The sequence below is a fragment of the Phycisphaerales bacterium genome, from assembly GCA_040221175.1.
Lineage (GTDB): Bacteria > Planctomycetota > Phycisphaerae > Phycisphaerales > UBA1924 > JAHCJI01.
The window spans coordinates 460,501-505,958 of record JAVJVK010000001.1; the positions used below are offsets into that span (position 1 = coordinate 460,501).

Annotated in this window: 35 protein-coding genes (1 of these 35 running past the window's edge); 25 read left to right on the plus strand and 10 right to left on the minus strand. The window is 65.4% G+C overall.

Features of this window, described 5'->3' with window-relative positions:
* The 18 genes from RIE32_01945 to RIE32_02030 form a co-directional block, all read left to right on the plus strand.
* Nucleotides 1-1,255 carry the 3' portion of an ABC transporter permease subunit gene (locus RIE32_01945; GenBank protein ID MEQ9095005.1) on the plus strand. 335 nt of this gene lie to the left of the window's left edge, so the window shows 1,255 of its 1,590 coding nt (coding positions 336-1,590); its start codon lies off the left edge, out of view; the stop codon is at nt 1,253-1,255.
* Nucleotides 1,256-1,268: 13 nt separating this feature from the next.
* Entirely contained in the window at nt 1,269-2,708 is a 1,440-nt protein-coding gene (locus RIE32_01950) for an ABC transporter permease (GenBank protein MEQ9095006.1), read from the plus strand.
* 232 nt (nt 2,709-2,940) lie between these two features.
* Complete coding sequence (locus tag RIE32_01955) at nt 2,941-5,550, plus strand: hypothetical protein (GenBank protein ID MEQ9095007.1); 2,610 nt, start codon at nt 2,941-2,943, stop codon at nt 5,548-5,550.
* A gap of 98 nt (nt 5,551-5,648) precedes the next feature.
* Nucleotides 5,649-7,457: an SLC13 family permease gene (locus RIE32_01960; protein MEQ9095008.1), complete on the plus strand. Its 1,809-nt coding sequence runs from the start codon at nt 5,649-5,651 to the stop codon at nt 7,455-7,457.
* 44 nt (nt 7,458-7,501) lie between these two features.
* On the plus strand, nt 7,502-8,362 hold the full coding sequence (locus RIE32_01965; GenBank protein ID MEQ9095009.1) for a sulfotransferase domain-containing protein: 861 nt from the start codon (nt 7,502-7,504) through the stop codon (nt 8,360-8,362).
* 159 nt (nt 8,363-8,521) lie between these two features.
* On the plus strand, nt 8,522-9,571 hold the full coding sequence (locus RIE32_01970) for an NAD-dependent epimerase/dehydratase family protein (GenBank protein MEQ9095010.1): 1,050 nt from the start codon (nt 8,522-8,524) through the stop codon (nt 9,569-9,571).
* Between the two features lie 62 nt (nt 9,572-9,633).
* On the plus strand, nt 9,634-10,662 hold the full coding sequence (locus RIE32_01975) for a hypothetical protein (protein ID MEQ9095011.1): 1,029 nt from the start codon (nt 9,634-9,636) through the stop codon (nt 10,660-10,662).
* 87 nt (nt 10,663-10,749) lie between these two features.
* Complete coding sequence (locus RIE32_01980) at nt 10,750-11,814, plus strand: hypothetical protein (GenBank protein MEQ9095012.1); 1,065 nt, start codon at nt 10,750-10,752, stop codon at nt 11,812-11,814.
* Between the two features lie 38 nt (nt 11,815-11,852).
* Nucleotides 11,853-12,776 (plus strand): class I SAM-dependent methyltransferase, encoded by a 924-nt coding sequence (locus RIE32_01985; protein ID MEQ9095013.1) that lies wholly within the window; start codon nt 11,853-11,855, stop codon nt 12,774-12,776.
* 17 nt (nt 12,777-12,793) lie between these two features.
* Nucleotides 12,794-14,101: a glycosyltransferase family 4 protein gene (locus RIE32_01990; GenBank protein ID MEQ9095014.1), complete on the plus strand. Its 1,308-nt coding sequence runs from the start codon at nt 12,794-12,796 to the stop codon at nt 14,099-14,101.
* A 127-nt stretch (nt 14,102-14,228) separates the two neighbouring features.
* On the plus strand, nt 14,229-16,181 hold the full coding sequence (locus RIE32_01995; GenBank protein ID MEQ9095015.1) for an HAD-IIIC family phosphatase: 1,953 nt from the start codon (nt 14,229-14,231) through the stop codon (nt 16,179-16,181).
* A gap of 25 nt (nt 16,182-16,206) precedes the next feature.
* Nucleotides 16,207-16,437, plus strand: a complete 231-nt coding sequence (locus RIE32_02000; GenBank protein ID MEQ9095016.1) for an acyl carrier protein — start codon at nt 16,207-16,209, stop codon at nt 16,435-16,437.
* Between the two features lie 92 nt (nt 16,438-16,529).
* Nucleotides 16,530-17,537 (plus strand): hypothetical protein, encoded by a 1,008-nt coding sequence (locus tag RIE32_02005; protein ID MEQ9095017.1) that lies wholly within the window; start codon nt 16,530-16,532, stop codon nt 17,535-17,537.
* 15 nt (nt 17,538-17,552) lie between these two features.
* Nucleotides 17,553-18,485 carry a polysaccharide deacetylase family protein gene (locus tag RIE32_02010; GenBank protein MEQ9095018.1) on the plus strand — a complete coding sequence of 311 codons (933 nt, stop codon included), beginning with the start codon at nt 17,553-17,555 and terminating at the stop codon, nt 18,483-18,485.
* Nucleotides 18,482-19,534: a glycosyltransferase family 2 protein gene (locus RIE32_02015; protein ID MEQ9095019.1), complete on the plus strand. Its 1,053-nt coding sequence runs from the start codon at nt 18,482-18,484 to the stop codon at nt 19,532-19,534. Before RIE32_02010 ends, RIE32_02015 begins: the two co-directional genes overlap by 4 nt.
* On the plus strand, nt 19,531-20,151 hold the full coding sequence (locus tag RIE32_02020) for a hypothetical protein (protein ID MEQ9095020.1): 621 nt from the start codon (nt 19,531-19,533) through the stop codon (nt 20,149-20,151). Before RIE32_02015 ends, RIE32_02020 begins: the two co-directional genes overlap by 4 nt.
* The gene (locus RIE32_02025; GenBank protein MEQ9095021.1) at nt 20,148-21,332 is read left to right on the plus strand and encodes a glycosyltransferase; all 1,185 of its coding nucleotides are present in this window, start codon (nt 20,148-20,150) and stop codon (nt 21,330-21,332) included. Before RIE32_02020 ends, RIE32_02025 begins: the two co-directional genes overlap by 4 nt.
* A complete protein-coding gene (locus RIE32_02030) occupies nt 21,332-22,222 on the plus strand; it encodes a sulfotransferase domain-containing protein (GenBank protein ID MEQ9095022.1) in 891 nt (296 codons plus the stop codon). Before RIE32_02025 ends, RIE32_02030 begins: the two co-directional genes overlap by 1 nt.
* A 6-nt stretch (nt 22,223-22,228) precedes the next feature.
* Here RIE32_02030 and RIE32_02035 read toward each other — a convergent pair whose 3' ends face one another.
* Nucleotides 22,229-23,548, minus strand: coding sequence for a hypothetical protein (locus RIE32_02035; protein MEQ9095023.1), 1,320 nt, complete (start codon nt 23,546-23,548; stop codon nt 22,229-22,231).
* Between the two features lie 340 nt (nt 23,549-23,888).
* On the opposite strand from RIE32_02035, the gene RIE32_02040 reads away from it, so the two are divergent.
* Nucleotides 23,889-25,016, plus strand: a complete 1,128-nt coding sequence (locus tag RIE32_02040) for a hypothetical protein (GenBank protein MEQ9095024.1) — start codon at nt 23,889-23,891, stop codon at nt 25,014-25,016.
* A gap of 352 nt (nt 25,017-25,368) precedes the next feature.
* On the opposite strand, the gene RIE32_02045 is transcribed toward RIE32_02040, so the two are convergent.
* A complete protein-coding gene (locus RIE32_02045) occupies nt 25,369-26,430 on the minus strand; it encodes a hypothetical protein (protein MEQ9095025.1) in 1,062 nt (353 codons plus the stop codon).
* Between the two features lie 141 nt (nt 26,431-26,571).
* Between RIE32_02045 and RIE32_02050 the strand changes: the two genes are divergently transcribed.
* Nucleotides 26,572-27,771, plus strand: coding sequence for an Mrp/NBP35 family ATP-binding protein (locus RIE32_02050; protein ID MEQ9095026.1), 1,200 nt, complete (start codon nt 26,572-26,574; stop codon nt 27,769-27,771).
* Nucleotides 27,772-27,910: 139 nt separating this feature from the next.
* Here the strand turns inward: RIE32_02050 and RIE32_02055 are convergent, their stop codons facing one another.
* From RIE32_02055 to RIE32_02070, 4 genes are all read right to left on the minus strand, one after another.
* A complete protein-coding gene (locus tag RIE32_02055) occupies nt 27,911-28,726 on the minus strand; it encodes a GC-type dockerin domain-anchored protein (GenBank protein MEQ9095027.1) in 816 nt (271 codons plus the stop codon).
* Between the two features lie 287 nt (nt 28,727-29,013).
* Complete coding sequence (locus RIE32_02060; protein MEQ9095028.1) at nt 29,014-29,874, minus strand: GC-type dockerin domain-anchored protein; 861 nt, start codon at nt 29,872-29,874, stop codon at nt 29,014-29,016.
* A gap of 314 nt (nt 29,875-30,188) precedes the next feature.
* On the minus strand, nt 30,189-30,920 hold the full coding sequence (locus RIE32_02065) for a GC-type dockerin domain-anchored protein (protein ID MEQ9095029.1): 732 nt from the start codon (nt 30,918-30,920) through the stop codon (nt 30,189-30,191).
* Between the two features lie 174 nt (nt 30,921-31,094).
* Entirely contained in the window at nt 31,095-32,693 is a 1,599-nt protein-coding gene (locus RIE32_02070) for a hypothetical protein (GenBank protein MEQ9095030.1), read from the minus strand.
* A gap of 248 nt (nt 32,694-32,941) precedes the next feature.
* Here RIE32_02070 and RIE32_02075 point away from each other — a divergent pair, with 248 nt between their 5' ends.
* The 4 genes from RIE32_02075 to RIE32_02090 all read left to right on the plus strand — a co-directional run bounded on the left by RIE32_02075 (nt 32,942) and on the right by RIE32_02090 (nt 37,356).
* On the plus strand, nt 32,942-33,535 hold the full coding sequence (locus RIE32_02075; GenBank protein ID MEQ9095031.1) for an NAD(P)H-dependent oxidoreductase: 594 nt from the start codon (nt 32,942-32,944) through the stop codon (nt 33,533-33,535).
* Nucleotides 33,536-33,723: 188 nt separating this feature from the next.
* Nucleotides 33,724-34,701 (plus strand): GC-type dockerin domain-anchored protein, encoded by a 978-nt coding sequence (locus RIE32_02080; protein ID MEQ9095032.1) that lies wholly within the window; start codon nt 33,724-33,726, stop codon nt 34,699-34,701.
* A 66-nt stretch (nt 34,702-34,767) separates the two neighbouring features.
* Nucleotides 34,768-36,105 (plus strand): MFS transporter, encoded by a 1,338-nt coding sequence (locus RIE32_02085; GenBank protein ID MEQ9095033.1) that lies wholly within the window; start codon nt 34,768-34,770, stop codon nt 36,103-36,105.
* Nucleotides 36,106-36,126: 21 nt separating this feature from the next.
* Nucleotides 36,127-37,356 carry an NAD-dependent epimerase/dehydratase family protein gene (locus RIE32_02090; GenBank protein ID MEQ9095034.1) on the plus strand — a complete coding sequence of 410 codons (1,230 nt, stop codon included), beginning with the start codon at nt 36,127-36,129 and terminating at the stop codon, nt 37,354-37,356.
* Here the strand turns inward: RIE32_02090 and RIE32_02095 are convergent.
* Nucleotides 37,353-38,510, minus strand: a complete 1,158-nt coding sequence (locus RIE32_02095) for a cystathionine gamma-synthase (GenBank protein ID MEQ9095035.1) — start codon at nt 38,508-38,510, stop codon at nt 37,353-37,355. The genes RIE32_02090 and RIE32_02095 overlap by 4 nt on opposite strands.
* Before the next feature lie 205 nt (nt 38,511-38,715).
* On the opposite strand from RIE32_02095, the gene RIE32_02100 reads away from it, so the two are divergent.
* Nucleotides 38,716-40,566, plus strand: coding sequence for a SulP family inorganic anion transporter (locus tag RIE32_02100; protein MEQ9095036.1), 1,851 nt, complete (start codon nt 38,716-38,718; stop codon nt 40,564-40,566).
* Between the two features lie 92 nt (nt 40,567-40,658).
* Here the strand turns inward: RIE32_02100 and RIE32_02105 are convergent, their stop codons facing one another.
* The 3 genes from RIE32_02105 to RIE32_02115 form a co-directional block, all read right to left on the minus strand.
* Nucleotides 40,659-41,366 carry a hypothetical protein gene (locus tag RIE32_02105; protein MEQ9095037.1) on the minus strand — a complete coding sequence of 236 codons (708 nt, stop codon included), beginning with the start codon at nt 41,364-41,366 and terminating at the stop codon, nt 40,659-40,661.
* Between the two features lie 235 nt (nt 41,367-41,601).
* Entirely contained in the window at nt 41,602-44,583 is a 2,982-nt protein-coding gene (gene fxsT, locus RIE32_02110) for an FxSxx-COOH system tetratricopeptide repeat protein (GenBank protein MEQ9095038.1), read from the minus strand.
* Nucleotides 44,584-44,628: 45 nt separating this feature from the next.
* On the minus strand, nt 44,629-45,458 hold an 830-nt coding region (locus tag RIE32_02115; GenBank protein MEQ9095039.1), incomplete at its 5' end, for a tetratricopeptide repeat protein.

The following is a 45,458-nucleotide window of genomic DNA, read 5'->3' on the forward strand; positions in this document are numbered from 1 at the left end:
GATCGAAGACAACGATGGCAACGCGCAGTCGGTCGGAGAGGCGGGCCTGGTCTGGGTGCGCCTCATCGAGGGCGACATCGCGCTGCGCACGGTTTCCATGGATCAGACGCGTCCTCCACGTTCGATCGAGGTTGATGGCACGGGTTGGGCCGATCTGGGAAGCGTGGACTTGTCGTCGGGCGACCCGTTCACGGTGCGCGTGCTCGATGATTCGAGCAAGGGGGTGGTCATCGATGCCATCCGCATCGAGCCCGTTCGCGTCGCCACGGGTGAAGTTCCAGGGCCCATGGTTGCCGACGCGGATCCCGACGCCCCGAACGTCGAGATCGTGGACGATCCCTGGACGGTCGGGGGATGGGCCCGCAGCCTGTGGGACAATCAGTATTTCGCCGCATTAGGCCGCATCGTGACGCTGCGATTCAATCAGAAGAGTTGGTCGGTCGAGAGCCAGAGCGTGGGCGAGATCATCGCCACGTCGATCGTGCCCAGCCTCTCAGTCACCCTGCCGGTGCTCGTGCTGACCACGCTCATATCAACGAGCCTCGGCCTGCTCGCGTCGTTCAATCGTGGTAAGCCGCTCGATCGCGGCGTGATGTTCCTGGCCGTGCTGGGCATGAGCATCAGCTACCTGGTATACGTGATCGTGGGGCAGTACTTCGGCGCCCAGTGGCCTCGCCTGGCGTTCGATCTGGAGATCTTCTCGACTTTCGGGTACGAGCCGGTGCTGCCGATCTGGTCGCAGGTGAAGCAGGGCCTGATCGATAACGGGGTCGAGGATCCGGGCTTCTTCAACATCCTGCTGTCGTGGTTCGGATCGGTGCCCAAGTCGCTGAGCAAGTGGCCCTATTACTGCCTCCTGCCGGTCATCATCGGCGTTATCGTGGCGATGGGCTACGACACGCGGTTCTATCGCGCCGTGATGGTCGAGGAGTGCAACAAGGACTACATCCGCACGGCCCGCGCCAAGGGCGCCAGCAATCGGCGGGTGATGTACCGCCACATGCTGCGAAATGCGCTCATTCCGATCATCACGCGCGTGATGATTTCGTTGCCCTTCATCATCATGGGCTCGCTGCTCGTGGAGATCTACTTCGGCATTCCGGGCATGGGCCAGCAGCTCTTCACGGCGATCACGAACAAGGACTTCCCGGTCGTCGAGGCCATCACGGCCCTGCTGGCGGCGCTGTTCATCATCACCAACATCCTGACCGACGTGCTCTACGCCGTGGTCGATCCGCGGGTGACTCTGAAGTGAGAGGGGCGAGGCGTTGAGCGGATCGTTGCTGGACCGCAAGATCGAAAGCGAACTGGCCGAGGGCAAGGTCGGCTGGTTGAAATCGCTGCGCCGCTCACGGGCGTTCCGGACCTTCGTGCGCGACAAGGCGGCGGTCGTCGCCCTGTGCGTTATCGCCGTCTATATCTCGATCGCCGTGCTGATCGTCGGGTCGCAACTGGCCAACAAGATCTCGGGTGGTCGCCTGTCGGACACGTTTATCGTCAAGGAGCTTTCGCTCGAGCGCTCGACCGAGCGCGTGGGCCCAGACAGCCTGCCGGGCTTCTTCGAGCAGGCTGGCCCGGCCAAGCAGATCGAGCACGCCGACTTCTACATGTCCGACATCGAGCGTGCCCTCAGCCGCCAGGATCCGCAGGTCGCCCTGGATGCGATCTCGTTCGCCGAGCGCGACGTGGCCGAACTTCCGGTGGAGGAACTGCGCGAGTTGATGACGCAGGCGCGCGATCAGCTCGAACTGGTCGACCAGCTCTACCTCGATCTGGAGCTCTTCCGGGAAGATCTCGCGTACGCACGCGACGACCTGGAGTTGGCCGAGACCGAGGAAGAAGCCGAAGAGCTGCGGGCCGAGATCGAGGCGCTTGCCGCGTCGATCCCCGAAGCGAAGATAGAGCTGGACGCGGCCATCGAGCAACTGCAAGCCGACGTACGGGCGCTGCTGCCCGACCCGACGGGGTTTGACGGGATCATGTACGACCTGCGGCTTTCGCTGGGCACCGACACGGCGGGGCGGTCGATCCTCTGGCGAGCGATCTACTCGATTCGCGTGGCAACGCAGGTTGGGCTGGTGTCGGCCATCATCGCCGTCGTGGTGGGGGCCTTCCTGGGCGCGACGGCTGGCTTCTTCGGCGGCTGGGTCGATCACTCGATCGTGTGGCTCTACTCCACGCTTTCCAGCGTGCCCTACATCGTGCTGCTCACCGTTGTGGCGTTCGTGTTCGGCTCGATGGAACTCACCGTGCCGTTCACCGACGGCATCAAGGTGCACCAGACGCTCATCCCGATGTACGTGGCCTTCGGTGTCACGTTCTGGATCGCGCCATGCCGGCAGATCCGCGGCGAGGCGCTGAAGATTCGCTCGCTCGACTACGTCCAGAGTGCCACGGCCCTTGGCGCAGGGCGGTTCTATATCCTGCGCAAGCACATCATTCCCAACGTGCTGTTCCTGGTGTTCATCAACTTCTCGCTGATCTTCATCGGCGCCATCAAGAGCGAGGTCATCCTCAGCTTCCTGGGCATCGGCGTGCAGGGCCAGCCGAGTTGGGGCGTGATGATCAGCGAGTCTCGCAGCGAGGTGCTGAACCAGTTCTTCTGGCAGATCGGCACCGCCACAGCGTTCATGTTCGGGCTGGTGCTGGCGTTCAACGTCTTCAGCGATGCGCTGCAAGACGCGTTCGACCCCAAGCACGCCCGCTAGGTCCGCAAGTACCAAATAAAAACCACACGCTCTCGCCTTCCCGCAGGAGCGTGTGATTGCATCTGCGCAGAAAAAAACACGACGTCCGACAGCAACCGGGCGCCGTGTTTAGGAGGAGAGAGACAAGACAAGACAAATATGCGCCGGTTTTTCTGGCACGCCAGCCATTCTTGAAAGAAAATGTTCAGAGGGTTGGATCCTGGCGATCCTGCGAGCGAGAGGGGCGAGCGAGATGCTGATCGGGCGTCGTATTTCCGTCATGGCGGGCTTTGTGCTCGCATTTTGTCTGGCATGGCCGCTCTCGGCGGGCGTGCGGGTGACTTCGCCCGATGCGCGACTGATCATCGCCTCTGAGACGCTGCCCGGCACGATCGACACCGGCCAGTGGTCGCTCATGGTGTGGGTCTTTGCCCAGGAAGCCACGACCGAGCCCAACTCGATCCTCACCGTCGGCGGCCATCTGGCGGTGGTTGCCGCCCCCGATGGGATCGAGGTCACCGCTCAGCACGATGCATACCAGGCCTCGCTTCGGCTCGACACGCCCTTGGAGCCTGGCCGCTGGCACCTGCTCGCGGTGTCAGTCGATTATCGGGCCAGACTCGCGGCCGCATGGCTGGCCACCGATCAGGGAGACGTGAGCGAGTCCGAGATCGGATCGGCTTCCGATCGCCTTCGCCGAGCGACCGATGCCCGGCAATTTGCCCGTGATCGCCAGCAGGTTGGACGGCCGCAGGTCGGGCCGCGATCGGCGGTTCGGTCCCTGGGTCTTGGTCAGGCATCGCTCGACGCGCCCGACCCGATGCTCGTGCCTGACGGCTCGGGCCTGCAGCTGGGCGCCTCGCCGCTGGGGCTTCCTTCGGCAATGCTGGTGTTCGATGCATTGGCGATCCGCAACCACCCGCTGAATGACACCGACGTTCGACGGGTCTGGCTCAGCCGCGATTACTACGCGCCGCACGGCCTGGACACGCGCGACGACGGGGGGCGGATGGACGGGTGGCGTGGTTGCGAGTTCCTTGCGTTCCACGCCGTCGGCCCCGGACCCATTGGTCCGGGCCTGCCAGATGACAAGGCCTCGTACGTAGGCGGGCCGGTCAGGCCGACCAATGTCATACTCCTCACGCAACCCAGAGAGCGCATCGAGCCGCTGAGTTACGCATTCATGACGGTCGTGCCCGTGCCATACGCGGCGGGCCTTGTTCATTCCAGCCGGCTCGAACCTGACCTGGACGGATTCTTCGAGATCGAGCGTCCGCCCTTCGATGCGCCGACGGAAGCCATCGGTCCGCTCGGCGAAAAGGGCCGCATGCTGGCCACCGAGCCCACCGGCCTCCTGCGCGTGCTCGTCAGTGCAAATAGCCGGGGCGTTCGCGGTACGCTGGGGCCGCAGCCCTGGCCCGAGGGCTTTGCGCATGGGTTCGTGCAAGCCCTCTTACCGCGCATGGCGGGGGTGCTGATGCGGCCAGCGACTGTGATCGACGTTCGCGGTGGCTGGTTTGGCCTGGATACGTCACAATCCACGCCTGACGTGACGCTCGTCCGCCCGCTGCACGCGCGCACCGACGCCTGGGCAGACTGGACACGCTTTGGCAGCGGGACCCTGCCCGCCGTCAGCCGAGGACCGGGGCCGGCAATGAGCATCTCGCCCGGCGGGGTGTATCGGCTCAGGTGCGGACCGGTGGACGGCAGCCTGCTCCGGGCCGATGAGCCGCTGGTGGTACGTTCGACGCTACTTGCCTTCCCGGGCTCAAGCACGCTGCTGTGGACGCCCGAGCGTGGCTTCATGCAACACGGCGAGGGCCTGCCGACCGGTGGGCAGGCTGAGGTTCCGCTCGATACCACGCGCGTTGCGCTCACGTTTACTGACGACGATCGGTTCATCGGCGAAACCCTGCTCGTGCTCGGCAGGGTGGTCGACGTACGTCCGGGCGACGCGGTGGTCGTGATCGCCGGCCCGGCTCGCGGGTCGGTTTCCGTCGTGACTGCAGCCGAAGTCGCCAACGGCGTGACATCCGTGACGTTGTCTCACCCGTTTGGTCATCGACCCGAGGCGGGGGCCGAACTTCGGATTGGTCCGTGGCGCTTCGTTTCCGTGGAGCATCGATTCGAGCCGGTGCCCGCCGGCGACGATCGCAACTGGCGCGGTCAGGTGCTTCGTGCGGCGGACGACGATCTGCTGGGCCTGATGCACTATGCCACCAGCGCATGGCGACCGGACGTGGATGGGTACCTCTTCGGGTCGGCCGGCCAGAGCGGCCAGGGCTACACGCCGCAACTGGAGAGCGCTTTTCCGGGTTCGCTCGCTGCGTGGGCCGTTGAATCTCAGGTGGACGTGTGGATCCAGGGCCTGGCCCAGCAAAGCTCTCAACCCAGCGTCATGCGCGAGTACCTTGATCGATTGCGCGTGGGCCTGGGCGAAGATGCCGAGATCATCTGGGCCAGCGATGGGGTGCATGCGCATACGACCCATCATGCGTGGCATCGCTATCTCGAAGAAAACGCCGCCGATGCGGGCGTCGCGGCGATCTTCGCCGTGGGCCATCCCAGGGTGGGCTCGTACTTCGCCCAGGCCGCCAGCGGCATGCGGACAGACGATGCACACTTCTCGAGCTTCGGAAGCCGGGTCATCGCCGAAGCCTGGCTCGACCAGTTGCGGGACCTGACCGGGGGCCCTTGCGAGCGGGCCGATCACAACCGCGACGGCGTGGTCGACGTGTTCGATCTTCTGGCGTTCCAGTCGGACTGGCAGGACCGCAATCCCAGGGCCGACCTCGACGGCGACGGCGAGTTCTTGATCTTCGACTTCCTCCTGCTTCTGACCGCTATCGACCAATGTCGGTGAACCCACGCCATCCTGCCGCCATATATCCTCTCCGCCGCCGATAGCCGATGTAGCCCTTGGCGATCGGTTCTTGCACGGTTCGAGGGGAGCAGGCGTTCATGGGTATCGAAGCCGTCATCGTGCTGGGCATCGTGGCGGCGGTGCTGCTGGCCCTGATGTTCACCCGGATCGCGGCCGACGCGATCATGGTGTCCGCATTGACGGCCCTCCTGGTGGTGCCCGTACCGACCGATACGGGCATAAAGCTGGGCGTGTTGGATCCCGGTCAGGCCATCGGTGGATTCGCGAGCACGGGCCTGGCGACGGTGGCGGTGCTCTTCGTCGTCGTGACGGGCCTGAGAGAAACCGGCGGCATCGACTGGATCTCGGCCCGCGTTTTGGGTCGGCCGCAGTCCATGCGGACGGGCATGGTGCGCATGACGCTTCCGGTTGCGGGCATGAGCGCCTTCCTGAATAACACGCCAGTGGTCGCCCTGATGATCCCGGCTGTCTCCGACTGGTGCAAGCGCACGGGGTTGTCGCCGTCCAAGTTCATGCTGCCGCTGAGCTATGCGGCCATCCTCGGCGGCACGTGCTCGCTCATCGGCACCAGCACGAACCTGGTCGTGGCGGGGATGGTCATCGATCAAGTTGATCCGGACCAGCTTGATCCCATCGGCATGTTCGACATCACCTGGGTAGGCCTGCCATGCGTGGTGGTTGGCCTTGCCTTCCTCCTGCTCCTGGGGCCCAGATTGCTGCCGAATCGCGGCTCGCCGGCCAGCGTCATGGCCGATCCCAGGGAGTACACGCTCGAGATGATCGTGCCAGAAGGCAGCACGCTGGCAGGAAAGACCGTGGAGGCCGCGGGCTTGCGGAATCTGCCCGGGTGCTTTCTGGTGGAAGTCGAGCGCGAGGGTGGTGTGATGGCGGCGATGGGGCCCCACACCGTGCTCCGCGCAGGCGATCGCCTCGTGTTTGCGGGCGTCGTCGAAGCGATCAAGGACCTCCAGGCGTTGCGCGGATTGACGCCGGCGACCGACCAGGTGTTCAAGCTCGATTCTCCTCGTTTTCGCAGACGCTTGTTCGAGGCGGTCGTCTCGCGCACGAGTCCCGCGGCTGGGCAGACGATCCGTGCCGGTCGGTTCCGCAATACCTACGACGCGGTGGTCATCGCCGTGGCAAGAGAGGGCGAACGGTTGAAGGGCAAGCTGGGCGACATCGAGCTCAAGCCCGGCGACACGTTGCTGCTCGAAGCAGACCCGGGCTTTGCCGACCGACACCGCAATTCGCGCGACTTCCTGCTTGTCAGCGCGTTGGAAGACTCGGCGCCACGGCGCCACGCCCGCGCGCCGCTGGCGGCCGTGTTCCTTGCGGGAATGGTTGCGCTTGCCGCCCTGGGCGTGCTCGATATGCTCGCCGCCGCCCTGGTGGCCGCCGGGCTGATGGTGGTCACGCGGTGCTGCACCATCACCGAGGCCCGTCGCAGCATCGACTGGTCGGTCCTCATCGTCATCGGCGCGGCCCTGGGGCTCGGTGAGGCGCTGCGCGTATCTGGCGCTGCGGCCGGCATTGCCGACGTCATTCTCGGCACCGTGGGACAACATCCGTGGATGGTGCTGCTTGCGATCTACGTGATCACGAGCCTGGCAACGGAGGTGATCACGAACAACGCGGCGGTCGTACTCGTGTTTCCGATCGCCGTCGATGCCGCGACACGGATGGACGTCAGCCTGATGCCCTTCGTGATCGCCATCATGATCGGTGGCTCGGCCAGCTTCGCGACGCCACTGGGCTACCAGACCAACCTGATGGTCTACGGCCCGGGAGGTTACCGATTTGCTGACTTCCTGCGCGTCGGCATTCCGATGAACGTGATTATCGGGATTACGGCCGTAATTCTCGCGCCACTCGTCTTCCCGTTCTGAGGTGGATCCCGGCTCGTCCGCACGCCGGGCGCTAGGCTCGGCACATGTCCGCGGGAGAGGACTTGCCCGAAGCGATCGGATCGCCGCTTCCGGCCGGTGTGCGGCCCGTGGTGGTCGCATCGCATCGCCGCTCGGGCACGCACTTGATGCTCGACTTCCTCCGCCGGCAATTCGAGGCGTGTTGCCCACCGTTCCGCCTGGGCGTCAACCCGCATCGATACCTGTACTTTGTCATCGATCGCTTCCGACCCGAGCATCGATCGCATGTGGGCGTGCAGGCGTGCCAGCGCATGATGGCCACGGCGCCCATGCCGGCGTTGAAGACCCATAGCACGCCCGATTTTCCGGGCATCATCGCCGAAGCCAGGCCTTTGTGCGAGGCGGCCCTGCGCGAGGGCGTGGTGCTCTACTGCGTCCGCGACGTTCGGGCGGTGCTCGCGAGCCTTCATGCGTTCGAGCGTGTGACGAAGGAAACAGCGGCAAGATCATTATCGGACTACATCAGACAGGATGTTGGCGGGCGGAATCGCGTTCGATACTGGGCCGACCATGTCCAGGCTTGGTCGAACCTGTCGCCCGCGGCTCAGGTCATTCGATACGAGCACATGGTCGGTGATCCGGGGTCCATGCTCGCTCACCTTGCTGCCTGGCTCGGTCAGGAACCACGACGCCGAGAGCCCCTGCTTCCGCCCAAGCTCAAGTATCGCCAACAGTTGTGGCTCGCCCGTCTCACGGGTATCCCAGAGAGCACCAATGTTATGGGACGAAAACTGGGCGTCCGGCCTCACGACTGGCGGACCGCCTACACCGACGCCGACTTAGCCTTCCTGGAAGAGCATGCCGGAGACACCATGCGAACGTTGGGGTACATCTCTGGCGACGATTGGAATGCCAGCCCGGCATGAACACGGCGACCCCGCCGGGCGAACCAGCGATCCGGCGGACGATCGTGCGAAGGTGTGTTCCGGACGACGAGCGCTCTAGCATCCGTCGACCCCGCGAGACGGCCTGAGATCGCGGGTTGTTTTTGTGTCATCGAGGCTCAGGTCCATCGAGGAGCGGACATGCCGGGCGAGTTGGTTGTAGTTGCGGGCGGTGGTGGTTTCATCGGCGGGCACTTGGCTGCGGACCTGCTGCGTCAGGGTTTCCGAGTGCGTTCGGTCGATCGCAAGCCGATGGAAGAGTGGTACCAGGTCCACAACGACGCCGAGAACCTCGTGGCCGACCTCAACGGCATCGATGCCTGCCGACAGGCCTGCCAGGGGGCCGACCAGGTCTACCAACTCGCCGCCGATATGGGTGGCATGGGCTTCATCGAGACCCACAAGGCCGAGTGCATGCTCAGCGTGCTGATCAATACGCACATGCTCATGGCCGCCCGTGACGCGGGGGTCAAGAAGTTCTTCTACAGCTCCTCGGCGTGCGTCTACAACGGCGACAAGCAGACCGACGAGGACGTCGTCGCCCTGAAGGAAGAAGACGCCTACCCCGCCCTGCCCGAAGATGGTTACGGGTGGGAGAAGCTCTTCAGCGAGCGCATGTGCCGACACTTCCGCGAGGACTATGGCATGTACACCCGCGTGGCCCGCTACCACAACGTGTACGGCCCCTTCGGCACCTGGGAGGGCGGCCGCGAGAAGGCGCCCGCCGCCATGTGCCGCAAAGTAATCGAGGCCAAGCTCAGCGGCGATCATTCGATCGAGATCTGGGGCGATGGCAAGCAGACCCGTTCGTTCATGTACATCGACGACTGCGTCAACGGCAGCCAGAAGATCATGAACAGCGACAGCATCGAGCCGCTGAACCTGGGCAGCAACGAGCTGGTGACCATCAACGGCCTGGTCGACATCGTCGAGGACATCGCCGGTATCAAGCTCGACCGCAAGTACAACCTCGACGCGCCTAAGGGCGTGAACGGCCGCAACAGCGACAACACGCTCATCGAGAGCGAGATCGGCTGGTCACCCTCCATCCGCTTGCGCGACGGCATGGAAAAGACGTACAAGTGGATCTACGACGAGCACATGAAGAAGTACAACGGCAAGGTGCCTCAGCGCGAGGCCGCCCCCAAGGGCGCTCACGTGGGCAAGGCCAAGGCGGGCGCTGCCGGTTGAGAGCGGCAAGGTACGAGGGAGAGATTGACGTGAGTACGCGAACACTATCTATTCTCGCGGCGATGGCGATCGCCACGATCGGCGCGCCGCTGGTCATTGCGCAGGGTGAGGCCGAGCCAGCGATCGCGACGCCGGCACAAGACCTGCATCCTGCCGCGATGAAGATCGCCGAACAAGTGGTCAAGGCGCTCGGTGGCCGCGACCGCGTCGCCGCAATCAAAACGCTCCGGGTCGTGACGCACGATGCCGAGCACGCCAGCCTGAAGTACGAGCATCACTGGTCCCGCAACGGCGGCTGGGCGCTGAAGGTACTCCAGGAGGAGTATCCTCCGCAGATCACCGCATCCTCGGGCGACCTTTCGTGGCGGCAGAATGCACTCGACGAGGCGCCATCGCTCATCAGCGGGGAGCAGGTCTCGTCGGCGCGTCGCTCGGTTGACTCCCATGTGAGGCTCGCGACGCTGCCGTCGTACGCCCGCGAACGATTCGCCTCGTTCACGGTGGGCGAGCCGACCGAGTTCAACGGCGCCGGCGTCACGGTCCTGCAATTCGAGGAGAAGGACAGCGATGCGTCCGGCGTGATCTATGTCAACGCCGATTCGATGATGCCCGAGGGTTGGCAGCGGTTCTGGCCCAAGCAGGGCGGCGGCCGGCACACGATGCTGGAAATCTTCCACGAATGGGCGCCGACCGAGGGCGTGCAGTTCTTGCGGAAGTGGACGACCCAGTCGGACATGTTCGGCATGGAATCGCCGGTGACTGTTGTTGAGACGGTCGAAGTTAATACGCTCAAGGCCACCGACTTTGAACCGCCCGCAGAACTCAAGGAGCAGGTCCGGCGTGCCGCAGAAGCGGCCAAGACGGAGGGCGACGAGCCGATCGCGTTGGAGGACTTGGACGATGCTTCACGCGAGCAGGCGAAGGCGATATTGAACGATCTCCGATCGCTCGACGCGGACACCAAGCGAGAGGCCTTGAACGAAGGCCAATCAATGCTTGATCAGGTCGACGATCCTCAGCAGCGCCTCATGGTTCGCTACGTCATTCAAGAATTGAAGGCCATGCTGGAAGCCGAGGATGGCTCTGGCTGAAGACGACCGGATTCGCAGAATTCGGTCGCCCAGCACTCATCGCCGCATACGCGGTGTACCACCAACACGATCCGAAGGGAGAATCCCATGCAACGACTTAATTCGACTTCCCTGGCCCTGTGCCTCCTGCTTGCCGCCGGTGCTCCGACACTGGCCCAGAACAGCGGCAGCATCGGCCAGCAGGCGGCGCCTTCGGCCAAGCAGGACAGCAACCTGCCCAACATTGACAAGGTCTTGAGCAGCGCTGTCGAGTCCATCGGCGGTCGCGAGAAGCTCGAAGAGATCAAGAACCTGCACACCGTGATGACGATGTCGGTGATGGGTTCAACCATTACCACCGAGAACAAGTGGTCGCGTGAGGGCGGCCGATTCAACTCGAGCCAGAGCCCCTTCGGGAACTCGGAGATGGGCACCGACGGCAAGGTCGCCTGGATGAAGATGCCCGGCGATCGATACGTGATCATGGAAGAAGAGCAGGCCAAGCAGTTGGACGGCCAGGCCTCGCTGCACATGAACCTGCTCGATCCCAAGCGGATGCGCGAAGACATGGAAACGCTCGAGGTCGTGGCGCAAGAAGAGTTCAACGGCAACGCCGCGTACAAGGTCCGCTTCGTGCCCAAGGACAACCAGGGCAGCGGCTTCATGTACTTCGATGCCCGCGACGGTCGGCCCCTGGGCATGACCCAGACCGACGAGACGCCCATGGGCAAGCAGACCACCACCATCACCCTGGGCGACTGGAAGACGATCGAGGGCGTCCAGTTCTTCCACAAGATGACCATCGAGTCGCCCAACATGCCCGGCGGCTCGGTCGAGATGAAGGTGACCAAGCTCGAAGTGAATGCTTTGGACGAGTCCACCTTCGAGCTGCCCGAGCAGGTGAAGGAACTGGCCGCGAGTGAGGAGGCCGGCGAGGGCGAGGGCGAGGGCGACCAGGGCTCGGCCAACGCGGGCGATGAGATCAAGCTCGAAGATCTCGCCGAGGCCCACCAGGAGCGGGCCAGGATGATGGTGGAGCAGATGAAGTCGGGCGGCAAGGAGGCCATCGATCGCATGTTGCCTCGCCTCGAGCAGACGCTCGAGAGCATGCCCGAGGGCGATGACAAGCTCACCATGCGCTACGTCATCCAGGAACTCAAGAAGGTAAAGTAACTCGCCGAAGAGAAGCACGTGCTGCGAAGGGAGCGGGCATGATCGGACGCATCAAGGCGGCCTTGCCCGCTTCTCTTGTGAAATTCAATCGCGTGAGTCAGCGATTCGGGGCCACCGTGCTCCCGAACCACTTCTACTCCGAGATTCCCGATTTCAATGAACTCAGGCGGTCGACCGGCTGGCGAGCGCCGATGTCGATGACCGGCATCGATGCGGCATCGCTCGATGATCAGATCGCATCATTGCGTTCGTGGCTGGAGGAAGGGGGGCGCGCGGGCGACGTAGCCGGCGTGCACGGCCGGGCGTGCGACGCAAACGGCGAGGGCGGATTCGGGCCGATGGAGGCCCAGGCGATCTATTCGTTTATCGTCCATCAGAAGCCGGCGAAGATCGCGCAGGTCGGCTGCGGCGTGTCCACCGCCATCATCCTCGAGGCGGCGCGCGATGCCGGCTATGAACCGACGCTCGTGTGCGTCGAGCCCTATCCCACGCCCATGCTTCAGGACTTTGCACGCCAGGGCAGGCTGACCCTCCACAGCGCCAAGGCGCAGGACGTGCCGCGCGACGAACTGGCGTCCATGGCCGATGGCGGCTTCCTGTTCGTCGACTCGTCGCATACTCTGCGGCCGGGCAGCGAGGTCATCGTGCTCATCAGCGAGATCCTGCCGCGGCTGTCCGAAGGAACCTGGGCCCACTTCCACGACATCTACTTCCCCTTCGATTACGGGCCGGCATTGCTCGACGAAGGGATCTTCCAGTTTCGGGAGAACACGCTGCTCTACGCGTACCTCGTCGACAACGCACGCTGGCGGGTGGAAGTCTGCATGTCGATGCTCCATCACCAACGGCAGGACGCGCTGAAGGGCGTGCTGCTCGACTACCGGCCCATGCCCATGAACCAGGGCTTGCGAGCGGGCGAGGGGCACTTCCCTGCTTCGGCGTACATCCGGGCCGCCCGTTGACCGATATACCATCCGCGATGCCTGGGTCTGACGACCAGAACAAGCCGGTGTTATTGGTCCTGAGCCAGGTCTATGTGCCCGATCCGGCCAGCGTGGGCCAACACATGCACGACGCCGCCGCGGAGATGGCGCGACGCGGCTGGCGCGTCATGGTGTATGCCGCCGCCAACGGGTACGAAGACGCGTCGGTTCGCTACGAACGCAGCCAGACGCTCGATGGCGTCGAGATCCGCCGGCTCCCGCTGTCGAGCTTCGGCAAGAAGGCCCTACCGATTCGCGTGCTGGCGGGCGTGCTGTTCCTGATCCAGGCCATCCTGCTCGGGCTGCGGGTGCGCAACGTCCAGGCGGTACTCGTCAGCACCAGCCCACCGTTCACTGGCGCGTTCGGTACGGTGCTGGCACGGCTGAAGCGGGCGGCCCTGGTCTTCTGGGTCATGGACCTCAATCCCGACCAACTCATCCAGACCGGCGCCATCGGGCCTCGCCACCCCGCGGCCGTCGTCTTCGATGCCGGCAATCGATTGACCCTGCGACGCTGCGATGGCGTCGTCGCGCTCGATCGATTCATGGCCGAGCGAGTCAATCGGAAGGTCGACGTGCGTGACCGCATGGCGATCCTGCCGCCGTGGCCGCACGAGGACCACATCGAGCCGGTCGAGCACGAGGACAACGACTTTCGCAAGCAGCACGGCCTCGACGGCAAGTTCGTGGTCATGTACTCTGGCAACCACGGCATGACCACGTCGGTGACCACCGTACTGGATGCGGCGCTGCGATTGCGCGATCGGGAAGACATCGTCTTCATGTTCATCGGCGGCGGCGTGGGCAAGGCCGACGTCCGTCGCGTGATCGAGGAACACCAGCCGGCAAACATCATCGATCTGCCCTACCAGCCCTTCGAGCGGCTGCGATACTCCCTGTCGGCGGCCGATCTCCACGTGGTCACGATGGTCGACGCGGCGGTGGGCTGCATCCATCCCTGCAAGGTCTACGGGGCAATGGCGGTGGGGCGACCCATCCTGTTCGTGGGGCCAAGCCCCAGCCACGTGACCGACCTTCTCGACGGTCAGGGCGTCGGCTGGCGCGTGGCCGACGGCGACGGAGAAGCGTGTGCCCGGCAGATCGAGGCCATTGCCGCCACGCCCCGCCAGGAACTCGCCCAGATGGGCCGCCGGGCCCGTTCGTACATCGACGAGCGCTACACCCAGGCACGGCTCCTGGGGGCATTCTGCGACGAAGTCGAGAAGGCCGTGAGGCGCCGCAAGCCCGACCTTCGGCCTGCAACGCCACCGGCCCAATCGGACCGAGCGCAGGCCGGCGTCTGACCGATCTTGGAACAGGCGGACAACGTAGGGAGGGCCGGATGGACGCCGCTGAGGCGTACGATCGCTTCCTTGCGAGAGCGATTGGCGATCGTTTTTTGTTTGGTATGTGTGGTGCGGGAGTTGAGCGTTGTCTGAGCGAGGAGAGGGTCAGCCCCAGCCCAAGTCACGGGCCGAGGTCGAGCAGGACATCGGTGCAGCTCTCGCGCAGCCCGACGAGGCTTCTCGTGCCACGCGGGCTCGACTGGCGTGCCACGGGCTGATGTCCGTATGGCGGGCTAATCCGGCCGCGGCGCCTTGGGTAGCGGCTCGATTCCAGGAACTCGCCCCGGCGCTCGCGGCGCCCACGTGTGATCTGCTCGTGCTTCGCAGTTGTACATTCGAGCCGGTGACGCCCTTTGCTCGGGCGTGTGCGGCGGAGTTCGGCCTCGTTCTGCGCATTCGCTTCGGGGAATTCAACGCCTGGACGCAGGAGATGCTCTCGCCCGCGTCGGTGGTGTATCGAGATCCGTCGCCCGACGTCGTGCTCGTGGCGGTGCAAACACGCGACGTGTCGCCCGCGCTGTGGTTCGATGCCGCGACGCTTGATGCCGATACCCTGGTTGAAGAAGCGGACCGTGCCGTCGAGAGCTTGCTGGGGCCGCTCCGTACGCTGCGGGAGCGCAGCCGGGCGGCCATCATCATTCATTCGCTCGAGAAACCGCCGCAGGCCTCGATGGGGGTGTTGGAATCAACGACGCCGGGCGGCCAGAGCCAGTCCGCCGCGATCGATCGCATCAATAGCCGCCTTCGCGAGGCCGCCGCCGAGATGTCGGGCGTGTACGTTCTGGACTACGACGGCCTGATCGCGCGTTTCGGTCGAGATCGCTGGTACGACGAAGACAAGTTCTTGACCGTCCGCCTGCCGATGATCGCCGAGGCGCTGCTGCCGCTGGCCCGGGAATGGACGCGGTACCTGATGCCGGTGATGGGCCGACAGGCCAAGTGTCTGGTTCTGGATCTGGACAACACGCTCTGGGGCGGAGTGATCGGCGAAGATGGACTGGAAGGCATCAAGCTGGGCGTGGAGTATCCCGGGGCGCATTATGCTGCCATTCAGCGGGTCTCGCGAGACATGGCACAGCGTGGAATTCTGCTGGCGCTGTGCAGCAAGAACAACCCCGATGACGCCATGGAACCTTTCGAGAAGCACGCGCACATGGTGCTCAAGCCTGATCACTTCGCAGCGGTTCGCGTGAACTGGGTCGACAAGGCCCAGAACCTGCGGGAGATCGCATCGGAGCTGAATATCGGCATCGATTCGCTGGTCTTCCTCGACGACAATCCGATCGAGCGCGAACTGGTGCGAAGCCTCGTTCCCGAGGTCACCGTGCTCGAGCCGGCCAGCGACCGACCCCAAGACCTGCTGACGGCGCTGCGCGCATGTCCGCTCTTCGAGCGACTGGCGCTGAGCGACGATGATCGCAAGCGCGGCCAGATGTACGCCCAGCAGCGACAGCGAACCGAACTCCAGAGCAGCGCGGGTTCCATCGAGGAGTACCTGCGATCACTCGAAATGGAAGCCGATATCGGCTTGCTGGATGCAAACGCCAACGCCGCGGTGATCGAGCGCGTGGCCCAGTTGACGCAGAAGACCAACCAACTGAACATGACGACGCGCCGTTATGCTGTTCAGGACATCCAGGCGATGGCCGGCGACGCGGCGTATCGGGTCTATTGGATCAGCGTGCGTGACCGCTTCGGGGACAATGGCATCGTTGGCGTGATGATCGTGACCGTCGGCGAACGCGCGTGGGAGTTCGACACGTTCCTTATGTCGTGCCGAGTCATCGGCCGGACGGTCGAAACGTCGATGCTCGCGACCGTGGCCGAGCATGCCCGACAGGCCGGTGCGTCGACCTTGCAGGGCTGGTTCCTGCCGACGAGAAAGAACCCGCCCGCCGAGGCAATCTACCGGGATCATGGGTTCGAGGCAGCGCAGCATGACGAGCAGGGCGTACTCTGGACGCTCGACCTCGAGCACGCGTCGATCGAGCATCCCGAGTGGATCACCCGTCGCGTAATGCTGCCAACGCCAGCCTGAAAGTTCGCCAGATCGGAGTTCGTGCATGCCCGAATCAACGCTCGAGACCACTTGTCAGATCATTGGCGACGCGCTGGGCCTACCGCCTGTTCCCGAGGACGCGTCACCCGAGTCGATCGAGGCGTGGGACAGCATCGCGCACCTGAACATCGTGATGGCGCTGGAGGGCGCCTTTGGCGTGACCTTCGACCCCGATGAGATCCCTGAATTGGTCTCGCCCCGAGCCATCGCGACCAGGGTGGAGGCCAAGCGCTGACGAAGACCGCCGCCAGGACGGGCATCCGCCGGGCGACGCCCGACGATCTGGACGGTATCGCCCAGTTGCTGTCGGAGCGCGACGGCCATCAATTGGACGCGTCCCAGGTTGGCTCTGCGCTGGCTGATCTGGACGAGCAACGCATCGCCATGTGGCTCGGCACCGTGGGTGATGTTCCTGCCGCCAGCACCGCAATGTATCTGCGATCGCTGCGGCACCCAGATCAGGATGAGCCGCTGCCCATCGGGTACTGGGCCCACCTCTTTGTCTTACCCGAGCATCGCAAGTTGATGCTCTACCCACAACTCGTGTTCACCATGCGCCGGGCGATGGGCGAACTCGGCATCGAAGCCATCCTGACGGCGATGCGCCGGCCAAACGTGACCGAGGGCCACCTGAAGCTTGGCTTCAAGGTCGTGTGCGCCTGGTCGGTGCTCATCAAGCCCCTCAAGCCATTCGCGTTGCTGGCCAAGCACAAGGGCCTCCCGGCGCTGGCGGCTCTGGCGCCGGTGGGAGATGGGCTCTGGCGCGCCGGACAATCGCTGCGCAGCGGTCGACCCGAGGGCAGCCTGCGGGTGCAGCGCACGCCCGCCAGCAATGTTCGGGACGATCCAAAGCTCCTGGACTCGCTGGCCGAACTCATGCACAGGGGTTCGCAGGACCGGATCGCGACTCGATGGACGTCCGAACTTCTCCGCAGTCGGCTTGGTGGAGGTGTCGACGGCAAGCCCTATTCGGTCGTGCTTGTTCATGATGAAGCCGCACTTGTCGGATTTGCGATCTGTCGACTTGCGGTACGCGGAAACGGCATCCAGACCGGTGTCATTCTCGACATGGTGGCGCACGATGAAGACGAGCGGGTGCTGCGAGCGTTGGCCCAAGCATGCGAGGCTCAGGTCCGTTCAGAGGGGGCTGAGGGCGTGCTGTGGCTCGATGGCGCGGGCGAAGTAACCTCACGCGTGCTGCAGCGCAGAGGCTTCCGCGTGGCCACGAGCGAGACGTACCGGCTCATTGCCTTCACGGGTGAAGAGGCAACGCCGCTGATGACCGAAGACCCCGCGGCCTGGCGGTTCACGTTCCTCGATCATGATGCGTTCTAGTGTCGGAGATCTCAGATGCCCGAGCCAGCCGACATGACGCACGCCCTGTCCTTCGATATCGAGGACTGGTTCCACATCGTGCAGGTCAAGGGGCTCGAGGCCGATCAATGGGACGACCTGACGACGCGTCACTCGTTGGTCGAGTCGAGGACCGAAGAGATCCTGGAAATCTGCGATCGCCATCGCGTCCGAGCCACGTTCTTCGTCTTGGGATGGATTGCCGAGCGATACCCCGCGCTCGTGCAAGGCATCGCCAAGGCCGGGCACGAGATAGCGTCACACGGCCACATGCACGATCGTGTGGGCGAACTCGGCCCGGAGCGATTTGCCGAGGACCTGCGCCGCTCGCTCGATGCGATCAGCAATGCGTCGGGCGCTCGTGTGCGCGGGTATCGCGCACCCTCGTTTTCGATCGTGCCCGGCTGCGAATGGGCCTTCGATGTGCTCGCCGATGCGGGAATCGAGTGGGATTCGAGCCTGTTTCCGGCGCCGCGCGGCCACGGCGGGTATCCATGCCCTCGAGAGCCGCACGTCGTCACCGCTCCCAGCGGCGAGACCATCCGGGAACTGCCGATGTCCGTGTGGTCGCCCTTGGGTTCGAGAACCCGCATGGGTTTCTCTGGCGGCGGCTATCTGAGGCTGCTGCCGTATCGGGCCCTCCGTGCCGCGATCCGCAGCGAGGCCCGGGTCGGCCGGCCCACGGTGGTGTACCTTCATCCGCGCGATCTCGCCCCGGATTGTCCGCGATGGCCGATGCCCCCGCACCGTCGCTTCAAGTGCTACGTGGGATTGGCGTCGACTCGGCCAAAGCTGGAGCGTCTCTTGGCCGATAATGCCTGGGAGCCGTGCGGGGCGGTGCTGGATCGCTTCCTCTCCAGTGCCTCTGTCAATGCGGGCGAAGAGCCCGCGAACCACTCGAACGCGACCGGCCGGAGTGCTGCATCATGACCATCGCCGAAGCACGCACGACCGAACAGGTCCATCCGCATCCTGCCGATGCGCAGCCCATGCCATTGCACGAGGACCTTGAATCGCATCGTGCGGTTCTCGCCGAGCTTCCGGCGGTCGAGGGCTATCCGCCTGATGGCAGCGTGCCCGTCAGCGTGCTGGTGCCCGTCAAGAACGAGCAGGACAACATCGCCGCGTGCGTCCGCCGGCTGGCATGGGCCGAGCAGGTCACGGTGATCGATAGCCAGTCGACCGACGACACCATCGTGCTGTCCCAGGCACTGGGGGCGGAAGTCTACCAGTTCCATTACGACCGCAGTGCCGGCTGGCCAAAGAAGAAGAATTGGGCCCTCGAGCACGTGCCCTGGAGACACGATTGGGTCCTCATCGTCGATGCCGACGAGCACATCACGCCCGAGCTCGCTGCCGAGATTGAGGCAGTCGTTACGGGCAAGTACGAGCCTGATGGCAATGGGTGCGGCGACGGTTATTGGATCAATCGCAAGTTCATGTTCCTTGGTCGCTGGCTCAAGGGCGGCGGCTGGTACCCGAGCTGGAACCTCAGGCTCTTCAAGCATCGCGTCGGGCGGTACGAACGCATCGGCAATCTCGGCGATACCGGCTCGGGTGACAACGAGGTCCACGAGCACCCGGTGCTGTTGACCGGCGAGGCAGGCTACCTGAAGCACGACATGCTTCATTACGCCTATCGCGATCTCACGACGTGGATCGAGAAGCACAATCGCTACACCACATGGGAAGCCCACGCCTGGGGCGCCAAGGACGCAGGCGGCGTCAAGGCCAGGCTCTTCGGCAGCACCATCGAGCGACATCGCTGGCTAAAGAAGCACGCGCGAAACCTGCCGGGCAGGCCCTTCCTCCGTTTCGGCTTTGACTACTTCTTCCGGCGCGGCATCCTGGATGGCTATCCCGGCCTCGTCATGGCGACCAACATGGCCTGGTACGAGTTCATGTCCGTCGCCAAGCGACGCGAGATGGAGATCGCCAGGCGTCTGGGACAGCGTTATAGCGGAGCGCCGCCCGCATGACCGAGCAGCCCTCCCAGCGCATGCGCGCCAGTGATTATGTCGACCAAGGCGCCGACCCCAACGACCGGGGCAAGAGTCCGTACACGCTCAAGGCGAAGATAGCGCGCGTGCTGTGGGGCGTCGTGCAGGCAACGCTGTTTCGTGGGTCGTTCCACAACTGGTATGGGTTGCGACGGGCTTTGCTCTCGCTCTTTGGCGCGCAATTACACCCCACGGTGCGCATTCGCCGAACGGTTCACATCGAGATCCCGTGGAACCTGACCATGGGCGAGGACAGTTCTGTCGGCGATCGCGCCATCCTCTATTGCCTGGGGCCTGTCACGATTGGCAGTCGCGTGGTCATCAGCCAGGGCGCACACCTGTGCGCGGGCTCGCACGACTACACCCTCCGCTCCATGCCATTGCTGCGACCACCCATCGTCATTGAAGACGACGCATGGATCGCCGCCGATGCATTCGTCGGGCCAGCGGTTCGCGTACAGGAGGGCGCCATCCTCGGATCGAGGGCATGCACCATGCGTGATCTCGAGCCTTGGTCAATCTACGTGGGCAATCCCGCCGAGCGCGTCAAGGATCGTCCACCCTATCGCGATCAGCCTGGAAGCGATGCCCCATGAGCCCGCGACGCATCGTCCATGCGATCGGCGACCTCGACCCCGCCGGTGGCGGACCGCCCGTGGTGGCCGCCCGGCTGGCCGCGGCCCAGGCCGCGATGGGATGTGACGTGACCATCTTCTCGTACCGCTCGCAAGAGGGTGGCGCACGAGCCGACGCGCTGATGGCCGAGACACCGCACGGCGAACTGGTGCGACAGAAGTCGATCAGCGATCCCGGCAGGCTCGAGCGTGTGACCGGCCGCGCGGCCGCTCGGGCATTCGAAGCCATGGTTGGTCAGGGCGTCGACGTCCTGCATACGCATGGCATGTGGGAGCCGATGATGCCAGCCATGGCTGCCGTCGCTCGAAGGCGTGGTGTGGCCTACGTCGTGACGCCCCACGGCATGCTCGACCCTTACACGCTCTCGGTGAAGCCAACCAAGAAGCGCATCGCCCTGGCGACCACGCACAAGAAGTTTCTCGAGCGAGCCTCCTTCGTGCACATGCTGAACGCCGACGAGGCAAGCTTGGCCGCGCCGGTGTTGCGAGGTGCTCCCACACGCGTTATTCCCAACGGCATCTTCCTCGAGGAGATCGAGCATCTGCCGCCGGCCGGCGCGTTCCGCAGCCAGCATCCCGAGATCGGCGACCGCCCGTACGTGCTCTTCCTTTCCAGGCTGGCGCACAAGAAGGGGCTCGACTACCTGGCCGATGCGTTCGCGCTGCTCCACGAACGAATGCCCAGCGTCGAACTCGTCGTTGCCGGTCCCGATGACGGCCAGCGTGCGGACTTCGAGGCCCGGATCGCGGCGCATGGGGTGGGAATTCGCGTCCATCTCGTCGGCCCGCAGTACGGAGCCGATAAACTCGCCGTACTGCGGGACGCTGCCGTGTTCTGCCTGCCAAGCCGTCAGGAAGGCTTCTCGATCGCCATCACCGAGGCGCTGGCGATTGGCTTGCCGGTCGTGATCTCACGAGCCTGCCACTTTCCCGAAGTCTCCGAGGTGAACGCCGGCATCGAAACCGATCTGGACCCGCGTGAGGTCGCCGATGCTCTCGAACACGTGCTCTCGGATACCGCCCGTGCCCGCAGCATGGGCCTGGCGGGTGCGACCCTCGTACGTGAGAGATTCACCTGGCCGAAGGTGGCCGCCCTGACGATCGAGTGCTACGAGCAGTTCATTTCCGGAGCGACGGGCTGATGCTTCCGACCTTTCTCATCATCGGCGCACAGAAGAGTGGCACCACCACGCTCTATCGAGACCTCCTGACACAGCCGGGGGTTTATTTTCCGTATGAGAAGGAGCCGACCTCGCTCGCGCACGATGCCGTGCTGACGCCTGCGGGCCTGGCTGAGTACGAATCGATGTTCGACGGCGCGAAGCCAACCGATGCACGGGGCGATGCCTCGACCGGGTACACCAAGATCCCCAGGTTCACCAACGTTCCCGCACGGGCCCGCGAAGTTCTTGGCCCGGACATCCAGTTGATCTACATCCTCCGCGAGCCGATCAGCCGGATCGTCAGCCACCACCATCACACCATCACCAACCAGCCCGGCCCGGCCACGGTCGAAGAGTTCATCGAGGCCGACCATACCGCCATCCCATTCAGCAAGTACGCCTTCCAGGCCCGGGCGTGGCTCGAGCACTACCCACTCGAGCGGCTGCACGTCTTGCTCCTGGATGAATACGTCAAGGATCGTCCAGGACACATCGAGCGGTTGGGCCCAATCCTCGGCTTCACCGCTCGACCGGAGAGGATCGATCCTCAGTCCAAATTCAATACGGCTGAGGATCGATCGTCCGATCGCGGGCTGTTCATGCGGTTGCGGCGTACATGGCCCTACCAGAAGCTTCGGCCGATGTTGCCGGTTGCCACGCGCGATCGGTTGCGACGCATGTTGACCGCCAAGGCTCCGCCGCCACCGCCGCCACCGTCGGAGCAGTGCGTCGAGCGACTACTGCGCGAACTCGAAGGAGATCACCGGGAACTGGCCGAGATCATCGGGCGTCCATATCCAATCTGGGATCCCGACGCCGTCCGCGAACGATTCGCCAGGAAGCGGCAGAACGCTGCGGCGAGTGGTTGAACGCATCTAGGCCAACTGCGCGGGCCGCCGCAGCAACATCGTCGCCGCTGCGGGCTGTTCGCGACGGAAGCGCGCTACCTCGCCCGCCCACGTGAGGAACAGCATCGACAACAGGAGATGCAGGAAACCCCACGTGTTCGTGCCGAGATAAATCATGTGGTTCGCCATTCCCTGCGCATAGATCATCACCATGAACGCAGCCAGCGTGCTGAGAAGCAGGGGGTCGACGTCCAGGAGCATCCGATATCGCCAGACGTACGCCGCAGCTGCGAGGCTGAGCGCCGCGAGCACAACGTATGGAACCGCCAGCACCAGGCCGCCCACGTACGCCTGTTTCAGGTACGCGTTGTGTGCGTGATACCCGAGCGTGTCGTCGGCCTCAGCCCGCAGCCCCCGGGTGCCCAGAAGGCCCGTCAGAGGACGCTGAGCGATCGATTCGCGGATGTACTCGACCGCCTGAGCGCCACGCGCCGTCTCAAGCGTCCTGTAACGAGCGAAGGGGTTGCTGTCGACGCGACCGAGCACGACGGCGATACCGACGAGCATGATTCCGATCATCGGCACCGCCAGCACCGGCTTGCGAAGCATGTAAAACCCTGCCGGTGCGCACACGCCCATCATCGTGATGACCACCGATCGGCTGCCCGAGAGCAGCGCCATGCCCGCCGCCGCGGCAACCGTTCCGACCCACACAATCCGCATGGGGATGATCTTGTCCCGTAGCGCGAAGTACAGCGCCAGGCCCACGGTCATCGTGAACACCATGCCGATCTGGAGCGACGAAGCGCCATACGGTTCGAATCGCGAGTGGCCGCTGTGCGTCCAGTTGCCCGACAGGAGCGCGCTCATCAGGATGGGCGTGTCGATGACGAAGCCGATCGCCAGATACTTCAGCACGCGCAGGAGCGCCGGCGCGTCCACGATCGTCCTGGCAACTTGCATCACCGCCAGGACCATGCAGATCCATTGCACCGAGTGCAAGAGCGGGAACAGGTTGTCCTCAGTCGTGACCAGGAAGATGGGACCGACCAGGGCCAGCGGCACGTAGGCGTAGCAGAGCGGGTTGAGCTTGCGCTTGCCCCCGGGGGCGAGGAAGGCCGCTGCCGCAACGGCCAGCAGCATGGCAAACCCCAGCGCCTTGGCCCCCAACGCCGGAGCCCCGAGCAACGGCAAGCGACCGACGAGCAGGAACGGCGGCAAGATGATCAGGGCCGCGGGAAGCCGCAGCCTGGCCGGACAGAGCAGGAACACCACCCCAAGCAGAATGGGCGCCATGAGCAGCACGGGCAGTGGGACGACATCGGTGTACTGCTCGAAGCTGAACAAATCCCTTGCTCCTGACCGTCCTGCTGGGCTGCGGCGTCCGGCAAGGTCCGTAACGACGAACCGGTGGACAAGGTTCGCCCTCGCCGAATGCACAGCCCCTATGACCAATTCGGCTGTTGAGGCGGCCGACTTGTTCCGCTCTGGGCATACCCCGTCCGAACCGATCTACCGCAGGCGATCATCGTATCGTGCTGGTGCAGCGTCCACGATCCGATCGAGCGCCGTGCGTCTTAGGAGTGAATCTATGGTAGCTATGTGTTCGGGTCAACCGAATCGGCCGTCCAAGCGATGGGGGCGTGGCGTGCTGGCTGCGGTGACCGGCTTGACAGTAGTGGCGGCGATGAGCGCGTCGGGGCCCGTCGTCACCTTTACAGGCAACAAGAACAAGACGCTCGAGGCGGCAGGCGACCGCAACTTCAAGTTCTATCTCGAAGCCTTCTCGGTTGATAGCCTCATCGACGAGTTCGGGGGTGTCGATCCGGTCCATACGACCGATCTGACCGGCACGCCATTCTCCAAGGACGTCATCGATATCGCCGGCTGGCGGCTCGGTCGGTACCGGCGCCAGGGACCGCACCTGATCGCGATGCAGAACCCGAGCCTGGCCACGCACATGGCTGAGCTCGAGGCGCACGTTCCCAAGCTCGTCCCCGTGGACTTCACCGGACCGGTGGTCATCGACTACGAGCCCTGGTGGGCGCTCTGGGCGCGTACGCCCAACTCGCCGTCCAGTGCGCCCGTCGACGCGCTCGATGGCGATTACAAGGACGACTGGCGCGACTACATCCGGGAGAACCGTCCATACCTGCTCAATGGTCTGAGTGCCGACGAGCAGGAACGCGTGTTCCAACGCACCTATGAGGCGTTCGTGCGCACCTTCCTCCTGGCCACCTACTACAAGTGCAAGAGTCTGCGCCCACGGGCGCAGTGGTCTTTTTACAACTACCCGCAGGTGCTGATCAACAGCGATCTCACGCCCCCGGGCGTGAAGGGCTACGGCGACCTCACCCACGAGGCCAGCGAGCTCAATGACACGAACGACTGGTTTTACGAGGCAGTCGACTTCGTGGCGCCGCGCATCTATCCCGCGCTGAAGGTGCCCGAGCAGTGGCCCCCCGCCGAGCGCCAGCCCGGCGAAATCAGTCCCCGCGTTCACGAGGCGTGGCTGAGCTCCATGGTCCGCGAAAGCGTGCGGCTGGCGCGTGGCAAGCCCGTGCTGCCGATCCACTCGGCCATCTACTTCTCCTCGCATCCCTTCGAGCACGAGCCGGTAACGGCCTACCAGCACGAGGAAGTCTTCCGCATCCTGGCCGAGAACGGGGCGGCGGGCATCATCGTCTGGCACGGCGTGAAGGACCGCGAAGAGCTCGACCAGTGGCGGCAGCTCTGGCAGAACGAGCTCAAGCCCGCCGGCATCAACTCCGACCGGCTCATCAATGGCTCGGGGAGCGGCGGCTCGGGGTCCTGAGGGGTCGGGAAGTCCCCTGGATACCGTCTGATCGGTCACAACAAAAGCGGGGCACCATCGTTGGACGGCACCCCGCTGGAGGAGAGAGAGAGATCTGAGATGATAACCTGTTCATCGGCCAAATTCGCTCTTTGATCGTCGCTTCTTGTCGCTTTGATAGGGTAAACAGGCACTGACCATCGCGTCTGTCCGATAGGGTAACGTTCGGAGTGGCGTGCGGCCTGAGCTTGGCAGCCGCTGCGTTTCCCAGCAATCTTGTGGGTTTTTCGAAGTCGCCGTTCGTTGTTCAGGCGACGAAGAAAGCCCACCTGATTCGGCGGGCCTTCGAGAAGAAAGCAGAATATTTTTTCGTTTATCGCGGCGGACGGACAGACGAATCCTGCCGCGCATCGCCCAGCAGGCGTTCCAGGAGTTGCTGGCGGGCTTCGGGGCTCATGCCCGCGAAGCGTTCTGCCAGTGCGGCCCGCCGCTCTTGCGGAACCAACTCCAGCCGCTGGCGGACCCTGCGCTGCATGTCCTCGGGCAACTCGGACAGCCACCGGCGCAATTCCGAGGCGCCCGAATCCTGGCCCCCGGCCGCCCCGCGTCGATCAACGTCGCGAGCGGGCCGTTCTCCCATCTCATCGAACCGGTTGCCGATCTCGCGGCGGTACCGCTCCCGCATGCGATCCATCTGCTGCTCGGACTGGTCCGCCCGCCAGGCCTCGATGGCCTCGTGAACGTGGTGCTGCTGCGCGGCACTCAACTCGGCCCAGACCCGGTGCTGCAACTGCGCGACGGCCCGCACGTTTCGTGCTCGAGCGGCTTCACCCGTGCGCCCCGCACCTTCCCGACGCTCGATGCCGGGGCGATTGCCATCGATTGGCGCACCCCGCTGGCCGCGCCCCTCACGTGCAGGCCGTTGGGGCCGCTCGTCGCCGCCTTCACCGGCCATCGGTCGAGCGGGACGCTGTGGACGATCCGTCATGGCGTCACCATCGAGTCGACGCCGGCGGGGCGGCTGGCCATCGTTGATGCCAGGGCGTCCTTGGCGACGATTGCCCGCTCGTTCACCGCCCCCGGCTTCCCGCTCGAAGGCGCGGACATGGTTGGCGATCCGTTCGCGCTGCTCGGCTGAGAGACGGATCTCCAGGGGCGCGTCCTCGGCCATCAACTCGCCCAGAACCCGCCGGAAGATCTGCGGTGGGACGAAGGCGTTGGCGGCCCGTCGACCCTCTTGGGCGCCTTGCGAGAATCCGCTTTCGATGCCGGGCATCCGGCGCTCGCGGACCTGAGGGCCCGAAAGCACAGGGCGTTCCCGCCGGGCCTCGGGGGCATCGCGCCGGGCCTGCTGCGCGTGGGTGCTGCCGGCGGCCAGCGCCAGCCCGACGATGGCGGTGAGCGCCAGGGCGTTGCTGCGGGGGCGATTGAGCATGGTTGTACCTCCAATGGCTTGCGTAACCCCCGAAGAACGAACGGCAACGCTGATCCATTGCAACGCCGGCGATACGATTCCTCAGCCGTCCGAGAAGCCCCCTTCGCGGCGGACAAGATCACTCAGCATCCACGAGGCGATATGGCGATTTCCGAAGAGAACGTGCGACGATGGCTCGGGGCCGTCAAGCCCGCGGGCGAACCAGCAGACCTCGTCCAGTCGAAGCGGCTGGAATGGGTTTCGGTGCTCGAGGACGCTATCTCAATCAAGTTGCACATGCCCGACATCGCTTCGGACGAGCGCGCCATGGAGGCGATCGCGGGAGCTTGCCTCGAGGCGGTGCGGCAAGGGGCGGTCCGAGCCGGCGAACGCGTGCGGTCGTTGCGGGTTCGCTTCGTCGACCGCGACGGAGACGTCGTACGGGAGAGCGCGTTCGAAGCGTCGCCCAAGGGCGCCTTGCGGCCCGCGGGGGCGCCGCCGGTTGAGCCGAAGTCAGGTCCTCCGCCGCAGGCCCAGTCTGCTCCGGCCATTCCCGATGTCGCCCACACCATCGCGGTGGGGGCGGGCAAGGGTGGCGTGGGTAAGAGCACGATCGCCGCGAACATCGCCGTCGGCCTCGCGAGACGCGGCCACGCCACTGGACTCCTCGATGGCGACATCTATGGCCCCAGCCTGCCAACCCTGATGGGCCTGGCGGGCATGGAGCCCAACGTCATGGACGGCCGATTCCAGCCGTTCTTGACGCATGGCGTGAAGTCGATGACCGTGGGCAAGCTCGTCGAAGCCGACAAACCCTTGATCTGGCGTGGTCCGATGGCGCACGGCGCCTTCAAGCAACTGACCGAAAAGACGCAATGGGGCGAACTCGACCACTTGATCATCGACCTGCCGCCAGGCACGGGAGACGTCCCGCTGACGATGGCGCAGAACCTCGACCTTACCGGCGCCATCATCGTCTGTACGCCGCAACGTGTCGCCCAGGACGATGCCGTCCGGGCGGCCAAGATGTTCGAACAACTGGGCGTTGAAGTTCTCGGCGTAGTCGAGAACATGAGCGTGTTCGTGGCGCCCGATGGCAACGAGTACGACATCTTCGGCCGTGGGGGCGCCCAGCAGATGGCCCAACGGCTGGGGCTGCCGTTCCTCGGTGCCCTGCCGATCACCATGGAGCTGCGCGCCAACAGCGACGCGGGCGACCCGACGGCCAACTTCGAGGGCGATAGCCCCGCCCAGCGACGCTGGCAGAAACGCTTCGATGAACTTCTGAACAACCTCGAGAGCCAGCTCGCGCTCGCGTCGGTCCGCAGGGCGAAGAACACGCCATCGCTGACCATTCGCTGAGGTTTGTGCGCGGCCGGATCACCGCCTCTGGCTTCGGCGTCTCATGCCGACTCACCTGGCGCAAAAAGACAGGCCCCCGCGATGTGCATCGCGGGGGCCTGAGAGTTTCTCTACCTCTGACGAGGATTCGAGTGGGCTCTTAGCAGCCCATGTCGAACTCGTTCTGGAAGGTGAGGAAGTCGAAGATGGTCAGGCTGCCGTCGCCGTCGAAGTCGGCGGCGGGGTCGCCCGAGTCAAAGAGGTTCTGGAAGGCCAGGAAGTCGAAGATGGTCAGCGAGCCGTCGCCGTCGAGGTCGACGCGGCAGCCCATGCCGCCACCCTCTTCACCCTCAGCGATGATGATGAAGTGGGCGTCGGTGAAGCCGAAGTCGGCCACGTCGGTCGGATCGACGATGCCGCAGCCGATGGGCGAAGCCACGTAGCTGGGGGCGGTCTGGCCGAAGCTGTTGCCACCGATGAAGAAGACGTCACCGAACTCCCCACCCGAAAGGGTGAGCAGGTCCTCGGACTCGACCTCGACCATCAGGGCCGAGCCGGCATCGACGCTACCGTCGACGTCCATGATGATGACTTCCAGGGCGCGCTCGCCGCTGGTCATGCTGGCGCTGCCAACCAGGGTGGCGCCGGTGATGGGCGGGCTGCCCGCGGGCACCTGGTACAGGTTGACCGTGATCTCGGTCTCGATCAGCGTCGGCAGACGCAGGCTCTCAACGCCGAACTCGACGGTGTTGACGGTGAAGCCATCCGACACGCCGAAGTCGGCCAGCGTGAAGCTGCGCGACCAGAAGTTGTCGGTGGTGGTCTGCGGACCGGCGGTGCCGCCGGTGGCGCAGGCGATGCCAGCGCCGGCCGTGACGAGGAACTCCTCGACGTTGTGCGACAGGCGGGTCTGGGCGCTGGCAGCGGTGGCCAGGCCAGCAACGGCGATCGTGGCGAAAGCAAACTTCTTCTGCATGGTATTCCTCCCCAGGGATAACACTCTAGCAAAGTCCTGACAGAACTGAGGCGCGGTGCCTCTGCAAACACGCCCGCGAAATGCGAGCGTCTCGGTTAATGTACCCCAAAATCAAGCAGAATGAAAGCGAATATGGAGAGTTTCCTGAGAAAACGTGGTCCTATAACGCCGCATTCAACCCAGTTTTGACAGATTGGGTGTTATCGCCCGCGGGATAATGACAGCCGGGCCCGCGACAACCCCGTAGTGGCGTCCGGGCCCGGATTTGGGTCGTGGCCCCAGGCGGATCAGCAGCCAGCGTCGAATTCGTTCTGGAACGCCAGGAAGTCGAAGATCGTCAGGTCGCCGTCGCCATCGAAGTCGGCAGTCAGATCGCCGGCATCAAACAGGTTCTGGAACTGCAGGAAGTCGAAGATCGTCAGGTCGCCATCGCCGTCGAGATCGACCCGGCAGCCCGTGCCCCCGTCGCCCTCGGCGGTGATGAAGAGCTTGGGCCCCTCGCGCCCCTCGAAGGCCTCTTGGCCCCGATAGGTCGCCGAGACGTTGGGGTCGGTATCGTCGACGAACACCAGGGTCAGGAAGTCGTCGGTCTCGATGTCGGCCTTCAGGGCGTCGATGAGCTCAAGGGCCTCGCTCCGGCCGCCGGGGCCGCCAGCCTGGTCGTATCGATCGATATCGCCGGTGGCGGTCTGGAAGTACAGGAAGCTGAGGATCGGGTCAGGATCGCCCAACTCGAGCTGCGGCACGCCCATGTCAAAGAAGGGGAAGAAGAGGTCGCTGAGGGCCGTCTTGATGTCGGCGGTGTCGTCGATCGAGTAGTAGACCGCCACGAAGCCGTCGTTGGAGAAGGCGGCGTTATCCTGGGTCAGTTCCAGGGCCAGGCCGGTCACGTCCCACCCGCCGGGGAACAGGGCGTCGAACTCGTCGCGGACGCTGGTGAGATCCCAGCGGGCCACGCCGTAGGAGTCAAAGGTGCCGCCGCCGCTGGCGGTGCCCTGGATGTTGAAGAATCGGTCGCCGCCGCTTGGGCCGCGGGGACCGTCGGGCCGGATGGTGCCGGTTTCGGCGGCCACCGACGAGCGGGTCTCCTGGGCAACGGCGGTCGAGGCGACGGCGATGCCGCACAGCGCGATGATCGTCCTGGTCATGTCAGTTGTCTCCCTGATTCGTCCTGGTCTCTGACGCGGTGCAGGCCTTCGGGCCCAAATTCGGCGGAGCAGCTTTTCCCGCGTGCGAGAATTCTGGCGCGATGGTAGAAGTGGTGGACGCCACGATGGCCGACCAACGCATTAGGAGTTGGTGAAATCACCGGCGTTTCATGCGTGTTCTCGGGCGTGAAGCTGGGTTGACGCGCAGGCGTCGCGGCGTTAACGCGACCCAGGAGTGACCGTAAGAAAAGCCACGCACGGGATTTGCACATCCCGTGTGTGGCGTGCTTGCAAACGACAGGGATCGGGTGGGATCAGGCGCAGCCGGCGTCGAACTCGTTCTGGAACGCGAGGAAGTCGAAAAGCGTCAATTCACCGTCGCCATCGAAGTCGGCGATGGGGTCACCCATGTCGAACGCGTTCTGGAATGCCAGGAAGTCGAAGATGGTCAACTCGCCGTCGCCATCGATGTCGGGGCGGCAGCCCGCGTCGGGCTCGCCCTCGATGAAGACGCTGACGGTGGCGCCCTCGCCGCCGGGCTGCCATTCGCCGGTGTCGAAGCGGGTGGTGGAGGTGTAGCCCGTGACGCCGACGGCCCAAGTCCAAACCGGGTTCTCGGCCGCCGGGTAGTCGCTCTCGGCGACGATCCAGTAGGCCTGGCCGGCCTCGAGCAGCGTGTCGCCGCTGGCGTCGACGGTATCGAGCTGGGGGTCCCAGCCGATGGCGGTGACATACAAGTCCATGACCTCGAGCTCTTCGCCCGAAGGAATGAACGCGTCGCCGACCGCCTGGTCGGTCTGCACGCTGAGGCGAACGGGTCGGTCCAGCGGTACGCCCGCGTTGCTCATGAAGTACGCCGACACGCTGGTCAGTCGATAGTCCTGATCGGGCACGAAGCGGACGGCGACCGACTGGTTCGTGAACACGTCGAACCCGATCAAGCCGAACGGGCCGCCGAAGGGCTCGGCGGTCTCGAAGATGGTGTCGGCCAGGCCGACGGGCGCAAGAGCGGCCAACGCGAGGGCCGCGGTCGTGGCACGGAACATGCGAATCTCCTTGTTCTTCGGAGGCGGGTTGGGGGAGGGCCTCCGGCTGTGGGATCGTATGGTTCGCGAGGGCCATGCAACGGTTCCATTCGAACAGGACGCGTCCGGATCGGCCGATTGGGCGGCGTTTCCGGACGCGTCGGTATGGGTGGTTCGGAGCCTTGTCGGGTGGGCTTACGGGCAGCCGGCAGCGAAGATGTTGGAGAACATCAGGAAGTCGAAGATGTCCAGCACGCCGTTGCCGTCCAGGTCGGCTTCGCAGCCGACGTTGACCGAGACCATGTCGCCGCCACCGTTGCCGCTCGGAGCGAAGCACCCGACGCGGGCCTTGTCGGCGACGCGGAGGCGAACGGTGTAGGCGCACCGATCCAGCCCTTCGGTGTCCCACACGGAGATGACGCCGCCGGCGGGGATGTTGTCGGTGCCGCTATCGATGCGGGTCCAACCACGGCTTGAGCCTCCGGTGTACTCGAGCACCCACGAGGCGATGTTCTTGTCGAAGACCTCGCCCTTGATCTCGACCTTGCCGTTCACCCACTCGCAAGGCGCCAGCGAGGTGATGCGGCCCACGGGGGCGGTGTTGTCGATCTCGTACGTGCGCACGACGTCGGCGGTGTTGCCGCAGATGTCGCTGACCCGCACGCGGACCTGATAGTCCCCGTCGAGCACGGTGCGCGTATTCCAGAACGCGATGGGGTCGTTGATGACCCGGCCGGTGTAGATCGGAGACGAGCCATCGACGGGCATGTATGAGCCGCCGCCGGCGGGACGAAAATCGACGCGGTAGTTGCTGAAGCAGTCTTCGCCCACGGTGCCGTCCAGGCAGGTGTTGCCACCGATGATCTCGCCATCGACGGGCGTCCGGATGCTCGCCGGGCTGGCGGCGGTATTCAGGCGAAACTCCAGGGCGGCGGTAGAGACCAGGCCGACCTGATTCACCGCTTCGAGCTCGACGATGTAGTCGCCAGCGGGCTGGCCCGTGGCGTTCCACTGTGCGAGCAACCCGGGAGAACACCGCTCGGTGGTGGTGGGTGTGAGTTCGATCCAGCCGGTGCCGTCGGCGCCGCTCGAACGACGGACACGCATGCGGTAGGTCATGTCGCTCTGGAGATCGCACGCCTCACCGCTGAAGCTCACGACTCCCATCGCTTCGGGGCACACGCAGGCCTCGGGGCTCGGGCTGGTGATGCGCACCTCGGGTGGCGTGGTGTCGATGATGGGGGCGGACAACTGAATGGTGGTGCTGCTTCCGTCTTCGAGTTGGAGGGTCATGCTTCCGTTGAGCGCGAACTGATCGGCGTCGGTGGTTGCGAAGAAGAACCTGGACTCTCCGCCTCGGAAGATGGGTGAGAAGCTGAAGCTGTAGTCGATGTCGTCGCCGTCGCCCGTGCGCGTCGCGTTGGTAGGAGCGCCGGAGCCCAGCCCGCACGTCAGCCAATCCACGTCGGTGGAAAAGCCCGTGAAGCCCTCGTGGATGACGCGGCTGATGCCCAGTGCGCTACTGCCCGAAACGTTACGGATGCGCGGGCTGAACCTCAACGACCCATCTGCCAGACGGAGGATGCGATCTTGCACGGTTCCACTCAGCGTGAGGCCGAAGCGATCCCGGATGGTGAATGGCACCGCCGTATCGCGAACGATCACGCCTCCAGCCGGGCAACTGCCCGGGAGCGAGACCGAGCCGCCCGGCGGCAGCGGCACGGCGATGGCGTGCCCGGCAGCGAGCGTGATGGCGGCGGCGACGAGGGACGACTGCATCGAAACGCGGGGCATAGCTGTTCTCCTTTTCTGGCCGCACCCTGGGGAAGGGTTGCTGTTGCCAGCAGCGGGAGAACGGCGACTCGCTCACGCCACACTTCGAGATAACTTGCTGTCGACTGAACCTCGCCTCGCCAGCGTGGCTCGTGTGGTATCCAGGCTAATGGGGGGAGCCCCTGATCTGACTCGACGGAACGGCGGACCGATTTCTCATTGGCTACGGTGGAAGCTCTTCGACATCCCTCATGCACAGGAGTTTCGACATGGCCGATGCTCAGCCCAAGATCCTCGTCTTCGCCGGCAGCTTGCGCACGGAGTCGTTCAACCACAAGCTTGTCGTGGCTGCGTCGAAGGGGGCCGAGCAGGCCGGGGCGATCGTGACGATCATCCGGCTGCGCGAGTTCCAGCTTCCGCTGTACGACCAGGAGATCGAAGACCACCAGGGATTGCCGGAGAACTGCCTGAAGCTCAAGGAACTCTTCAAGGCTCATCACGGCTTCCTGATCGGCTGCCCGGAGTACAACAGCTCGATCAGCGGCGTGCTCAAGAACACCATCGACTGGGTCAGCCGCCCGCACGAGGGTGAGGCGCCGCTGGAGTGCTTCGACCGCAAGGTCATTGGGCTAACCGCAGCCTCGCCCGGCGGGCTGGGCGGCATCCGCGGCCTGCCCATCGAGCGCATGCTCTTTGGCCACATCAAGGCGATCGTGCTGCCCGATCAGTACGCCCTGGCGGGCGCCGACAAGGCATTCGACGACGACGGCAATCTGAAGGACGATAAGCAACGGGCGATGGCCGAGGGGGTTGGCAAGGCGGTCGCGGAGGTTGCGGCGAGGGTGGGCAAGGTGACGGCGTAGCACTTCCGCTGGCACGTCCTAGAACCTGTGGTACACTCAAGACAGGGGGTGCCATGAGAGCCTTCGCTGCCGCCATTGCCCTTGCCGTCGCGTCAACGTCGTTTGGCCAATGTGAACCAATTGTCCTGTCGGAAATCCCGACACGCGCGCGGGCAATGGTACTGGACGAGCGCGGGTACCTCTATTTCATGGGTAGGGGGCTGGAGGTCGCTGACGTTCGTGATCCGGCGCACCCTCGGATCGTGGTGACCGGCCTGCCAATCGGCAGCCCGTACTTCGATCTGGCACTGCGTGTACAACGTTTGTTCGCACTGCATGGCGATGACTTCCAATGGGGTGAGTTCTCCATCTTTGACGTTTCCATACCCGAGGGGACGCACCGCATCTGGGGGCCGTGGCTCACCGGATACAGCCGTGGGACCATTGGTGGCGATTGGTACTACCAACTATTCTTCGAAGGGCCTTTAGGCGTCCTGCGAGTGTATGACATTTCCAGCGGTGCGTTCGTGGATCGGGGAGAGGCGGTGAGGCTTGATGCAGACGCCCAACGCGTGTCGGCCTTTGGTGATCGCGCTTACGTCAGCACCACGGTGGATGTCCGAGTCTTCGACGTTCGTGGCGATGGCGTGCCCGAAGCTACGGGAAGCATCCCAATCGCTGGCAAGCTGAACCCGACGGCGTCCACCGGTTCCGTGCTATACGTGGTTGCGCGTGACGAAAGGCTTCTGCACACCGTGGACGTGCGCCGCCCTGCGGCCCCGGCGTTGCTCGGTTCCATGGAGTTGTCGGGGTATGCCGGGGACATCGCCATTAGCCAGGGGCTTGCACTCGCCGTGTCTGATGCGCTCCACATCGTTGACGCGACCGATCCTGCCACGCCGACCGAGATCGGCTCCCTCGGATTCGATAGCTTGCCGAGACGGGTAGTCGTCGAGAGAGGCTTGGCGATCGTTGCCACCGACGACTCGATCCTGATTATCGACCTCTCCTCCTGCCTCCCCTGCCTGCCGGACATCGATCGCGACGGCGCCCTCGATCTCTTCGACTTCCTTGAGTTCCAGCGCCTCTTCTCGGCCGGCGACGTGCGAGCCGACTTTGATGGCGACGGGGCGCTGACGGTCTTCGACTTCCTGGCGTTCCAGAACGCGTTCCAGGCTGGCTGCTGAGGTCCCGCGCGGCTTGCTCGAAATCCCCGACGGCCACGCCCGGCCTGCGCATCCTCGGTGGCCACGATGATCCGACGGGTGGTCGAGCGAGTGGTGGCGTTTGAAGAGGGCGAGTTGACGCCCGCGGCGCTCTCGGCGGCGTACTTCTTCTGCCTGCTCTTTGGCTACTTCATGCTTCGCCCGCTGCGCGACGCCATGGGGTTGGCAAGCGGGGTCGACAGCCTGCGGCTGCTGTTCCTGGGCACCCTGGCTGTCATGATCGTGGCCAACCTCGTCTTCGCCGCCATCGCCTCGCGCGTGCCGCGGCGGGTCTTCGTGCCGCTGGTGTACGGCTTTGGCGTGGCGTGTCTTGTCGCATTCCTGCTCGCGTTCCTTGTCCTGGGCGAAGCGCGGTCCGAAACGGTGGGCAAGGTCTTCTACGTCTGGCTGAGCGTCTTCAACCTGATGGCGACCGCCGTATTCTGGGGCTTTATGGCCGATATCTTCAAGAAGCCGCAGGCCGCGCGGTTGTTCGGCTTCATCGCGGTGGGGGGCACGGCCGGCGCAATCTGTGGTTCGGCATGGACGGGGCTGCTGTCGGAAGCAATCGGGACCGTCGGCTTGTTCGCCGGCGCATCGTTCCTGATCCTGTGCGCAGGGGCGCTGGCGATCGTGCTGGATCGCTTGGCCGAAGGTCGCCGCATGGGCTCGGCGGGGCACACGCTCGACGCGGGCGGCGCCCTCGGCGGAACGAGCTGGCAGGGCGTGGTCGACGTGCTTCGATCGCCGTATCTGATGGGCATCGCCTGCTACGTCGCGGCCTTCACCATCGGTTCCACGCTGCTGTACTTCGAGAAGATGCGCATCATCGAGGGCTTTGCCGAGACGATCGAGTCGCGCGCGCAGGTATTGGCGTGGATCGAGCTGGGCGGCCAGACGCTCACCGTCCTGCTGCAGCTCTTCGTGACCGGACGCCTCATGCGCCGCCTGGGCGTTGGGGCGCTGCTGGCAGTGGTGCCGATGGTCACGGTCATCGGGTTCGTGGGCCTTGCCGCGGCCCCGGTGCTGCTCGTGCTGGCGGCCTTCGAGGTCGCTCGGCGAGCGAGCCACTATGCGCTGAGCAAGCCAGCACGCGAGGCGCTCTTCACGACCGTGCCCAGGACCGACAAGTACAAGGCCAAAGGCATCATTGACACGTTCGTCTACCGCGGCGGCGACACGGCGGGCACCGTTGCCGATGCGGCGCTGGCCGCCGCGGGCCTGGCCGCCGCTTGGCTGGCTGTGCCCCTGGGCATCGGGTCGCTCGTCATCGGCGTCTGGCTGGGCCGGCGTTCGAACGATGCCGAGCCTGCCGCGTCACCTGCTCCCAATGTGCCTGGAGCCGCGCCCGCATCCCTGGCCAGCCCCGCGAACACCCACGTATAACACCCCGATGAGGATTACGCCATGCAACAGACCCGTCGAGAGTTCTTGTTGACCGCCTCGGCCGCCAGCGCCGCCGCCCTGCTTGGGTTGGGCCCGTGGACGCAGCATGCCTTCGCGAGGGGGAAGGCTTCGAAGAAGCTGAAGATCCTGTTCCTTGGCGGCACGGGCATGCTCGGGCCGCACGTGATCCGAATCCTGCTCGACCGCGGGCACGAGGTCACGCTGTTCAACCGCGGCAACCGCGACGAGATGTTCCCAGACCTGGAGTTTATCCAGGGCAACCGCATCGTCGATGTCGAGCCCGGTCTCAAGCCACTTCAAGAGGAGATCGACAAGGGGCGCACGTGGGACGCGGTCATCGATACCGCCAGCGTGCATACGTGGGTCGAGAACAGCGCCAAGCTCCTGAAGGACAGCGCCGGACATTACACCTACATCTCGTCGCTGAGCGTCTACGCCGACAACAGCCAGGTCGGCCTCGACGAGGACGACGCCGTGGCGACGATGCCCGACGAGGTTGCCGACGGCATCACCGCCCTGCCCTACGACATGCAGTATTACGGCGCCGTGAAGGCCCGCAGCGAGGCCGCGGCGCGTCGGCACTTCCCCGGCAAGGCGCTCATCCATCGTCCGGGCCTGCTCGTCGGCCCGAGAGACTTCACGCATCGCTTCACGTACTGGCCCTACCGCGTGCGCCAGGGCGGCGAGGTGCTGGCGCCCGGCATGCCCGAGCACCCGCTGCAGTTCATCGACGTGCGAGATCTGGCAGCGTTCATGGTGCTGGGCATCGAGCAGGGGACGACGGGCACCTTCAACGTCAATGGTCCGGTCGGCGGCGGCATGACCATCGGAAAGTTGCTGGAGACCTGCAAGCAGGTCACCGGAAGTGACGCGAACTTCACCTACGCCGAAGGCGACTGGCTCGCGGGCCAGGGCGTCAACGCATGGGCTCAGATGCCGGTGTGGATTCCCCCGGGCCCCGAGACGGCCGGCTTCCACACGCGCGACCTTTCGAAAGCGGTGGCCGCTGGCCTGGTCACGAGGCCGCTGGAAACGACCATCGCCGATACGCTCACGTGGCTCGACGAGGAGTACATGCCCACCTGGAAGAACGCCATGGCCGACCGCGGCGAGGCCGACGCCACGTTTAGCTTCGGCGGCAACCGCCCGGGTATCACGCGTGAGCGCGAGGCCGAGCTGCTGGCGATGTGGAAGTCGCGAAACGAAACTTCCGAAGAGGCGAACTCCTAGCCGATTGCCCGCTCGAGGTCGGCGATCAGGTCATCGACATCCTCGATGCCCACGCTCAGGCGCACGAGATTGTCGGCGATGCCAAGCTTCTTTCGCTGGTCGGCCGGCACGCTGGCGTGGGTCATGATGGCCGGGTGCTCGATGAGGCTCTCGACCCCGCCCAGGCTCTCGGCCAGCGCGAAGATCTTCACGGTCTCGAGCATCTTGCGGCTCTCGTCGAGACCGCCCTTCAGGTAGATCGTGACCATGCCACCGAAGCCACGCATCTGCTTCTTGGCGATGGCGTGCTGGGGGTGGCTCTCCAGGCCGGGGTAAATGACCTTCTCGACCTTCTTATGAGCCTCGAGGTACCTGGCGACCTTGGCCGCGTTGTCGCAGTGCCGATCCATGCGCACGTGCAGGGTCTTGGTGGACCGCAGGAACAGGAAGCACTCCTGGATGCCCGGCACGGCGCCTTCCGAAAGCTGCAGGAACTTGAGCTTCTTGTGGATCTCCTCGTCGTCGACGATGAGCGCGCCGCCGATGGCATCGCTGTGGCCGCCGAGGTATTTCGTGAGCGAGTGGCACACGATGTCGGCGCCAAGCTTCAGCGGGTTCTGCAGGTAGGGGCTGGCGAAGGTGTTGTCGACGGCGACCATCGCGCCCGCCTGCTTGCCCATCTCGGCCAGGACGGCGATGTCGATGATCTTCAGGGTCGGGTTGGTGGGCGTCTCGATCCACACCAGCTTGGTGTTCTTGCGGATGGCCTTCTTCGCCGCGTCGTGGTCGGTCATGTCCACCAGCGTGCTCTCGATGCCAAGCTGGGCGAACACGCGATGGAAGATGCGGTTGGTTCCCCCGTAGACGTCGTCGCAGAGAACCACATGATCCCCCGCGCTGAGCAGGTGGATGACCGCGCCCGTCGCCGCCACGCCGCTGGAGAACGCCAGCCCGTGCTTTCCGCCCTCAAGAGAAGCCAGGTTCGCTTCCAGGGCCGTGCGCGTAGGGTTGGCCGCCCGGCTGTAGTCATACTCGCCGATGATCTCGCCCGGGCTCTTCTGCACGTACGTCGAGGTCTGGTAGATGGGCGTGCAGATGGCCCCGGTGGAAGGATCGGGGCTCTGGCCGGCATGGATGGCCCTGGTGCCAAAGCGTGCGGAGTCGTCGATCTTCATGGGCCGGGCCTTTCTTTGCGTTGCAGCCATCGGTGCGAAACGAGCCGAGCCGCAGGATAGGGGCCGGGGCCCGATGATGCCCACGCCTACCATCCCCGCTTGCCCCCCGGCCGCCGGCCATGGGGGTTTCCAAGCCAACCCGCGATCCTCGCCGCCGGCCGCGACATCGCCGCCGGGGGGGTATCGCTTCCGCGTTCGAGGGTCCATGTCCGAGGTCACCATCCGCCTGCCCGCGTTCGTCAAGACCAAGCCCCGCGTGTTCGACCTTCGCACCGCCATGAGCGGGTCTCCCAAGGCCGACGTGTTGGCGGGCCTCACCGTCGCTCTGGCCCTGGTTCCAGAGTCGGTCGCCTTCGCGTTCGTCGCCGGGGTCCCGCCCCTGGTTGGCCTCTACGCCGCGTTCATCGTCTGCCTGCTGACGTCCATCCTCGGCGGCCGCCCCGGCATGATCTCGGGGGCAACGGGCGCCATGGCCGTCGTCGTCGTCGCATTGGTTGCCAACTACGGGATTGGCTACCTCTTCCCGGCGGTCGTGCTGTGCGGATTGATCCAGGTCGCCGCGGGCTTGCTCAGACTGGGCAAGTTCATCCGCATCGTGCCCCATCCGGTCATGCTGGGCTTCGTTAACGGATTGGCCATCGTGATCCTCTTAGCCCAGGCCGACAGCTTCCGCTCGCTGACCGAGTCGGGAACCATGGCCTTCCTCCATGGCACGCCCCTGTGGATCATGCTCGCCCTGGTCGCCGGCACGGTGGCCATCATCGCCTTCCTTCCGAGGCTGACCCGCGCGGTGCCCTCGTCGCTGGTGGCCATCATCGCCATCAGCCTGGCGGCCATCGCCATCAACGCCGCGATGCCCAGTACGGCAAGCCAGGCCCCCGTCCGCACCGTCGGCGATCTCCTGGTCGACAACACCAAGGCCGCCGCCGTGCTCGATGCCCAGCGCGCCAAGGACCAGGCGGCCATCGCCGCCGCCGCGGATGCCCTGCCCGAGGCCGTTCGTTCCTCGGTTGCGCTCCAGCCGGACGCGTCCGCCCCCGTGGCGCCCCTCACCGAAGCCGAGATCGACGCCGCGCTCGCCTCGGTGGACGAAGCCGAGGTCGGCATTGCCGGCGGGCTGCCCAGGCTCGCCTGGCTGGACTTCGACCTCCCGCCCTTCACGCTCGAGACGCTGCTGATCATCCTGCCCTTCTCGGTGGTCCTGGCGGGCGTGGGCTTGATCGAGAGCCTGATGACCATGACGCTCGTCGACGAGCTCACCCAGACGCGCGGCAACGGCAACCGCGAGTGCCTGGGCCAGGGCGCGGCCAACATCACCTGCGGCTTCTTCGGCGGCATGGGCGGCTGCGCGATGATCGGCCAGTCCTTGATCAACGTGAAGTCCGGGGGCAGGGGCCGGCTCTCGGGCATCACCGCCGCGGCTTCGCTCATGGTCTTCATCCTCTTCCTGGCCCCGCTCATCGAGTCCATCCCCATCGCCGCGCTGGTGGGGGTCATGCTCATGGTCGTCATCGGCACGTTCGAATGGACCACCCTGCAGACCTGGCGCAAGATCCCCAAGGCCGAGGTCCTGGTCATGCTCGTGGTCGCCGGCTACACGGTCCTGATGCACGACCTGGCCACCGCCGTGCTCATCGGCGTGATCATCTCGGCCCTCATCTTCGCCTGGAACAAGAGCAAGCACCTGTACGCGGATATCCAGTTCAACGAGCACGGGAGCAAGATCTACCAGCTGCACGGGGGCGTCTTCTTCGGGAGCGTGACCCGCTTCCGAGAGCTCTTCACCCCCGAGAGTGATCCGGACGACGTCGTCATCGACTTCTACTTCAGCAGGGTGTACGACCAATCGGGCCTGGAGGCCATCAACACCCTGGCCGAGCGGTATACCTCGTTGGGCAAGCGGCTGCACCTGCGCCACCTGAGCGAGGACTGCCGCAGGTTGTTGGACAAGGCCGGCGACCTGGTGGAGGTCAACATCAGCGAGGATCCGCACTACCACGTGGCGACGGACCGGACGCAGTGGCGCGATGAGCCGGGCGCGGACGCCAGGGCCTGATCTTCGGCGCCCAATAAAGAGCCCCGCCCGGGCTGTGTGAAGGCCCGGGCGGGTCACCATGACACGACGTTGCTGGGGGTTCGGTCGCCCGTTCAGGCGGCGTCCGAATCCTTCTTCCTGGTCGTGGTCGCGGCCTTGGACGCGGCGCTCTTGATGGCCACCGGTCCGTTGCCCCCGCCGGCGAATGGCACGTAGATGTTCTCGCTGGTGGGGCTGGAAAGCTCGCCCCGCTTGGCGGTGACGTTGTAGACGGCGCTGGCGGTGCCGCTCGCGATCGCCTGATCGGTGAAGGTCTTGGTGCCGGTCGAGGCCAGCAGGCTGAAGCTGTTCTCGCCGTCGAGCTTGCGCCGGATCTCGAAGAAGACGCCGGTGTGCGCCGAGGCGGCGTCGGCCTTCCAGGTGAGCACGACGTGGCCGTTGTTGTCCAGGTCGGCGTCCAGGTCGTAGGGCTCGCCGGGCGCCGGGGCGGGTCCGGGGTCGGCGGGCGCGGGGATCTGGGCCTTGCTGTACACCGTCGTGCCGCCGCCGTTCTCGGCGAAGGCGCGGATGGTGTTGATCTGCTTGCCGCCGAAGGACCGCAGGTCCTGGGCGCTCTCGTTGCTTGCGGTCGTTGCCGCTTTCTGTGCCGCCTTCTTGGCGTTCTGGTTCGCCAGATCATCCTGGGCCGCGCTGAGCTTGGCGCTCAGTTCCGCGCAAAGCTCGGCCGTGAGCCCGACGGCGGCGGGGTCTGCCGACCAGATGGGCACGCGGGTGGCGAAGAAGTTGATCATGTCCTGCTTACGGTTTGGGACCGTTGCCATAGCTGAAATCCTCGAAACGGTGTTGATCGGCCCCAAGCAACACTGCCGGCGGCCCTGCACCCATGGTCATCGGAGGGTTGCGGGGGCGACTTTGGTGGATCGAGAGCGAAATCGAGATTGTCGTGGCCTCGGTGGCGTTATGCGGGCGTTGGCTATGGGCGATTGGCGCGGGATGATCGCGATAACGCGACGCATTGTCCTTATAGAGGGAGCAGCGTCGGAGATTGTGTGGGCTCTACTGGCCGTCCAGGTGCTCGCGGATGGCCGCGAGGTTGGTTTCCAACCCTTGCAACCACGGATGCCCCGCGGGCAGGCAGCGCCGGCCCATGTCCACCGCCTCCTCGGCCAGGGGCACGGCGTCTCGCCACCGCTTCAGCTTTACCCTATTTATCGCGAGGTTGTTCAGGCTGTTCGCGACGCCCGGATGGTCGCCATCGAACAGCCGGCGACGCATGTCCAGTGCCTCTTCGTAGAGCGGCTCGGCCTCGCCCGCGCGGCCCAGCGCCTGCCGCACGCCCGCGAGGTTGTTGAGGACCATTGCCACGTGGGGATGATCGCCCTTGAAAAGCAGGCGAAACATATCCAAGGCCTCTTGATAGAGCGAGTCAGCCTCTTCCGCGCGGCCCAGCGCTGCCCGGACGAACGCGAGGTTGTTGAGGCCCATTGCCACGTCGGGATGGTCGCCCCCGAACAGCCGGCGTTGCATGGCCAGTGCCTCTTCATAGAGTGGCTCGGCCTCGCCCGCCCGGCCCAGCGCCTGCCGCACGCCCGCGAGGTTGTTCAGGCCACCCGCCACGCGGGGGTGGTCGCTCTCGTACAGCCGGCGTTGCATGGCTAGTCCCTGTTCATAGAGCGGCGCGGCCTCGCCCGCGCGGCCCAGTGCCTGCCGCACGAACGCGAGGTTGTTCAGGCTGCCCGCCACGTGGGGATGGTCGCCTTCGAACAGCCGGCGCCGCATATCCAGTGCCTGTTCATAGAGCGGCTCGGCCTCGCCCGCGCGGCCCAGCGACTCCCGCACGCCCGCGAGGTTGTTGAGGCTCATCGCCACGTCGGGATGGTCGCCCCCGAACAGCCGGCGTTGCATGGCCAGTGCCTCTTCATAGAGTGGCTCGGCCTCGCCCGCCCGGCCCAGCGTCTCCCGCACGCCCGCGAGGTTGTTGAGGGTCATTGCTACGTCAGGATGGTCGCCCTCGAATAGCCGGCGTTGCATGGCCAGGGCCTCTTCATGGAGCGGCTCGGCCTCGCCCGCCCGGCCCAGCGCCTGCCGCACGAACGCGAGGTTGTTCAGGCTGCGCGCTATGTCAGGATGGTCGCCCTCGAACAGCCGGCGACACATGTCCAGTGCCTGTTCATAGAGCGGCTCGGCGTCGGCCGCGCGGCCTTGGGCGTCTAGGTAGAACGCCACCTGGTTCAGCAGGAGTGACGCCGGCCTGCCATCACCCTCGAGGCGATCCAGCGCGTCCGTCGCGTGGGGCAGCGCCTCGCCCTGGACCGGCCAGCGGTCCACCTGTGTGCATTCTTCGAACACACCGTTCAGGGCACCGACCACGCCCGCCAAGGCCCGGCCGCTCGTCTCGTCATCGCTCTGCCCCCGCACCGCCGACTGCGTCAACCGATGCATGCTCACCAACCCTTTGCCCTCCACCCCCGCGCTCGCCTCGAACCGCACGATGGAGCGATCCCGCAGCGCCAGGATCGCCCGCCGCGCCTCGCCCTCGTCCGCCCCCGTCGCTGCGACCAGCAGCGAGACGGGGATCTTCGAGGGATGCACCAGCGACGCGGCCAGCAGCAGTTTCGGCGCGAGGGGGTGCTGCGCCTCCACGCCGGGCAGCAGCAGGAGCAGCGAGGCGGCGACCTTGAGGCCGTACTTGCGGCCGGTGGCGTCGGCCTCCACGTGCTCGAGCGCGTGGCCCTTCGCTTCCAGTTCGTTGGCGCGGAGTTGTTCAAGTAGGTTCGCGGGCGACAGCCCAGTGTCGGTGCGCAGGGCCGCGGCGCACAGGGCCACGGCCAGGGCGTGCCCGTCCAGTTCCTCCAGGATGCCCGCGATGGCCCCAGCGTGCTCGGCCGCGATCTCGCCCGACTCGGGGTCGAGCAGGTCTCGCCGATGCTTGAGCAGCACGGCCGTGGCCTCGGCCTCGTCGAGCAGGTCGACGGGGATCGCCTGCGCGACGCTCGGCGGGATGCGCTCGGGCGCGAGCCGCGTCGTCGCGAGCACGCGGGTGTTGGCGCCGACGGCGAAGCTTTCAAGCGTGGACCGATGGTCGACGTTGTCGAGGACAACCAGGTGCCGCCCGTCGCCCAGCCTGCGGATCAGCTCGCGCCGCAGAGCCTCCGCGTCGTCGCCCTTCTGCCGCTGGTAGCCCAGGCCGTCCAGCGTCGCGGCGAGCGAGCCGTCCAGCGCGCCGGTCGAGGCGTCCAGCCACCAGATGCCGTCCCACGCATTGGCGTACTCGGCGTCGAACACGTAGGCGATGGCGATCTCGGTCTTGCCGACGCCGCCCTCGGCGCTCAGCGCGTGTGCCAGGGCGGCCGTACCGCTCGTCGTGAGCACCTCGTGCACCCGCTCGATCAGGTCGCGCCGGCCCTCGAAGTCGGCGTTGGGCCGGATGCCCGCGAGCGCGAGGTTGTTCTGCACGCCCTCGGGGATGCCCGGCAGGCGGGCGCGGCCGGTCTTGAGGATGTCCAGAACCTCGGCCGTGTTGTCGCGAGTCTCGGTGGCGATCGCCCGCAGCTCGTCGAGGATCGCCTTGTTCGACTCGACGTAGATGCGCAGCACGTCCCAGTCGATGGGGTCCTCGCCCTCGGGCAGGGCGGGCCCGAGCGCCTTCTTGACTTCTTTGGCGACCCATTGCGCCAACTCGGCCTTCTCGTACCCCGGCAGCCGCGCCTGCACGAACGCGCTGCGCTCGGCGATGGGCGTGAGCAGCCCGATGAGCTGCTGGGTATCACCCTTGCACGCGCGAACTTGCTCGGCGAGGTCGGCGAACTGCTCGCGTTGTTGTTGACGGAGCCGCCGCTCGCCCCACAGTTGCAAGCCCACGCCTCCCGCCAGCAGTCCAACGGCCAGAAGCGGACCGCCCGTAAGCCCGCCGAGGATGGTGGCGATAGCCACCTTGTCGCCCGAAGCGCACGCATCGCAGAAGTCCTCGATCGTCTGGCCGAGGCCCTCGCCGGCGAGGCCGGAGACCAAGTTTCCGATGAGGAGGCGGGTGCTCATGGGTAGGGGCTTTCGGGGGCAGAGTGCATCATCGGAGCGTGGGGGCTAGTGGTCCAGGCGCTCGCGGATCAACGCGAGGTTGGCTTTCCAGAGTTGCAGGTCCGGATGCCCCGCCGGCAGGCAGCGACCGCCCATGGCCAACGCCTCCTCGGCCAGCGGCAACGCCACCTTCCACCGTCCCTGCTCGCCATGGAAGACGGCGAGGTTGTTGAGGCTCATCGCCACGTCTGGATGGTCACCCTCGAACAGGCGGCGATACATGGCCAGGGCGTCTACATAGAGCGGCTCGGCCTCGCCAGCGCGGCCCAGCGCCTCCCGCACGTCCGCGAGGTTGTTCAGGCTGCTCGCCACGTCTGGATGGTCGCCCTCGAACAGCCGGCGACGCATGGCCAGGGCCTCTGCATAGAGCGTCTCGGCCTCGCTCACCCGGCCCAGCGCCCGCCGCACGAACGCGATGTTGTTCAGGCTCCTCGCCACGTGGGGATGGTCGCCTTCGAACAGCCGGCGCTGCATGGCCAGGGCCTCTTCATAGAGCCGCTCGGCCTCGCCCGCTCGGCCGAGCGCCCACCGTACGCCCGCGAGGTTGTTCAGGCTGACTGCCACGTGGGGATGGTCGCCCTCGAACAGCCGGAGTTGCATGGTCAGGGCCTCTTCATAGAGCCGCTCGGCCTCGCCCACCCGGCCCAGCGCCTCCAGCACAGACGCAAGGTTGTTCAGGCTGCTCGCCACGTCTGGATGGTCGCCCTCGAACAGTCGGCGATACATGGCCAGGGCCTCTGCATAGAGCGGCTCAGCCTCGCCCGCGCGGCCCAGCGACTCCCGCACGCTCGCGAGGTTGTTCAGGCTGCTCGCCACGTCCGGATCGTCGCCCTCGA

What these genes read in the sequence shown, in the direction of transcription:
- RIE32_01970 (MEQ9095010.1), top strand. Translation starts at nt 8,522, where the DNA reads ATGCCGGGCGAGTTGGTTGTAGTTGCGGGCGGTGGTGGTTTCATCGGC.
- RIE32_02070 (MEQ9095030.1), bottom strand. Translation starts at nt 32,693, where the DNA reads ATGCCCCGCGTTTCGATGCAGTCGTCCCTCGTCGCCGCCGCCATCACG.
- RIE32_02030 (MEQ9095022.1), top strand. Translation starts at nt 21,332, where the DNA reads ATGCTTCCGACCTTTCTCATCATCGGCGCACAGAAGAGTGGCACCACC.
- RIE32_02045 (MEQ9095025.1), bottom strand. Translation starts at nt 26,430, where the DNA reads ATGCTCAATCGCCCCCGCAGCAACGCCCTGGCGCTCACCGCCATCGTC.
- RIE32_02040 (MEQ9095024.1), top strand. Translation starts at nt 23,889, where the DNA reads ATGAGCGCGTCGGGGCCCGTCGTCACCTTTACAGGCAACAAGAACAAG.
- RIE32_02095 (MEQ9095035.1), bottom strand. Translation starts at nt 38,510, where the DNA reads ATGAAGATCGACGACTCCGCACGCTTTGGCACCAGGGCCATCCATGCC.
- RIE32_02090 (MEQ9095034.1), top strand. Translation starts at nt 36,127, where the DNA reads ATGCAACAGACCCGTCGAGAGTTCTTGTTGACCGCCTCGGCCGCCAGC.
- RIE32_02105 (MEQ9095037.1), bottom strand. Translation starts at nt 41,366, where the DNA reads ATGGCAACGGTCCCAAACCGTAAGCAGGACATGATCAACTTCTTCGCC.
- RIE32_02055 (MEQ9095027.1), bottom strand. Translation starts at nt 28,726, where the DNA reads ATGCAGAAGAAGTTTGCTTTCGCCACGATCGCCGTTGCTGGCCTGGCC.
- RIE32_02080 (MEQ9095032.1), top strand. Translation starts at nt 33,724, where the DNA reads ATGGGTAGGGGGCTGGAGGTCGCTGACGTTCGTGATCCGGCGCACCCT.
- RIE32_02010 (MEQ9095018.1), top strand. Translation starts at nt 17,553, where the DNA reads ATGCCCGAGCCAGCCGACATGACGCACGCCCTGTCCTTCGATATCGAG.
- fxsT (MEQ9095038.1), bottom strand. Translation starts at nt 44,583, where the DNA reads ATGAGCACCCGCCTCCTCATCGGAAACTTGGTCTCCGGCCTCGCCGGC.
- RIE32_01955 (MEQ9095007.1), top strand. Translation starts at nt 2,941, where the DNA reads ATGCTGATCGGGCGTCGTATTTCCGTCATGGCGGGCTTTGTGCTCGCA.
- RIE32_02050 (MEQ9095026.1), top strand. Translation starts at nt 26,572, where the DNA reads ATGGCGATTTCCGAAGAGAACGTGCGACGATGGCTCGGGGCCGTCAAG.
- RIE32_01975 (MEQ9095011.1), top strand. Translation starts at nt 9,634, where the DNA reads ATGGCGATCGCCACGATCGGCGCGCCGCTGGTCATTGCGCAGGGTGAG.
- RIE32_01980 (MEQ9095012.1), top strand. Translation starts at nt 10,750, where the DNA reads ATGCAACGACTTAATTCGACTTCCCTGGCCCTGTGCCTCCTGCTTGCC.
- RIE32_02085 (MEQ9095033.1), top strand. Translation starts at nt 34,768, where the DNA reads ATGATCCGACGGGTGGTCGAGCGAGTGGTGGCGTTTGAAGAGGGCGAG.
- RIE32_02065 (MEQ9095029.1), bottom strand. Translation starts at nt 30,920, where the DNA reads ATGTTCCGTGCCACGACCGCGGCCCTCGCGTTGGCCGCTCTTGCGCCC.
- RIE32_02015 (MEQ9095019.1), top strand. Translation starts at nt 18,482, where the DNA reads ATGACCATCGCCGAAGCACGCACGACCGAACAGGTCCATCCGCATCCT.
- RIE32_01960 (MEQ9095008.1), top strand. Translation starts at nt 5,649, where the DNA reads ATGGGTATCGAAGCCGTCATCGTGCTGGGCATCGTGGCGGCGGTGCTG.
- RIE32_02060 (MEQ9095028.1), bottom strand. Translation starts at nt 29,874, where the DNA reads ATGACCAGGACGATCATCGCGCTGTGCGGCATCGCCGTCGCCTCGACC.
- RIE32_01990 (MEQ9095014.1), top strand. Translation starts at nt 12,794, where the DNA reads ATGCCTGGGTCTGACGACCAGAACAAGCCGGTGTTATTGGTCCTGAGC.
- RIE32_02075 (MEQ9095031.1), top strand. Translation starts at nt 32,942, where the DNA reads ATGGCCGATGCTCAGCCCAAGATCCTCGTCTTCGCCGGCAGCTTGCGC.
- RIE32_02000 (MEQ9095016.1), top strand. Translation starts at nt 16,207, where the DNA reads ATGCCCGAATCAACGCTCGAGACCACTTGTCAGATCATTGGCGACGCG.
- RIE32_02020 (MEQ9095020.1), top strand. Translation starts at nt 19,531, where the DNA reads ATGACCGAGCAGCCCTCCCAGCGCATGCGCGCCAGTGATTATGTCGAC.
- RIE32_02100 (MEQ9095036.1), top strand. Translation starts at nt 38,716, where the DNA reads ATGTCCGAGGTCACCATCCGCCTGCCCGCGTTCGTCAAGACCAAGCCC.
- RIE32_01965 (MEQ9095009.1), top strand. Translation starts at nt 7,502, where the DNA reads ATGTCCGCGGGAGAGGACTTGCCCGAAGCGATCGGATCGCCGCTTCCG.
- RIE32_01985 (MEQ9095013.1), top strand. Translation starts at nt 11,853, where the DNA reads ATGATCGGACGCATCAAGGCGGCCTTGCCCGCTTCTCTTGTGAAATTC.
- RIE32_02025 (MEQ9095021.1), top strand. Translation starts at nt 20,148, where the DNA reads ATGAGCCCGCGACGCATCGTCCATGCGATCGGCGACCTCGACCCCGCC.